The sequence below is a fragment of the Arthrobacter nitrophenolicus genome (assembly GCF_000332815.1).
Taxonomy (GTDB): Bacteria; Actinomycetota; Actinomycetes; order Actinomycetales; family Micrococcaceae; genus Arthrobacter; species Arthrobacter nitrophenolicus.
The window spans coordinates 1-57,342 of sequence record NZ_AOFD01000021.1 but is presented as its reverse complement, the minus strand read 5'-3'; the positions used below and the strand labels follow the sequence as shown (position 1 = coordinate 57,342).

General features: G+C 67.1%; 47 protein-coding genes and 7 pseudogenes. 22 read left to right on the top strand and 32 right to left on the bottom strand.

Translation table 11 applies throughout. The features are described from left to right. Nucleotides 1–12: 12 nt before the first annotated feature. Nucleotides 13–420, top strand: coding sequence for a hypothetical protein (locus tag G205_RS09635; RefSeq protein ID WP_009357832.1), 408 nt, complete (start codon nt 13–15; stop codon nt 418–420). A 23-nt stretch (nt 421–443) separates the two neighbouring features. Here G205_RS09635 and G205_RS09630 read toward each other — a convergent pair whose 3' ends face one another. From G205_RS09630 to pstS, 5 genes are all read right to left on the bottom strand, one after another. After that, complete coding sequence (locus G205_RS09630; protein WP_009357831.1) at nt 444–821, bottom strand: hypothetical protein; 378 nt, start codon at nt 819–821, stop codon at nt 444–446. Nucleotides 822–957: 136 nt separating this feature from the next. Next, nucleotides 958–1,737 (bottom strand): phosphate ABC transporter ATP-binding protein PstB, encoded by a 780-nt coding sequence (gene pstB, locus G205_RS09625; protein WP_009357830.1) that lies wholly within the window; start codon nt 1,735–1,737, stop codon nt 958–960. 81 nt (nt 1,738–1,818) lie between these two features. Continuing rightward, nucleotides 1,819–2,931, bottom strand: a complete 1,113-nt coding sequence (gene pstA / locus G205_RS09620) for a phosphate ABC transporter permease PstA (protein ID WP_009357829.1) — start codon at nt 2,929–2,931, stop codon at nt 1,819–1,821. Further along, nucleotides 2,932–3,864, bottom strand: coding sequence for a phosphate ABC transporter permease subunit PstC (gene pstC, locus G205_RS09615; protein WP_009357828.1), 933 nt, complete (start codon nt 3,862–3,864; stop codon nt 2,932–2,934). A 106-nt stretch (nt 3,865–3,970) separates the two neighbouring features. Then, nucleotides 3,971–5,089 carry a phosphate ABC transporter substrate-binding protein PstS gene (gene pstS / locus G205_RS09610; protein WP_009357827.1) on the bottom strand — a complete coding sequence of 373 codons (1,119 nt, stop codon included), beginning with the start codon at nt 5,087–5,089 and terminating at the stop codon, nt 3,971–3,973. Between the two features lie 254 nt (nt 5,090–5,343). Between pstS and G205_RS09605 the strand changes: the two are divergent. From G205_RS09605 to G205_RS09590, 4 genes and pseudogenes are all read left to right on the top strand, one after another. After that, nucleotides 5,344–6,470 (top strand): annotated as a pseudogene (locus tag G205_RS09605) (FUSC family protein). Between the two features lie 89 nt (nt 6,471–6,559). Next, nucleotides 6,560–7,933 carry a DNA repair protein RadA gene (gene radA / locus G205_RS09600; protein ID WP_009357825.1) on the top strand — a complete coding sequence of 458 codons (1,374 nt, stop codon included), beginning with the start codon at nt 6,560–6,562 and terminating at the stop codon, nt 7,931–7,933. A gap of 180 nt (nt 7,934–8,113) precedes the next feature. Further along, nucleotides 8,114–9,799 (top strand): sensor histidine kinase, encoded by a 1,686-nt coding sequence (locus tag G205_RS09595; protein ID WP_009357824.1) that lies wholly within the window; start codon nt 8,114–8,116, stop codon nt 9,797–9,799. Between the two features lie 32 nt (nt 9,800–9,831). Then, nucleotides 9,832–10,794: an adenosine deaminase gene (locus G205_RS09590; protein ID WP_235046846.1), complete on the top strand. Its 963-nt coding sequence runs from the start codon at nt 9,832–9,834 to the stop codon at nt 10,792–10,794. Between the two features lie 42 nt (nt 10,795–10,836). Here G205_RS09590 and G205_RS09585 read toward each other — a convergent pair whose 3' ends face one another. Next, nucleotides 10,837–11,106, bottom strand: coding sequence for a hypothetical protein (locus G205_RS09585; RefSeq protein WP_009357822.1), 270 nt, complete (start codon nt 11,104–11,106; stop codon nt 10,837–10,839). A gap of 116 nt (nt 11,107–11,222) precedes the next feature. Here G205_RS09585 and G205_RS09580 point away from each other — a divergent pair, with 116 nt between their 5' ends. Further along, entirely contained in the window at nt 11,223–11,702 is a 480-nt protein-coding gene (locus tag G205_RS09580; RefSeq protein ID WP_009357821.1) for an NUDIX hydrolase, read from the top strand. 53 nt (nt 11,703–11,755) lie between these two features. On the opposite strand, the gene G205_RS09575 is transcribed toward G205_RS09580, so the two are convergent. The 5 genes from G205_RS09575 to G205_RS09555 form a co-directional block, all read right to left on the bottom strand. Further along, nucleotides 11,756–12,019 carry a hypothetical protein gene (locus G205_RS09575; protein ID WP_009357820.1) on the bottom strand — a complete coding sequence of 88 codons (264 nt, stop codon included), beginning with the start codon at nt 12,017–12,019 and terminating at the stop codon, nt 11,756–11,758. A 21-nt stretch (nt 12,020–12,040) separates the two neighbouring features. Next, nucleotides 12,041–12,445 (bottom strand): universal stress protein, encoded by a 405-nt coding sequence (locus tag G205_RS09570; RefSeq protein ID WP_009357819.1) that lies wholly within the window; start codon nt 12,443–12,445, stop codon nt 12,041–12,043. Continuing rightward, nucleotides 12,442–13,974, bottom strand: a complete 1,533-nt coding sequence (locus tag G205_RS09565) for a tripartite tricarboxylate transporter permease (protein WP_009357818.1) — start codon at nt 13,972–13,974, stop codon at nt 12,442–12,444. Before G205_RS09565 ends, G205_RS09570 begins: the two co-directional genes overlap by 4 nt. 9 nt (nt 13,975–13,983) lie before the next feature. Further along, nucleotides 13,984–14,385: a tripartite tricarboxylate transporter TctB family protein gene (locus G205_RS09560; protein WP_009357817.1), complete on the bottom strand. Its 402-nt coding sequence runs from the start codon at nt 14,383–14,385 to the stop codon at nt 13,984–13,986. Between the two features lie 187 nt (nt 14,386–14,572). Further along, nucleotides 14,573–15,574 (bottom strand): Bug family tripartite tricarboxylate transporter substrate binding protein, encoded by a 1,002-nt coding sequence (locus tag G205_RS09555; protein WP_009357816.1) that lies wholly within the window; start codon nt 15,572–15,574, stop codon nt 14,573–14,575. Nucleotides 15,575–15,713: 139 nt separating this feature from the next. Between G205_RS09555 and G205_RS09550 the strand changes: the two genes are divergently transcribed. From G205_RS09550 to G205_RS09530, 5 genes and pseudogenes are all read left to right on the top strand, one after another. Further along, the gene (locus G205_RS09550; protein WP_009357815.1) at nt 15,714–16,601 is read left to right on the top strand and encodes a LysR family transcriptional regulator; all 888 of its coding nucleotides are present in this window, start codon (nt 15,714–15,716) and stop codon (nt 16,599–16,601) included. Nucleotides 16,602–16,742: 141 nt separating this feature from the next. Then, nucleotides 16,743–17,656, top strand: a pseudogene (gene kdgD / locus G205_RS09545) (5-dehydro-4-deoxyglucarate dehydratase). 37 nt (nt 17,657–17,693) lie between these two features. Then, nucleotides 17,694–19,297, top strand: a pseudogene (locus G205_RS09540) (aldehyde dehydrogenase (NADP(+))). Continuing rightward, nucleotides 19,294–20,622 carry an enolase C-terminal domain-like protein gene (locus G205_RS09535; RefSeq protein WP_009357814.1) on the top strand — a complete coding sequence of 443 codons (1,329 nt, stop codon included), beginning with the start codon at nt 19,294–19,296 and terminating at the stop codon, nt 20,620–20,622. The pseudogene G205_RS09540 and the gene G205_RS09535 overlap by 4 nt, the downstream one beginning before the upstream one ends. A gap of 114 nt (nt 20,623–20,736) precedes the next feature. Then, on the top strand, nt 20,737–22,086 hold the full coding sequence (locus G205_RS09530; protein ID WP_009357813.1) for an MFS transporter: 1,350 nt from the start codon (nt 20,737–20,739) through the stop codon (nt 22,084–22,086). A 101-nt stretch (nt 22,087–22,187) separates the two neighbouring features. On the opposite strand, the gene G205_RS09525 is transcribed toward G205_RS09530, so the two are convergent. Together G205_RS09525 and G205_RS09520 are read right to left on the bottom strand one after the other, a co-directional pair. Next, nucleotides 22,188–23,423 (bottom strand): beta-ketoacyl-[acyl-carrier-protein] synthase family protein, encoded by a 1,236-nt coding sequence (locus G205_RS09525; RefSeq protein ID WP_009357812.1) that lies wholly within the window; start codon nt 23,421–23,423, stop codon nt 22,188–22,190. Nucleotides 23,424–23,429: 6 nt separating this feature from the next. Then, a complete protein-coding gene (locus G205_RS09520; protein WP_009357811.1) occupies nt 23,430–25,043 on the bottom strand; it encodes a peptide chain release factor 3 in 1,614 nt (537 codons plus the stop codon). 231 nt (nt 25,044–25,274) lie between these two features. Here G205_RS09520 and G205_RS09515 point away from each other — a divergent pair, with 231 nt between their 5' ends. From G205_RS09515 to disA, 3 genes are all read left to right on the top strand, one after another. Further along, on the top strand, nt 25,275–25,475 hold the full coding sequence (locus tag G205_RS09515; protein WP_009357810.1) for a hypothetical protein: 201 nt from the start codon (nt 25,275–25,277) through the stop codon (nt 25,473–25,475). A gap of 41 nt (nt 25,476–25,516) precedes the next feature. Beyond that, the gene (locus G205_RS09510) at nt 25,517–26,077 is read left to right on the top strand and encodes a 2'-5' RNA ligase family protein (protein ID WP_009357809.1); all 561 of its coding nucleotides are present in this window, start codon (nt 25,517–25,519) and stop codon (nt 26,075–26,077) included. A 221-nt stretch (nt 26,078–26,298) separates the two neighbouring features. Further along, nucleotides 26,299–27,375 carry a DNA integrity scanning diadenylate cyclase DisA gene (gene disA, locus G205_RS09505; protein ID WP_009357808.1) on the top strand — a complete coding sequence of 359 codons (1,077 nt, stop codon included), beginning with the start codon at nt 26,299–26,301 and terminating at the stop codon, nt 27,373–27,375. Nucleotides 27,376–27,412: 37 nt separating this feature from the next. Here disA and G205_RS09500 read toward each other — a convergent pair whose 3' ends face one another. After that, nucleotides 27,413–28,102 (bottom strand): hypothetical protein, encoded by a 690-nt coding sequence (locus G205_RS09500; protein ID WP_009357807.1) that lies wholly within the window; start codon nt 28,100–28,102, stop codon nt 27,413–27,415. Between the two features lie 153 nt (nt 28,103–28,255). Here G205_RS09500 and G205_RS09495 point away from each other — a divergent pair, with 153 nt between their 5' ends. From G205_RS09495 to G205_RS09485, 3 genes are all read left to right on the top strand, one after another. Then, on the top strand, nt 28,256–29,272 hold the full coding sequence (locus G205_RS09495) for an HhH-GPD family protein (protein ID WP_009357806.1): 1,017 nt from the start codon (nt 28,256–28,258) through the stop codon (nt 29,270–29,272). Nucleotides 29,273–29,289: 17 nt separating this feature from the next. Then, nucleotides 29,290–29,721: a DUF3592 domain-containing protein gene (locus tag G205_RS09490; RefSeq protein ID WP_009357805.1), complete on the top strand. Its 432-nt coding sequence runs from the start codon at nt 29,290–29,292 to the stop codon at nt 29,719–29,721. Between the two features lie 110 nt (nt 29,722–29,831). After that, a complete protein-coding gene (locus tag G205_RS09485) occupies nt 29,832–30,317 on the top strand; it encodes a hypothetical protein (RefSeq protein ID WP_035752623.1) in 486 nt (161 codons plus the stop codon). Between the two features lie 22 nt (nt 30,318–30,339). Here G205_RS09485 and G205_RS22085 read toward each other — a convergent pair whose 3' ends face one another. From G205_RS22085 to G205_RS09465, 5 genes and pseudogenes are all read right to left on the bottom strand, one after another. After that, the gene (locus G205_RS22085; RefSeq protein ID WP_009357803.1) at nt 30,340–30,501 is read right to left on the bottom strand and encodes a hypothetical protein; all 162 of its coding nucleotides are present in this window, start codon (nt 30,499–30,501) and stop codon (nt 30,340–30,342) included. 71 nt (nt 30,502–30,572) lie between these two features. Then, entirely contained in the window at nt 30,573–31,268 is a 696-nt protein-coding gene (gene dhaM, locus G205_RS09480; RefSeq protein ID WP_009357802.1) for a dihydroxyacetone kinase phosphoryl donor subunit DhaM, read from the bottom strand. Further along, nucleotides 31,265–31,897 (bottom strand): dihydroxyacetone kinase subunit DhaL, encoded by a 633-nt coding sequence (dhaL, locus tag G205_RS09475; protein ID WP_009357801.1) that lies wholly within the window; start codon nt 31,895–31,897, stop codon nt 31,265–31,267. Before dhaL ends, dhaM begins: the two co-directional genes overlap by 4 nt. A gap of 2 nt (nt 31,898–31,899) precedes the next feature. Beyond that, on the bottom strand, nt 31,900–32,901 hold the full coding sequence (gene dhaK / locus G205_RS09470) for a dihydroxyacetone kinase subunit DhaK (protein WP_009357800.1): 1,002 nt from the start codon (nt 32,899–32,901) through the stop codon (nt 31,900–31,902). A gap of 270 nt (nt 32,902–33,171) precedes the next feature. After that, nucleotides 33,172–33,680: pseudogene (locus G205_RS09465) on the bottom strand (amino-acid N-acetyltransferase). Nucleotides 33,681–33,948: 268 nt separating this feature from the next. Here G205_RS09465 and G205_RS09460 point away from each other — a divergent pair. Then, complete coding sequence (locus G205_RS09460; RefSeq protein WP_035752620.1) at nt 33,949–35,373, top strand: amino acid permease; 1,425 nt, start codon at nt 33,949–33,951, stop codon at nt 35,371–35,373. 171 nt (nt 35,374–35,544) lie between these two features. Here G205_RS09460 and G205_RS09455 read toward each other — a convergent pair. The 5 genes and pseudogenes from G205_RS09455 to lysS all read right to left on the bottom strand — a co-directional run bounded on the left by G205_RS09455 (nt 35,545) and on the right by lysS (nt 42,874). Then, a pseudogene (locus tag G205_RS09455) lies at nt 35,545–37,667 on the bottom strand (S9 family peptidase). 143 nt (nt 37,668–37,810) lie between these two features. After that, nucleotides 37,811–40,303, bottom strand: coding sequence for an ATP-dependent Clp protease ATP-binding subunit (locus G205_RS09450; protein ID WP_035752617.1), 2,493 nt, complete (start codon nt 40,301–40,303; stop codon nt 37,811–37,813). Between the two features lie 351 nt (nt 40,304–40,654). Continuing rightward, entirely contained in the window at nt 40,655–40,990 is a 336-nt protein-coding gene (locus G205_RS09445) for a histone-like nucleoid-structuring protein Lsr2 (protein ID WP_009357797.1), read from the bottom strand. Between the two features lie 136 nt (nt 40,991–41,126). Continuing rightward, the gene (locus G205_RS09440; protein ID WP_009357796.1) at nt 41,127–41,333 is read right to left on the bottom strand and encodes a hypothetical protein; all 207 of its coding nucleotides are present in this window, start codon (nt 41,331–41,333) and stop codon (nt 41,127–41,129) included. Nucleotides 41,334–41,335: 2 nt separating this feature from the next. Next, nucleotides 41,336–42,874, bottom strand: a complete 1,539-nt coding sequence (lysS, locus tag G205_RS09435; protein ID WP_009357795.1) for a lysine--tRNA ligase — start codon at nt 42,872–42,874, stop codon at nt 41,336–41,338. A 48-nt stretch (nt 42,875–42,922) separates the two neighbouring features. On the opposite strand from lysS, the gene G205_RS09430 reads away from it, so the two are divergent. Continuing rightward, the gene (locus G205_RS09430; RefSeq protein WP_009357794.1) at nt 42,923–43,777 is read left to right on the top strand and encodes an alpha/beta fold hydrolase; all 855 of its coding nucleotides are present in this window, start codon (nt 42,923–42,925) and stop codon (nt 43,775–43,777) included. An 83-nt stretch (nt 43,778–43,860) separates the two neighbouring features. On the opposite strand, the gene G205_RS22685 is transcribed toward G205_RS09430, so the two are convergent. The 6 genes and pseudogenes from G205_RS22685 to G205_RS09405 all read right to left on the bottom strand — a co-directional run bounded on the left by G205_RS22685 (nt 43,861) and on the right by G205_RS09405 (nt 52,507). Continuing rightward, complete coding sequence (locus tag G205_RS22685) at nt 43,861–44,526, bottom strand: allophanate hydrolase-related protein (protein WP_235046845.1); 666 nt, start codon at nt 44,524–44,526, stop codon at nt 43,861–43,863. Next, complete coding sequence (locus G205_RS09425) at nt 44,481–45,695, bottom strand: amidase family protein (protein WP_235046844.1); 1,215 nt, start codon at nt 45,693–45,695, stop codon at nt 44,481–44,483. Before G205_RS09425 ends, G205_RS22685 begins: the two co-directional genes overlap by 46 nt. Then, nucleotides 45,692–49,380, bottom strand: a pseudogene (uca, locus tag G205_RS09420) (urea carboxylase). Before uca ends, G205_RS09425 begins: the two are co-directional and overlap by 4 nt. 11 nt (nt 49,381–49,391) lie before the next feature. Then, a complete protein-coding gene (locus G205_RS09415) occupies nt 49,392–50,087 on the bottom strand; it encodes an urea amidolyase associated protein UAAP2 (RefSeq protein ID WP_009357793.1) in 696 nt (231 codons plus the stop codon). Further along, nucleotides 50,084–50,754 (bottom strand): annotated as a pseudogene (locus tag G205_RS09410) (urea amidolyase associated protein UAAP1). Before G205_RS09410 ends, G205_RS09415 begins: the two are co-directional and overlap by 4 nt. Before the next feature lie 250 nt (nt 50,755–51,004). Continuing rightward, complete coding sequence (locus G205_RS09405; protein ID WP_009357792.1) at nt 51,005–52,507, bottom strand: amino acid permease; 1,503 nt, start codon at nt 52,505–52,507, stop codon at nt 51,005–51,007. A gap of 227 nt (nt 52,508–52,734) precedes the next feature. Between G205_RS09405 and G205_RS09400 the strand changes: the two genes are divergently transcribed. Together G205_RS09400 and G205_RS09395 are read left to right on the top strand one after the other, a co-directional pair. After that, the gene (locus G205_RS09400; protein ID WP_009357791.1) at nt 52,735–53,400 is read left to right on the top strand and encodes a TetR/AcrR family transcriptional regulator; all 666 of its coding nucleotides are present in this window, start codon (nt 52,735–52,737) and stop codon (nt 53,398–53,400) included. Between the two features lie 55 nt (nt 53,401–53,455). After that, nucleotides 53,456–54,292 carry an alpha/beta fold hydrolase gene (locus G205_RS09395; protein ID WP_009357790.1) on the top strand — a complete coding sequence of 279 codons (837 nt, stop codon included), beginning with the start codon at nt 53,456–53,458 and terminating at the stop codon, nt 54,290–54,292. Nucleotides 54,293–54,363: 71 nt separating this feature from the next. Here G205_RS09395 and G205_RS09390 read toward each other — a convergent pair whose 3' ends face one another. Both G205_RS09390 and G205_RS09385 read right to left on the bottom strand, forming a co-directional pair. Then, nucleotides 54,364–55,842 (bottom strand): DHA2 family efflux MFS transporter permease subunit, encoded by a 1,479-nt coding sequence (locus G205_RS09390; protein ID WP_009357789.1) that lies wholly within the window; start codon nt 55,840–55,842, stop codon nt 54,364–54,366. A gap of 126 nt (nt 55,843–55,968) precedes the next feature. Further along, a complete protein-coding gene (locus G205_RS09385) occupies nt 55,969–56,535 on the bottom strand; it encodes a type 1 glutamine amidotransferase domain-containing protein (protein ID WP_009357788.1) in 567 nt (188 codons plus the stop codon). A gap of 229 nt (nt 56,536–56,764) precedes the next feature. Here G205_RS09385 and G205_RS09380 point away from each other — a divergent pair. After that, nucleotides 56,765–57,342: DUF222 domain-containing protein (locus G205_RS09380; protein WP_152419557.1), on the top strand; the 578-nt coding region annotated here is incomplete at its 3' end.

The window sequence follows — 57,342 nt, the reverse complement described above, 5'->3', positions numbered from 1 at the left end:
AGAGCAGGCATCATGCCCATTCCGGATTCGCGCCGCCCTGCGCCCCAGCCGCGGCAACTCCAATGCGAGACCTGCGGAACCGAACACCAGCTCACCATCCATGCCATCACGGCAATAGGGGTGGCGGGCGGTGACCTTGTCACGGTCTCCTACACGTGCAACGACTGCAGCCTGTTCCAGGAACACCTTGCCTATGCGTCAGATGTCGCGGCCGCCCTGCACCAGGTGCGCTGGATGGCGCAGGTGATCATGTTCGGAGATGACTACATCCATTGCGGTTTCCCCATGGAGGAGGCCGAGTTCGAGATTGAGCGGCTGTGCTACCAGAGCAGCAACAGCGGAACCGGCCTCAGCGCCGTATGCCTGCCCACCCGGGTCCTGCGCTGCCGCTGCGGCTTCCAGCTGGAAGTTCCGGAATAGCCCCGGGACGTCCGCTGCACGCGCTATAGGGCTGCCGGAAAGGCGGGCGGCAGTTCTTCGAGGGCCTCCGCCAGTTCCTCGGCAGTCAGGTTGGCAGCCTTGCACAGCTGGTCCTGCCCGACGCCGGCGCCCGCAGCCTCCCGCACGGCCTGCATCAGTGCCCCCTGCGCGGCATCCAGCTCCCACTGCATGCTCTCAAGGTAGGAGCTGGTGCGCCAAACAGCTGCCAGCAGATCACTGTCCCCCGAGTCCGCAGCTTCCACCGCCACCTGCTCGGAAGCCGTATCCGGCAGCACGGACAGGCCACGGGCGAAGGGGTCCACCGGCTGGGAGGCGAAGGAAGGGCCGTGGCCGGAGCCGTGAAGCTGGTGGCTCCTGGGGTTGCTGGCAATCTGCGTCATGGCAAAACTCCTAAGCGTGCTTATTACTAGCCCTGAAAGTATCTAGTTCAGCGTACTAAATACTTCCGTTGCTGGCTAGCGCATTCTGGGATGCCAGCCTGGCAGCGCTGGCCCGCAGGCCAGCGAGGTCCGCGGGTTATCCGAAGCGGCCGGAGACGTAGTCCTCGGTGGCCTTCTGGGTGGGGTTGCTGAAGATGGTGTGGGTATCCCCCACCTCAATCAGTTTGCCGGGCTTGCCGGTGCCGGCGATGTTGAAGAACGCAGTCCTGTCCGAGACGCGGGCGGCCTGCTGCATGTTGTGCGTCACGATCACCACGGTGTACTGGTCCTTGAGCTCGTTGATGAGGTCCTCAATGGCCAGGGTGGAGATCGGGTCCAGGGCGGAGCACGGCTCGTCCATGAGGATCACCTGCGGCTCCACGGCGATGGCGCGGGCAATGCAGAGGCGCTGCTGCTGGCCACCGGACAGGCCTGAGCCGGGCTTCTCGAGGCGGTCCTTGACCTCGTTCCACAGGTTGGCGCCCTTCAGGGAGCGTTCCACGAGGACGTCAGCCTCACCCTTGGAGATCTTCTTGTTGTTCAGCTTCACCCCGGCCAGCACGTTGTCGCGGATGGACATGGTGGGGAACGGGTTGGGGCGCTGGAACACCATGCCGATCTGTGAACGCACCGTGACCGGGTCGACGCCGGGGCCATACAGGTTGTCGCCGTCGAGCAGGACCTCACCCTCCACGCGGGCGCCGGGAAGGACCTCATGCATGCGGTTCAGGGTCCGCAGGAAGGTGGACTTGCCGCAGCCGGACGGGCCGATGAAAGCGGTGACGGACTTGGCCTCGATGTTGATGGTGACGTCCTCCACGGCGAGGAAATCGCCGTAGTACACGTTCAGGTCCTTGACGTCGATGCGCTTAGACATGGTGTTCCTTCACTTGCTGGGTATGTAATGAGTCTAGGTTTCCGCCCGCCGGGGCGGTAGGGACAGTCCCTGAAGCGTGCGTCAGCGGCCGGTCTTGGGCGCGAAGACGCGGGCGATGAGCCGTGCCGCCAGGTTGAGTATCATCACCAGGATGATCAGCACCAGGGCCGCGCCCCACGCGCGCTGGGAAGACGGATCCGGGTTGGCCGGCGATGTGGGGTTCAGGATCTGGGTGTAGATGAACGTGGGCAGCGAAGCCATCCAGCCGCCGAAAACGTTCGAGTTGATGCTGGTGGCGAAGCCCGCGGTGACCAGGATCGGGGCGGTCTCGCCGATGACCCGGGCGATGGCCAGGGTGACGCCGGAGGCAATGCCGGAGATCGCCGTCGGGATGACCACCTTGAGGATGGTGCGCCACTTGCGGACGCCCAGGGCGTAGGCCGCTTCGCGCAGCTCGTTGGGGACGATCTTCAGCATTTCCTCGCTGGAGCGGACCACCACGGGGATCATCAGCACCGACAGGGCGACGGCCGCCACTGCACCGGTCTTGGTGCCCGGGCCCACAATGGCGAAGAAGAAGGCCGCGGCGAACAGGCCCGCCACGATGGACGGGATGCCGGTCATGACGTCCACGAAGAAGGTGATGGCCCTGGCAAGGCGGCCGTCATTGCCGTATTCCACCAGGTAGATGGCGGTGAGCAGGCCGACAGGAACGGAGATGAGGGTTGCCAGCAGGGTGATCTGCACGGTACCCAGCAGCGCGTGGTAGATGCCGCCCACCACCGGGGCACCCTCCTCCACCGCCTTGTTGTCGTAGACGCCGGTGACGCCGTTCATCGAGGTGCTGAGGAAGCCGGGGGTCAACAGGCCGGGAACGCCGTTGACCAGGACGGTCCAGATCACCGAAACCAACGGAAGCAGCGCCACCAGGAAGGACCCGACCACCAGGCAGGTGGCCAGCTTGTCCTTGGCTTTGCGGGATCCTTCCACGGCGGCACTCCAGGACACCAGCCCGATAGCGAACAGGAGCGCCGAAACGATGCCCCAGCCGAAGGCGTTGAAACCAAGCAGGGCCAGGATGGCCGCGCCGACGATGAGCGCGCCGGCCAGGACCACGTAGGGGGCGTACTTGGGCAGCTGGCCCTTGGTGAGTGCGGAGCGCTTGCTGCGAACCGGGGTAAGCGTGGAGGTCATTTAGTTGGCTCCCGAAAATTCTTTGTGCCGGCTGATGATCCAGCGGGCGATCATGTTCACGGCCAGGGTGATGATGAACAGCACCAGGCCGGCGGCGATCAGGGTGCTGACCTTGAGGCCGCTTGCCTCGGGGAAGTTCAGGGCGATCTCCGCGGCGATGGTCTGGTTGCCGGACTGGATCAGGCTGGCGGTCAGGGCGCCGGAGGAGAGCACCAGGGCCACTGCCATGGTCTCGCCGAGTGCACGTCCCAGGCCGAGCATGACGGCGCTGATGATGCCCGGACGGGCGAAGGGGAACACGGACATCTTGATCATTTCCCAGCGGGTGGCCCCGAGCGCCAGCGCGGCTTCCTCGTGCAGTTTGGGGGTCTGCAGGAAGATTTCGCGGGACAGCGAGGTGATGATGGGCAGCACCATGACCGAAAGGACAATGCCTGCGGTGAGGATGGTCTTGCCCGTGGCAGAGGCCGGTCCCTGGAAGATGGGCAGCCAGCCCATGTTCGCCGCGAGCCAGTTGTAGGCCGGTGAGATTTCCTTGGCCAGGAACGCCGCACCCCAGGCGCCGTAGATCACGGACGGGATGGCGGCGAGCAGGTCCACCACGTAGCCCAGGCCGGAAGCGAGGCGGCGGGGCGCGAAGTGCGAGATGAACAGGGCGACGCCAATGGCGATCGGGGTGGCGATGACCAGGGCGATGGCAGCCGCGATGATGGTGCCGATGACGATTGGCCAGATGTAGGCGAAGAACCCTTCGCCGCCCTGGATTTCCGCGGCCGGGGCGGTCAGCGCCGGAATGGCCTGGACCACCAGGAACAGCGCCACGCCGAACAGGACGGCAAGGATGAAGCAGCCGGCGGCCAGCGCGGCGGTGGAAAAGACTTTGTCACCGGCACGGCCGGCGCCCTGGGTGCTGGTCAGGGAGGTGGCGGTCATTCGACGGCCCTTCGATCGTTAACTGACACTGAATAATGGTGCGTCCAAACCGAAGTTCCCCGCACTGCCTTTCGGCAGGCGGGGAACCCGGTTTTTGGCGCGTTGATTAGGACTTGACCTTGATGGACTCGATGGCCTTGGTGGCCTTCTCGGCCAGCTCGGAAGAGAGCGGGGCGGACTTCGCGGAATCAGCGGCGGCCTGCTGGCCCTCCTCGGAGACTACGTAGCTTTCGAATGCCTTGACCAGGTCAACGGTCTCCTGGCTGTCGTAGGTGGAGCAGACAGCGTGGAAGGAAACGAGCACGATCGGGTAAGCGCCCTCTGCGGTGGTCTTGCGGTCCAGCTTGATGGACAGGTCGTTGGCGGAGCGGCCTTCCACCGGTGAGCCTGCGTCCACAGCCTTGGCGGCTGCCTCGGCGGAGATGGTGGTGAAGGATTCGCCCACCTTGATCTGGGCAACGCCAAGGTCGCCGCCGACGGCGGAATCGTCAGCGTAGGTCACGGCACCCGGGGTGTCGGTGACGGTCTTCACCACGCCGGAGGTGCCCTTGGCGTTCTCACCCTGGAGGCTGGCGGGCCAGACGCCGGAGGACTTGTCAGTCCATACCTCGGGGGCAGCCGCGGCAAGATAGTCGGTGAAGTTGCTGGTGGTGCCGGAGTCATCCGACCGGTTTACCGGAGTGACCTTCAGGTCGGGCAGCTCGACGCCCTCGTTCAGGGCGGCGATCGCGGGATCGTTCCACTTGGCGATCTCGCCGCGGAAGATCTTGGCCACCGTGGCAGCGTCAAGCTTCAGCTCGCTGATGCCGGGAAGGTTGAATGCAACAGCAATCGGGGAGATGTAGACGGGAATGTTGATTGCACCGTCCGGTCCGCAGATCTCCTTGGAGCTCTCGTATTCGTCATCCTTCAGGTAGGCGTCCGTACCTGCGAACTGCGCGGAACCATCCAGGAGGGCCTTGCGGCCGGCGCCGGAGCCGTCCGGGGAGTACTGCACGGTGGCCCCGGGGTTGGCCGCAGCGAATTCGGTCTTCCAGGCGTCCATGGCCGCGCCCTGCGCGGAGGAGCCGATGCCGGTCAGTGTGCCGGTGACCTTGGTGCCCGAGGTCTGGCCACCTGCGGGAGCGGTGCCAGTGGCGTTGTCTGAACCGCAGGAGGTGAGCGCGAGTGCGCCGGCTGCGATAACAGCGATAGCCGCGTGGCGGCCGATGCGGAGTGCCTTCACTTAGATGTACCCCTTCCAGGGTTATTCAGTGCGGGACAGGGACGGAGAACCCTGCAGCGCGATGCGTACGTTGTGTACCTTCATCGAAGTTAAGGGCCGCAGGTAACGGGATGCCCTGCCCAAGGTGAACGGAACATTAACGGCGACGGGATTTTCGCTGACAACTGCCGGGTTCCCATTGCGCAGATCACATCTGCAGTCGTAGGGGGCCGGGTGCAAATTAAAGGCCGCGGGCAGCAAATAGACTGGACGGCATGGCCCCCGCAGCAGGACTCTCAGCAGGCAGGCGGTTCCTGCGCGGCAGGGTCCGCACCGGGCTGATCCGCAGCCGCAATTCGCTGGTTCCGGCCATCCAGATGACAGTGTGCGCGGTAGGTGCCTATGCCTTTGCCGAGTACGTGCTGGGGCATTCGGGCCCGCTGTTCGCCGCCACCTCCTCGCTGATTGCCCTGGGCTTCTCGCGCGAGCCGCGGCTGCGGCGGGTGCTGGAGGTGGGCCTGGGCTGCACTATCGGCATCGCGGTGGGTGACCTGCTCCTGCACTGGCTGGGCGGCGGGATCTGGCAGGCCGCCGTCGTCCTTTTGTTCTCCATCCTGCTGGCGCGATTCCTGGACAGCGGCAATATTTTCACCACGCAGCTGGCGCTGCAGTCGTTGCTGGTGGTGCTGCTGCCGGCGCCGTCCGGCGGGCCGTTCACCAGGAGCATCGATGCCGTCATCGGGGGCCTGTTCGCCCTGCTGGTGACCATCGTGGCGCCCAAGGACCCGCGCCGGGAGCCGCGCAAGGACGTCCGGAAGCTGCTGCATGAGCTTGCGGAGGTGCTGCGTGAATGCGCCGAGGCGCTGGTGGACAGTGATTCCACCCGGGCGTGGCACGCGCTGGTCCGGGGCCGGAACTGCCAGCCGCTGGTTGACGGTATGCGGCATTCCCTGCGGGCCTCGGGCGAGGTGGCGAGGCTGGCCCCTGCGTACCGCCGGCACCGGATGAACTTGACCAGTTGCAGCAGTCACTGGACTTCATTGACCTCGCCCTCCGCAACAGCAGGGTGTTTGCGCGGCGGCTCACCAGCGCCATCAACCACGCGGCGCTGTCAGACGAGGCGACCGAAAACATTGCGGAGGTGCTTCAGGAGACCGCTGCCGCGATTGACGAGCTGTCGCTGGGGCTGGCGGAAACGCACGACGGCGTCCGCCGCGCCCACCTGCGCACGGCCCGCCGGGAGCTCAGCGAAATTGCGCTGCGGCTGCATCCGAAGCTCCTGGAAGTCCAGCGCCTGGAGGGCGAAACGGTGGTGATGCTGTACCGGCCGCTGATGGTGGACCTTCTGGAGGCTACCGGCATGGACGCCCGCGAGGCCAGGGACATCCTGCCTGCCCTCTGACGCGCCCCTACCTGGCCCGCCCCTTTGGTTTAGCCACTCGCGCCCGGAGCTGGCGGGTAATGTCAGTGGCCGCCTTTAGGGTTGAACGCATGGCAACAAAGACTTCCCGGGCGTCCAAGGCGCCCGGCTACAAATGCGCTGAGTGCGGCTGGACCACCGTTAAGTGGGTGGGACGCTGCGGCGAGTGCCAGGCGTGGGGCACCGTTGAGGAGACCGGCACCGCCGTGGCGCGTACGACGGCGGCCACAACAGTTGTCGAACCCGCGCGGCCCATTGCCGAGGTTGATGCCACCACGGCTGCCTTCATGCCCACCGGGATGGATGAGCTGGACCGGGTACTCGGCGGCGGACTGGTACCCGGCGCCGTCATCCTGTTGGCCGGCGAACCCGGCGTAGGCAAGTCGACCCTGCTGCTCGATGTCGCGGCCAAGTTCGCCCGGACAGCCCAGGACGTCCTCTATGTCACCGGCGAAGAATCCGCTGCGCAGGTGAAACTCCGTGCCGAACGGATCGACGCCGTCGCCGAATCCCTGTACCTCTCCGCGGAAACGGACCTCGGCCAGGCACTGGGCCAGGTGGAGAAGATCGAACCGCGGCTCCTGATCGTGGATTCGGTGCAGACCCTCAGCAGCGCGGACGTGGACGGCAGTGCTGGCGGCGTGTCCCAGGTCCGGGAAGTGGCGGCATCGATTATTGCCGCCGCCAAGCGCCGCAACATGACCACGCTGCTGGTGGGCCATGTGACCAAGGACGGTTCCATCGCCGGGCCCCGGCTGCTGGAGCACCTGGTGGATGTGGTGTGCCAGTTCGAGGGCGAACGGCACTCCCGGCTGCGGCTGCTCCGCGCGGTCAAGAACCGGTACGGGCCCACTGATGACGTCGGCTGCTTCGACCTGAACGAGAACGGTATTGAAGGCCTTGCCGATCCCAGCGGGCTCTTTGTCAGCCGCACCAAGGACCCGGTCTCCGGCACCTGCATCACCGTCACCATGGAGGGCCGCCGTCCGCTGCTCGCGGAGGTGCAGTCGCTGCTCGCCGAAAGCCCCAACTCGCAGCCGCGCCGGGCCACCAGCGGGCTGGACAGCTCCCGCGTATCCATGCTGCTGGCCGTGCTGCAGCAGCGCGCCGGAACCCTGCTGCACAAGGACGACTCCTACGTGGCCACCGTGGGCGGGGTGAAGCTCAGCGAGCCCGCCACCGACCTCGCCGTTGCCCTGGCCGTCGCATCAGCAAAAGCACGCAAACCCCTGCCGGTCCGCCTCATTGCGTTTGGCGAGGTGGGGCTCGCGGGCGAGGTCCGGCCCGTGCCCGGCATCAACCAGCGCATCCAGGAGGCGCACCGGCTGGGGTTCACCCACGCGGTGGTCCCGGCCAGCCATACAGGTCCGGGTCCCGTGCCGGCAGGCTTCTCGGTGCGCGAAGTGTCCCACCTGACGGAGGCACTCAGTCTCCTGATCGGGTAGGCCCTCGCCTTCGCCCGGCCCTGTTCTCCACTGCTTCTGCCTTGCGCGGAGCAGCGACGCCCTGCGCGCTGTCCAGGACACAAAGCAATTCCTTGTTCACCGCACGCCGGTTCGCGGGTAGCCTGAGGAAAAGTGCCTTCATGCAGACGGGGGTTTCTGTCTTTGCGCTGGGGGGCGGAAATGAAACAAGCCGGGGAAGCCACTGTCAACGCGGCCGGGCAAGGCACTGCTGCCGCGCCGCCGGACCTGCCTGTTACAGGCCAGTTCGACGGATTGTTCGGCGGGCTTGGCGTCCGCAGCCGAATGGTGCTGAGCCAACTGCCGCTTACCGTGACCGTCGTCTTGGTGGTGGTGGCCGCCGCGGTCTTCAACCCCTCGGCCCTGGATAACAGGCAGTTCCAGCTGGCTTTGCTTGCGCATGCTGCGCTCTTTGCCGCCTGCCTGGCGCTGCCGTGGAACAGGCTGCGTACCGAAGCTTTTGCGGTGATAGCCGTTCTGGACTGCCTGGCGATCGGGTTCACCCGTGAGGCGGGCGGCCCGCCCTTCAACGTCATGAGCCTGCTGCTTGTGTTCCCGGTGGTCTGGCTGGCAGCGCAGCCGCGCCGGTACATGGTTGTCCTGGCGATCCTTGGCACTGTGCTCAGCACGGTGGTGCCTTCCATCGTCGCCGGTTCGCCCCCCACGTCAGCGTCCATGATCCGCACCATCTTTCTGCCTCTCATCCTGTCCGCCGTCGCAGTGACCGCCCACCTGGTAGCCGGAACTATCCGCCGGCAGCGCCAACGGCTGGTGGACAAAGAGAATGCACTCGAAGTGGCACTCGCCGAAAGCGTCCGGAAGCAGCGGCTGTTGGACGCTGTCCTGGGGGCCGTTGGCATCGGTGTCTGGGTGGTGGACGGGAACGGTGGAACCGTCCTGACCAACAAGGCGCTGCAGGCGGACCCGGCGCTGGCCGCCCTTCCCGGAAATGCCGGCAACGGCCTCCTCCTGCCGGACCGCGCAACTTCCGTGCCCGCCGACGCGACGCCCGTTGCCCGCGCTGCCGCCGGCGTCGAGTTCCGCGACGAGCTGTACTGGGCGGGCGGGCCGAAGGAACAGCACGCCTACTCCGTCAGTGCCCACGGCATACCCGCCCGCGACGGGAAGGACGGCGGCGCAGTTGTCACGTTCGTTGATGTGACCACATTGATCCGCGCCCTGGCCGCCAAGGACGACTTTGTCTCAACTGTTTCCCATGAGCTGCGGACACCGCTGACGTCGATCCTGGGCTACCTCGAGCTGGTGCTGGAAGAGCCCGGCCACGAGGACATCCGGGAGGAACTCCTGGTGGTCCACCGGAATGCCGGGCACCTGCTGTCCCTGGTCAACGACCTCATAGCCGTCGCATCGGAACGGGTGGACCTGTCACTGGAAGAGGCAGACCTGGCGCAACTGGTAACCGAAGTGGTCGGAGCGGAGGCTCCCAAGGCGTCCCTGAACGGACTCCGGCTCCACCTCGATGTTGAACAGCCGCTGCCGGCCCGCTTCGACCCGGAAAGGATCCGTCAGGTTGTCCGGAACCTGCTCTCCAATGCGGTCAAGTACTCGCCGGGCGGAGGCCACATCACCGTTTGCGCGCGCAAGAGCGGCGGCAAGCTCACCTGTTCCGTTACCGATACCGGCCTTGGAATGGATGCCGACGAGCAGGAGCAGGCCTTCACCAAGTTCTTCCGCTCGGCCCGGTCGCGGGCAACGGCCATCCCCGGGGCAGGCCTGGGACTGCCGGTGAGCAAGACCATCGTGGAAGGGCACGGCGGCGCCATCAGCCTTGCCAGCGAACCCGGGGAAGGCACCACCGTAACGTTCACCCTCCCGGCGGCATCCTGACCCGCGGGCAGGATGAAGGGGATCATGGTTTCATGGCATGGCTGCACAGCCTTCGCTTCGACCCGATCCCTCCCCTGGTGGCGGGCAGGAATCCGGCCGTGCGGTATTGGGCAATCCGGGATCTTACCCACGGCTCCGTAGGGACGCCTGCAGAAGTCCTCTGGCACCTCCCGGTCCCGAGAGGGATCGTGCGGCGCCAGGGAACTGACGGGTCATGGATTTATCCGGGGAGGCGCCCCCGGGCCGGAACGGACTACAACCTCCTGGAGGCCTACCGGCAGCTCGGGTTCCTCGTGGAGATGTTCGGGCTTACAAGGGAACATCCTGCCCTCGCCGCGGCCGCCGAATTCGTGTTCTCGCACCAGTCAGCCCAGGGTGACCTGCGGGGGATCTACGGCAACCAGTATTCTCCGAACTACACCGCAGGCTTCCTGGAGTTACTCGTCAAAGCCGGGTACCCGGAGGACCCACGCGTGGAACTCGCATTCAATTGGCTCGAGGCCATGCGGCAGGACGACGGCGGCTGGGCCCTCCCACTCCGTACACGTGGAAGGAACCTGGACGCCCTTGGAGAATCGCAGACCATTTCCGCCGACCCCACGCAGCCGTTCTCACACCTCATTACAGGAGTGGTGCTCAGGGCGTACGCAGCCCATCCCCGGCACCGAACCGGCCCCTCAGCCAGGATGGCCGCTGTACTTCTGGCAGGCCGGCTCTTCGAACCGGACGCCTACCCGGATAAGGGGCGGGTCGCCGACTGGACCGAATTCAGCTTTCCCTTCTGGATGACGGACCTCGTCTCTGCCCTCGACACCATCACCATCATCCTGCCCGGCTTCACGTCGGAGAAGACAGACCATGCCCGGGACTGGCTCTCCGGACACCAGGAACCGACCGGTCTCTTCACAGGTCATCTGCTCCGGGACAGGTACCACGACCTTCAGCTCTGGTTCAGCCTCGCCGCCTGCCGGGTCTTGTCGCGGATGGCAGGATGACGTGCGCCCGGCCTCTCAATATACGGCCGGGACAGAGTGGAACTATTGGTGCCGCGGCAGCTGGTCCGGGTCGTCGCGGTGCGAATTGAAGAGCCAGCTGGACACGTCGCTGCGCAGCGCCAGCAGCGGACCGCCCGTGGCGCTGACGTTGCCGGTCGGGACGTAGTATCCCCGTCCTGAGCCGGGGCCGCCCGCAGCACGGTCCAAAGCATCCTGGAGATGCCGCGGCAAGTGGCCCTGGGGGCCCAGGCCACGGAGTTCATCAAGTTCTTCCGGCGTCAGCCGACCCAACACTTCAGCAATATTGGCCATGACGGGTCCCCTTCGAGCAGAGTGCTTGAAGGAATAACCTAAAGCAGCACCGTGAACTGCGGGTTAACACCGGACGGCGGATCCGGAACTTTTTTCGCCGCACCACTGGAGGAGATATGCCGGTACGAAGCGCAGGAATCCTGCTGTACAGAAGGGGGCAGGGCGGGACCGAGGGACTGGAGGTCTGGATCGCCCACATGGGCGGACCGTTCTGGGCCCGCAAGGACACGCACGCCTGGTCAATCCCCAAGGGCGAATACACGGATGATGAGGACCCGCTGGTGGCCGCGCTGCGTGAATTTGCGGAGGAGATGGGTACCGCGGCGCCGGACGCTGACTACCGCCATCTTGGTGATTTCAAGCAGCCCTCCGGCAAAATCATCACCGTGTTTACGGCCGAGCAGGACTTCCAGCCCGGGCAGATCACCAGCAACACCTTTCCGCTGGAATGGCCCAAGGGCTCCGGCCGGATCCAGGACTACCCCGAGGTCGACGACGCCCGCTGGTTCCCCGAGCACGAGGCCCGCCTGAAGCTGGTCAAGGGGCAGATCCCGGCGCTCGATGCACTTGCTGACCATGTCCGCCGTCGGACGTAAAAAAGCCGGTGGCCCCTGCTGGGACCACCGGCTTTCCCAGCACCGAAGCGAGGCTAGGCAGCGGCGAACTCCCGCCGCCTGGCCACCTTGGTGACTGAAACGTCGTCGCCCGAGTACACCATGGTCCGGCCGGCACCGTCGCTGCGGATCACCCAGAAGACGCTGCGGTTGGCGGCGATCATGTCAATGGTTCCGGCGAACACCGCCCCGCTGGAGGTCCGCACCTCCACGTAGTCGTCCCTGGCGAGCTTTGACCAGTCGGGTACCGGCGCGTGGGGAAGTGCCGCTGCCCGCCGGACCGGATTGTGCCTGTACATGCTGCCTCGGTCCTTCCGCTGCTAGAAGTTGCCGCCGTCGGCCTTGACCGCGAGCACCGGCCGGTCCGCCTGCATCAGGATGCGCTGGGCGTGGCTGCCCAGGATGAACTTGCCCACCTGGGTGCGGTGGCGCAGCCCGATGACGATCAGGGACGCGTTGGCCTCCCGGGCCACGTCCAGGAACTCGTCGGCGAGGTCGTGCTGGTACGGCGGCTGGATCACGCGCGCCTCCACGCCCGCATCTGCCGCGCGCCGGGCCGCCTGCTCCAGCAGGACGTCCGGGGCTACCGACTTGTCCACCAGCGCGCCCTCCCGGGCGGAATTGACGATCAGGAGGTCCTCGCTCCGCAGCCGCGCTTCGGCGATGCCTGCCGCGAGGGCCGCTTCTCCGGCAGGGGTGGGAACGAATCCAACGACGATGCTCATACCTTTTCCTTTATGTCCGGCCTGGCGGCTGTTGGGGTGGAGACGGTCCTGCGCTTGGCGATGGCGCTGCGGATGAACGGCAGCACGGCCACCAGGACGAAGACCACCAGCAGGGTGGCCGAGATGGGGCGGCCGAAGAATCCGAACGGGTCGCCGCCGAACGTCAGCAGGGAACGGCGCATGGAGCTTTCGAGGAGTTCGCCGAGGACGAAGGCGAGCACCAGCGGGCCGGGTTCGTAGCCGAACTTCTTCATCAGGTAACCCACAACGCCGAAGACCACCACGAGGGTGACATCGAACATGCTGTTGTTGATGGTGTAGGCACCGAGCAGGGTGATCAGCGCCGTGATGGGCGCCAGGATGGCAGCCCGGACGCGGAGGATCCGGACGAAGATGCCCACCAGCGGCAGGCTCATGATCAGCAGCAGGATGTTGCCGATGTACATCGAGTTCACCACGCCCCAGAACAGCTCCGGGTCTTCCTCAACGAGTCCCGGCCCGGGCGTGACGCCCTGGATCAGCAGCGCACCGAACATCAGCGCCATGGTTGCGTTGGCCGGGATGCCGAGGGTCAGCAGCGGGATGAAGGAGGAGGTGGCGGCGGCGTTGTTGGCCGTTTCCGGCCCGGCAACGCCTTCCGGCGCGCCCTTGCCGAAGCGTTCCGGCTGCTTGGCCCGTTTCTTTTCCATGGCATAGGACGCCATGGAGGCAATGGTGGCGCCGCCACCAGGGAGGATGCCCAGGAAGAAGCCGAGGACGGAGCCGCGGCCAACAGCGCCGGAGGCCTGCTTGAGGTCGCCGCGGGAGGGCCAGACGTTGGCGACTTTCGACGGCGCCTTGGCTGCACGGTGCCGTTCCTCCAGGTTGTAGAGGATCTCGCCCAGGCCGAAGATGCCCATGGCGATGGGGACGAAGTCGATGCCGTCCGCCAGCTGCAGGCTGCCGAACGTGAAGCGGCTTTCGCCGGTGAAGATGTCCCGGCCCACCGTGGCAAGCAGGAGTCCCAGTGCGGCGGCGATGAGGGCTTTGGCCTTGGCGCCGCTGCTGATGGTTGCCACCAGGAGGATGCCCAGCAGGGCGAGGGCGGTGTACTCCGGAGGCCCGAAGTCCAGGGCGAAGCCGGCCACGAGCGGGGCAAGGAAAGTGAGGCCGATGATGGCGGCCGTGCCGCCGACGAACGAGCCGATGGCGGCCAGCCCCAGGGCGGTACCGGCTTTGCCCTGCTTCGCCAGCTGGTAGCCGTCGAAGACCGTGACCACGGAGGATGCCTCGCCGGGGAGGCGGAGGAGCACGGAGGTGATGGTGCCGCCGTACTGGGCGCCGTAGAAGATGCCGGCCAGCATGATGATGGCGGTGACCGGTTCCACGCCGTAGGTCAGCGGGAGCAGGATGGCGATGGTTGCCGCCGGGCCGAGCCCGGGCAGCACGCCGATGAGCATGCCGATGACGACGCCCACCAGGCAGTAGAGCAGGTTGGTCGGCTCCAGGACAACCGCAAACCCGTTAATGACGGGGTTCAAAAAGTCCACGGCGTTCTCCTAGAAGAGGTGGGGAATGGAAGTGCGGAGCGCCAGGACGAAGATGCCGTAGAAGGCAACGACGACGAGCGCGCTGACCAGGAGCGTGGAGCGCCAGGTTTCGCCGCCCAGGAAGCGCATCCAGATGATGCAGAGCACCAGCGCGGGCAGTTCGAATCCGATCAGGGGCATGAGGGCCACCATGGCCGCGAGCGTCACCAGGCCGGTGAGGGGCGCCGTCGACATCCTGGTGAACTTTTCAGCGTCACGGTTGTGCCGGCCGATGACCAGCTGGAAGAGGCCGAGGGCCACCATGGCGCAGCTGATGAGGAAGGGCCAGAGCCCGGGCTGCGGCTTGTCCGGCGTTCCCAGCCCCATCGCGATGGAAAGGACGACGGCGGCAATCCCCACCCCGACCACCACCAGCGAGGACGCCGTGTTGGCCAGGGCCCCTGCCGCAGGTGGCTTCTCCGCTTCCCACTGGGCCGCGAGCTGTTCCGGGGTCAGGTCCTCCAGGGCTTCGCCGCTCCCGGTGCGGGGGGTGTCCCCGCCGGGGAGGCAGCGGTCCTCCCTCCCCCGGCGGGTACTGCGGGTGTTCCATTCACAGGAATCACTTATTTCCGCTCAGGCTGATGTCGTACTTCTCCACCAGCTCCTTGTACTTGGCTGCGTAGCCCTTCCATTCCTCAACAACTTCCTCGCCGGAGAGTTCCTTGGGGGTCAGCATGTTCTTCTCGTTGAACTCCTTGTAGGCGTCCGACTTGAAGGTTTCCTGGAAGGCCTCGAGGAGCTTGTCCTTGACCTCCTGCGGCGTCCCCTTGGGGGCTGCCACGGCGCGGTACTGTGCAACGGGGACGTCGTAACCGGCTTCCTTCGCAGACGGGGTATCCGGCAGGAAGCTGTTGCGGTCCTCGGAGAAGACCAGGAGCGGGGACACCTTGCCGGCTTCAATTTGCGGCATGGCCTCGCCGAGCTGGATCGTGGCGAGCTCCACCTGGTTGCCCATGACCGCGGTCAGGGCGGGCTTGCCGCTGTCGAACGGGATGTCGGTGCCGGTGACGTTGGCCTGCTTGAAGAGCACGGTCTGGGCCAGCTGGCTGCCGGTGCCCACTCCGGTGGTGCCAAAGGTGACGTTGCGGCCGGCGTCGGTGACGTCCTTGAAGCTCTTGAAGCCGGACTCGGGGCTGGCCACCAGGACGTAGTCATCCTGGGAAAGGCCGGCGATGATGTCCAGGTCGTCGATGTTGACAGCTTCATCCGGCGTCACGGCCAGCGGGGTGATGGTGATGAGGGAGGCGGTCAACAGGACCAGTTCCTGCCCGTCGGCCGGCTTGCCGGCCACTTCCTTGGTGGCCAGGGCACCGTTGGCTCCGGGCTTGTTGACTACGGGCATCGGCTGGCCGAGGGTCTTGGAAGCGCCTTCGGCGAGGGCACGGGCAATGAGGTCGGTGCTGCCGCCAGCCGCCTGGCCGACCGTGAGGTTGATGGGCCCGGACGGGTACTCTGCGGAATTGCTGGCGCCGCCGGCAACATTGCCGCACGCAGTCAGCGCCAGCAGCGTGATGGCGGACGCCGCACCCAGGACGGTGCGGCGGGAGGGGAAGTGCTTCATTGGGACTCCTTGATACTGCTCCGGACTGGCCCGGATGGCTTGTGAACCGAATCACTTCGGGCTCGCTAGGTCGAGTTTAGGGAGGAGTATGATGCCTGTCTAAGCCCAGATAAGCATCGAGTAATACCCGAAAGGCATCATGTTTACGTTTGACCAGTTGGCCGGATTCATCGCGGTGGCAGAGGAACTCCACTTCGGCAGGGCTGCGGAGCGGCTGAACATGACCCAGCCTCCACTGAGCCGGCAGATCCAGAAACTTGAGAAGGCCATCGGGACGGAACTGCTGGAACGCGACAACCGGAAGGTCCAGCTGACCCCGGCAGGCGGCGCTTTCCTGGAGGAGGCGAAACGGCTGATGGCATTGGCGGCCCGGGCCCCTGTCACTGCCAGGCGGATCGCCACCGGCCGCTCGGGTGTCCTCCGGATCGGCTTCACGGCAGCCAGCGGCTTCAGCATCCTCGGGCCGCTGCTCGAGGAGGTTGCGGAAATCATCCCGGACGTGGACGTCGACCTCCAGGAACTCGTGACCGGCGAACAGATCGAGGGGCTCCTCACCGGCCGGCTGGACCTCGGCCTGGCACGGCCGCCCTTCGACCGGGACACCTTCGACTCCCACCTGCTGTACCGGGAAGCGATGATGCTGGCAGTCCCGGAGGGGCACCGGCTTGCCCGGCTGACCCGGCCGGTGGAGGACGCGGACTTCAAGGATGAACCGCTCATCATGCACTCACCCACCAAGGCCACGTACTTCTACGACCTGGTGGTGAAGCTGCTCCCCATCCAGCACGCCAATGTGGTGCATACGGTCAGCCAGGTCCTCACCATGGTTTCGCTGGTGGCCGCCCGCCGCGGAGTCGCGTTCGTTCCGCACTCGGCCACGCTCCTGGGGCTCAAAGGCGTCGAGTTCCTCCCCATCGCAGGGATGGATACGGAACAACCCGTTGAGCTGCACGCGATCTGGAACCGCAAGTTGGAGAACCCGGCCCTGCGGCGCCTCCTGCAGGACCTGGAATTCCGCGCGGAGTAGAAGCAGGACCCAGACGGTACGATGCCGTTACGGCATCAATAGATACATAAATACACTTAGACAGGCATGATGTCCGCTGCCTAACCTGAACGGGAACCCAACACCAGCCGCCGCACACGGCGATCACATGGAGGACACACCGTGGCAAAATACACCCCGCAGGAACTGGCAAACACGCTGAAGGACGGCCTGCTGTCGTTCCCGGTGACATCCTTTGACGCCCGGCTGCAGTTCGATGAGGAGAACTACCGCAAGCACCTTGCGTGGCAGGCAAGCTTCCCGGTGGCCGGCCTCTTCGCAGCAGGCGGCACAGGCGAAGGGTTCTCCCTGACCCCGGCTGAATCCGCGCGCGTGGTTGCTGCCGCCGTCGACGAGGTGGGTGGCCAGGTTCCGGTGCTGGCCTCCGCGGGCGGATCCACGGCGCAGGCCATCGAGAACGCCCAGGCCGCCGAGGCCGCCGGCGCCGAAGGCATCCTGCTGCTCCCCCCGTACCTGACCGAAGCGGACCAGGGCGGACTCATCGACATGTCAGCGCCGTCTGCAGCTCCACCTCCCTCGGCGTCATCATCTACAACCGCGCCAACGCCATCTACAAGGACACCACCGTGGCCACCCTGGCTGACCGCCACGAAAACCTGATCGGCTTCAAGGACGGCGTGGGCGACCTCGAACACGACGCCCGCGTCTACGCCAAGCTCGGCGACCGGCTGTTCTACCTCGGCGGCCTGCCCACCGCGGAAACCTTCGCCCTGCCGCTGCTGCAGCTGGGCATGAGCACCTATTCCAGCGCCATGTACAACTTCGTCCCGCAGTTTGCCCTGGACTTCTACCAGGATGTCCGCAACAACGACCGCGCGGCCGTCAACCAGAAGCTGAACGACTTCGTGATCCCCTACCTGGATATCCGGGACCGCGTGAAGGGCTACGCCGTCTCCATCGTCAAGGGCGGCCTGGACGCCATCGGCCGCTCCGCCGGACCGGTCCGTCCCCCGCTGCAGAACATGGCCGAAAAGGACCTGGCGGACCTCAAAGCCCTCATCGCCAAAGTTTCCTGACCGTCCCCCAGACACCCGCTACACAGGAGGAACCCACGTGACCCTCACCGGACACTCCCTGATCGCCGGACAGAACGTCGTCGGCGACGGCAAGACAACCTTCGGCTTCAACCCCGCCACCAACGAGGCGCTGGAGCCCGCATACACGCTGTTGACCGAAGAGCAGCTCAAGGCCGCCACCACCGCGGCGAAGGAGGCCTTCCCGTCCTTCAGCACCCTTGACCCGGAAACCCACGCCGCCTTCCTGGACGCCATCGCGGACAACATCGAAGCCATCGGCGACGAACTGATCATCCGGGCAGGCCAGGAAACAGGGCTGCCCGCGGCCCGGCTGCAGGGCGAACGCGCCCGCACCACCGGCCAGCTGCGCCTCTTCGCGAACGTCGTCCGGCAGGGCGACTTCCGCGGCGTCCGCATCGACCCCGCCATCCCGGACCGCACTCCCCTGCCCCGCGCGGACATCCGCCAGCGCCAGATCCCGCTCGGGCCCGTGGCCGTGTTCGGCGCCAGCAACTTCCCGCTGGCATTCTCCACCGCCGGCGGTGACACCGCCTCCGCGCTGGCCGCCGGCTGCCCCGTGGTCTTCAAAGCCCACAACGCCCACCCCGGCACCAGCGAACTCGTCGGCCAGGCAGTCACCAAGGCCGTCAAGGACGCGGGCCTGCACCCCGGCGTGTTCTCCCTGATCTACGGCCCCGGCGCCAGCATCGGCCAGGCCCTCGTTTCCGACCCCGCCATCAAGCCGTCGGCTTCACCGGCTCCCGCGCCGCCGGCACCGCGCTCATGAAGACCGCCGCCGCCCGGCCCGAGCCCATTCCGGTCTACGCCGAAATGTCCTCCCTGAACCCGGTCTTCGTGTTCGACGGCGCCCTGAAGGGTGACGTCGACGCCCTCGCCGCCGCCTACGTCACCGCCGTCACCGGCAGCTCCGGCCAGCTCTGCACCTCCCCCGGCCTGCTCTTCGCCCCCGAAGGCGAGGCAGGCGACAAACTCGCTGCCGCCGTCGCCCGCGCCGTGGCAGCCTGCGCCGGGCAGACCATGCTCACCGAGGGCATCGCCGGGTCCTGGACCGCCGGAACCGAAGCGCTCGGCAAGGCCGACGGCGTCGAACTCCTCGGCCAGGGCAGGCCCGGCGACACCCGGAACGCCCCCGCACCCACCATCTTCGGCACCGGCGTGGACCAGTTCGTCAGCAACCACGTCCTGCACGAGGAAATCTTCGGCGCCGCCTCCCTGGTCATCCGGTACAAGGACGTCCAGGACCTGCTCAAGGCCGCCGGCCGGATCGAAGGCCAGCTCACCGCATCCCTGCACCTCACCGAGGCGGACTACCCGACGGCGGCGCCCCTGATCCCTGTCCTCGAACAGAAGGTGGGCCGCATCATCGTCAACGGCTGGCCCACCGGCGTCGAAGTGGGACACGCCATGGTCCACGGCGGCCCGTTCCCTGCCACCTCCGACACCCGCACCACTTCCGTGGGCACCCTCGCGATCAACCGGTTCCTCCGCCCGGTCGCCTACCAGAACATTCCCCAGGAACTGCTCCCCGAGGCCCTCCAGGACACCAACCCGTGGCACCTCAACCGCCGCATCAACGGCGACGTGGTTCCCGCCGCAGAGAAAGCAGAGGTCAGCGCATGAGCGGCCAGCCCACCATCACCGGCGTCGAGGTAGTACCGGTTGCCGGCTACGACAGCATGCTGATGAACCTCAGCGGTGCGCACGGCCCCTTCTTCACGCGCAACGTTGTGATCATCACCGATTCGGACGGGCGCACCGGCCTCGGCGAGGTTCCCGGCGGCGAGAAGATCCGCACCACCATCGAGGAGGCCGGGGCCCTGATCAGCGGGAAGCCGGTGGCACGCTACCGCTCGCTCCTGCGCGAGGTGGCGGCTGAGTTCGCGGACCGCGATGCCGGCGGGCGCGGCCTGCAGACCTTCGACCTGCGCACCACGGTCCACGCCGTCACCGCCGTCGAATCAGCCCTGCTGGACCTGCACGGCCAGTTCCTCGGCGTCCCGGTGGCGGAACTGCTCGGCGACGGCCAGCAGCGCACGTCCGTGCCGATGCTCGGCTACCTGTTCTTCGTGGGGGACCACGCCCGCACGGACCTGCCCTACCTGGTGGAGGACGCGCCCGCCGACCGGTGGGAGAAGCTCCGCCGCCAGGAGGCCATGACTCCGGAAGCCGTCGTCGCCCTGGCCGAGGCCGCGCAGGAGCGTTACGGCTTCAGCGACTTCAAGCTCAAGGGCGGCGTGCTGTCCGGCGACGAGGAAGTGGATGTGGTCACCGCCCTCGCCAAACGCTTCCCTGACGCGCGGGTGACACTGGACCCGAACGGCGGCTGGCTCCTCGAGGACGCCATCCGCCTCGGCAAGCGGATGCAGGGCGTCGTGGCCTATGCCGAGGACCCCTGCGGCGCCGAAGGCCGGTTCTCCGGCCGTGAGGTGATGGCGGAATTCCGCCGGGCCACGGGCCTGAAGACGGCCACCAACATGATCGCCACGGACTGGCGGGAAATGTCCCATGCCATCCGCAGCAACGCCGTGGACATCCCGCTGGCGGACCCGCACTTCTGGACCATGCACGGCTCGGTCCGGGTGGCCCAGCTCTGCAACGAGTTCGGCCTTACCTGGGGCTCGCACTCCAACAACCACTTCGACATCTCGCTGGCCATGTTCACGCACACCGGCGCTGCGGCTCCGGGCGGGATCACGGCCCTGGACACCCACTGGATCTGGCAGGACGGCCAGGGCCTCACCAGGGAGCCGCTGCAGATCAAGGGCGGCGCCATCGAGGTGCCCGATGCCCCGGGCCTGGGCATTGAACTGGACCGGGACGCCCTGGACAAGGCGCACCAGCTGTACCTCGAGCACGGCCTGGACGCCCGGGATGACAGCATCGGCATGCAGTACTACATCGAAGGCTGGTCCTTCGACCCGAAGCGGCCCTGCCTCGTTCGATAGAAACCTCCGCCGGCAGCTGTCCGGTAAAGTAGTGGGGTCCGCTGTGACGGGCCCCACTGCTTTCCTGCGCCCGCGGCCGGCCTGCGTTACCCAAACCCCCAAAGGAAACATTCAATGATGTCTGTGGACAATGCTGTCTCGGACGTGGCCTCGGCCACGAAAAAGTTCTTCAAGCGGGTGCTGCCCATCATGCTGGTCATGCTGGTCTGCAACCAGCTGAACCGCTCAAACATCGGCTACGCCCAGGACCACCTCCAGGCTGACGTGGGGATCGGGGCAGCTGCCTACGGCTTCGGCGCCGGACTGTTCTTCATCGCCTACGCCATCTTCGAGCTCCCCAGCAACGTCATGATGGAAAAGTACGGTGCCAAGGTGTGGCTCACCAGGATCATGATCAGCTGGGGCACTGTTTCCTTCCTGATGGCCTTCGTGCAGAACGAAGCCATGTTCTACGTCCTGCGCTTCCTGCTGGGCGCCGCCGAGGCCGGTTTCTTCCCCGCCGTCATCTTCTACTTCGCCCGCTGGGTCCCGGCCGGGCAGCGCGGCAAGGCCACGGCCATCTTCATCGCCGGGTCCTCCATCGCCGCGGCGATTTCGGGCCCCATCGCGGGGATGCTCCTCAGCCTCCACGGCGCCCTGGGCCTGCGCGGCTGGCAGTGGCTGTTCGGCTTTGAAGGCGCACTGTCCGTTGTGGTGGGCTGCGCAGTGTTCTTTGTCCTGGATGCCACAATCAGGGACGCCAAGTGGCTGTCCCCGGCCGAGAAGGACGCACTGTCAGCGGCAATCGCCGACGAGGACGCCCGGCACGCCAAGGCCGGCGCCGGCACGGCGAACCGCTGGAAGATGCTCCTGAACCCGCAGATCCTGCTGCTGTGCGGCATCTACTTCTCGGTGCAGCTGTCCATCTATGCCAACACCTTCTGGCTGCCCAGCATCATCAAGCAGATCCCCGGCACCACGGACCTCACCGTCGGATTCCTGTCCTCCATCCCGTGGGTCTGCGCCGTGTTCGCCATGTACTTTGCCGCCAAGCTGCAGGACAAGGCAAAGTCCAAGCGCCCACTGCTGGTGGTTGCGCTCCTGGTGGCCGCCGTCGGCACCTTCGCGGCCGCCGTCGCATCGCCGGTCATGGCCCTGGTGTTCCTGGCCATCGCGGCCATGGGCTTCAAGAGCGCTTCTCCGCTGTTCTGGACCATTCCGCAGTCCGGGCTGCACCCGCTGGTCCTGGCCCCGGCGATCGCCATCATCAACTCGCTGGGCAACCTGGGCGGCTTCGTTGCACCTTTCGGCTTCGGCATCATCAAGGAACAGACGGGCAGCGTCATCCCCGGCCTGTTCGCCCTGGCCGCCGCATCCACCATCGCTGCCGGCCTGGTCTACTTCCTGAAGGAACGCCGGACCGACGGCGGCGAGGTTGCCCAGGAGGAGCGTGTCCTGGAGGCTCCGGTTCCCAGCCGGGCCTGACGCGCGGCTCTCCACGCCCGCCCGCTACATCCAGATCGCCGGAACGGTGCCGGGTACCTGAAACGTCTCTGTGTCAGGTTCCGGCGATTCGGGCGTTTTGGCTACGAGCCCGTGATGACCAGGGCGACGCTGTGCCCGCCGAAGCCGAAGGCGTTCACCAGGCCGGCCGGGGAATAACCCGGCCGGAGGGTGTGGACGTCTTCGGTGACGACGTTAAGGTCCACTTCCGGGTCCAGTTCTTCGACGTTGAGGGTCCCCGGCAGCTGGCCGGTGCGCAGCGCCTCGAGGACCACGACGGCGGCCAGCGCACCTGCGCCGCCCAGCAGGTGGCCGGTGTGCCCCTTGGTGGAGGTCACCGGCACGTCCGCGCCAAAGATCGCGTTGATGGCCTGGCCTTCCAGCCGGTCCCCCACGGGGGTGGACGTGGCGTGGGCATGCACGAAGCCGATGTCCGCGGGCTGCATACCGGCCGACTCCAGGGCCTTCTGCATCACACGCCGCTGCATGGCCGGGTCCGCCGCCACAATGTCGTTGGCGTCGGAAGTGACTGCTCCGCCGGCCACCGCACCCAGCACCGCCGCGCCGCGGGCACGCGCGTGCTCCTCGCTCTCCAGCACCACCACGCCGGCGCCCTCGGCCAGCACGAAACCGTCCCGGCCGCCGTCGAACGGGCGGGAGGCGCGCTGCGGCTCATCGGAGCGGGTGGACAAGGCGCGGATCTGGGAGAAACCGGTAATCACGAGGTCGTTGACGGAGGCGTCCACGCCGCCGGCAATCACGACGTCGGCCGCGCCGGAGCGGATCATCTCCGCCGCCTGCACAATCGCCTCGGCCCCGGAGGCGCAGGCGCTGACCGGCGTGCGGGCGCCGCCGCGGGCGCCAAGGTCGATGGACACCCAGGCCGCCGGGCCGTTCACCATGAGCCGGGTCAGGGTGTGGGGCGACACCTTGCGGGGCCCCGACTCCGCCAGCGTGCGGTCCTGTTCAAGGGTGGAGCCGAGGCCGCCGTAGGCGGAGCCGATCACCACGGCAAACCGTTCGGGGTCCACCTCGGGCGTACCCGCCTGGGCCCACGCTTCGCGCGCGGCGATGAGCGCCAGCTGGCCGCAACGGTCCATCCGCTTGATTTCGCGGGTGCTGAGATGGCCGGAAAGGTCGGCAGGGGCCTGGCCGGCGATCTTCACCGGAAGCTGCTCCGCCCAGTCGGCGTCCAGGGCGGCAATGCCCGATTTTCCGGCCACAAGGGCGGCCCAGGTGTCGGCAACCGACGAGCCGAGCGGGTTGACGGTACCGGCGCCGGTCACCACGGCGCGGACAGGTGATGGGTTCGGGGTCATGGTGCCTTACTTCGCGGGGTTGTGCGTGCCGATGGGCACCAGGGTGAGGTCAGAGTGGTTCTTTTCGATCCGCCGCAGCGCCCAGACGTCGTTGAACAGGGCGAGGTATTCGCCGTCGGACCGCAGCAGCACCTCGGCGCCGGGCACGTTGGCAAGCGCGGGCATGGCCTCCGCCGTCGAAATCCTCGCCAACGAGTAGGGCAGGCGTTCCAGGCGCATGGGGGCACTGAAGTCGTGCGCCATGCGGTCCTCCACCACCTCGAACTGCATGGGGCCGACGGCGGCAAGCACCGGCGCCTGGTCCCCGCGGACGTCGGAACGGAGCACCTGGATGACGCCCTCGTGCTCCAACTGCTCGATGCCGCGGCGGAACTGCTTGAACTTGGAGGGGTCCTTGGACCGCGCCACCTGGAAGTGTTCCGGTGCGAACAGCGGGATGGCGGGGTACTCCACCGGCTCCTCGAGGAACAGGCTGTCGCCGACGCGCAGGGACGAGGCGTTAACCAGTCCCACCACGTCGCCCGGGTACGCCTCGTCAATAACTTCGCGTTCCCGGCCGAACACCTGCTGCGCGTACTTCGTGGCAAAGGACTTGCCGGTGCGGGTCTGGGTAACCACCATGCCGCGCTCGAACACGCCGGAGCAGACACGGATGAAGGCGACGTGGTCACGGTGGGCCTTGTTCATGCCGGCCTGCACCTTGAACACGAAACCGGAGAACGGCGATTCGACGGGCCGCGGGCTGCCGTCCACGTCCGGCCGCGGTGCCGCCGGCGGGGCGAAGTCCACCAGCGCGTCCAGCAGCTCCTTGACGCCGAAGTTGAGCGCGGCGGAGCTGAACAGGATGGGGGTTGCCTTGCCGGCGTGGAAGGCGTCGACGTCGAATTCCAGGTTCGATTCGATCACCAGGCCGGCCTCGTCCACGGCGTCGGACCAGTTGCTGCCCTGGCTTTCCGCGGCTTCCTCCGGGGTGAAGTATTCGGTGATGGCGATCTGCGCGCCGGCATTGTTGCGCTGGAAGCGGGCGAAGCGGTCGTTGCGGAGGTCCCAGACGCCGCGGAAGTCGCCGGAGATGCCGACGGCCCAGGTCAGGGGCATGGGCTGCAGGCCGGTGCGTTCGGTGATCTCGTCCATCAGGGCCAGCGCATCCAGGCCGGGCCTGTCCCACTTGTTGATGACGGTGATGATGGGCAGGTTGCGCTGCTTGCAGACCTCGAACAGCTTCATGGTCTGGGTTTCCAGGCCCTTGGCGGCGTCCACCAGCATCACGGCGCAGTCGACGGCGGCGAGCACCCGGTAGGTGTCTTCGGAGAAGTCGGCGTGGCCGGGGGTGTCCAGCAGGTTGATGACCGTATCCCGGTAGGAGAACTGCAGGGCTGCGGAACTGATGGAGATGCCGCGGTCCTTTTCCATCTGCATCCAGTCGGAGACCGTTTCCTTGCGGTTCGCCTTGCCGCTGGAGGCGCCGGCGGTGCCGATGACCTTGGCGTGCAGCGCGAGCGCTTCCGTGAGAGTGGACTTGCCGGCGTCGGGGTGCGAGATGACAGCAAAGGTCCTGCGGCGGCCCGCCTCTTTGTGAATCGCGGAGATCCGGGCGGGGGTCAGGACATCTTGGGACACGGTGCTACTTTCGCTGCGGTTGGGATTGCCCAGGCGCTGGCGGCGCCTTTCAAAGCACTGCACTCCAGGCGCTGCGCTTCACGGAACGGCGGGCCGCGGGGCCGGTGGACGGGCCGGCGGACAGCCAAGGTACAAGTTTATCGCAGTGCCGCAAACCGGTTCCGTGCCCGCTTAACGCCCGTGAAACCATTCGTTCAAAACCGGGAAACGGCGGGCGGTTAGCGTGGCCCCATGACGACGCAGGGCAAGCTGTTTTTCGATCCCCTTACCACCGGCCCGGACTCCGCACGGGACCAGGACCGCAATGCAGGCCGGGGCGCGGCCGACGGCCGCGGCAGGCAGACGGTAGCGGAGCTGAAGGCGCTGCGGGCTGCATCGCTGACCGCCGTCAGCAAGGATCTGCAGCGCATGCTCCGGGAGCGCGCACGCTAGCCAAGTGCCTGACGAAGCTGCGGTAGCGGCATGATGTGTCCATGCGCAGCATCGAACTGGTTTTGGACGCCTCCTCCGATTCCCTCATCAGGGCCGACTGGACAAGGCTCGCCGCTGCGGGCGTTCCCAGCCAGGCGGGCCATACGTCACCCAGCAACAGCCCGCACATCACCCTTGCCGCCGGCCCGGACCTGACGGTGCAGTACCTGACGGTGCAGGACCCGACGGTGCCGGACAACGCCGATGACCTTTGGCAGGGGCTGCCGCTGGCCCTCGAGTTCTCCGGTATCCAGGTTTTCACTTCCGGGGCGGGCAAGTATGTCCTTGCCCGCTCGGTTGTGGTCACGGCTGCGCTCCTTGACCTGCACCGGGCCCTCCACGAACGGGTGGCCGGTGCGCTCCCGTTGACCATGCCTGATGCCTGGACACCGCATGTCACCCTCGCCCGCCGGGTTCCCGGGCATCTCCTGGGGACGGCACTGGACCTGCTTGAGTTGCGCGGGGAGGGCCAGTGCACGGCCGCCCGGCACTGGGACAGCACCACCAGGACCATCACCTCCCTGGGACCCTTCGGCCAGGAACTTCCCCGGGTCCCGGGCTAGCCAGAGAGCAAAGTGGCCGGTTCCGGGCTGCAGCACGGACCGGTTTGGCGGTACTTCCGGGAACCCCCTAATGGGGCACTTTGGGGCTTGCCCGTGCGGAAGTTGGAGTTCTTGCCCCTATCATTGAGCTTGCGGGAAAATGAGCACTTTTCATCCTGCCGGCGACGTGCGGAAAGCCGGCATCCTGCGGGCGGCGGTCCGCACCTTTGAAGGGAATACCTATGGCGCGGAGCCCCGAAGAATCACTCAGGGCGACTCTGGGCAGAGTGGCACCTGGGACTCCCCTTCGTGACGGACTGGAGCGCATCCTCCGCGGCCGGACCGGGGCGCTGATCGTCCTGGGGTCGGACCGCACGGTGGACTCCATCTGCTCCGGCGGCTTCGACATCGGCATCGAGTTCTCCCCCACCCGGCTGCGTGAGCTCGCCAAGATGGACGGTGCCATCATCTGCGACCGGGACGCCGGGAACATCCTCCGCGCGGCCGTCCAGCTGGTGCCCGATTCCAGCATCGAGACCCAGGAGTCCGGTACCCGGCACCGCACCGCCGAGCGTGTTGCCATCCAGACCGGTGTTCCGGTCATCTCCGTCAGCCAGTCCATGCAGATCATCGCGCTGTACGTGAACGGCCTGCGGCATGTGCTCGAGGGCTCGGAGAAGGTCCTGGCCCGCGCCAACCAGGCCCTGGCAACCCTCGAGCGCTACCGGTCCCGCCTTGACCAGGTGACCAGTTCGCTGTCCGCACTGGAGATCGAGGCGATGGTGACCGTCCGGGACGTGGCGGTTACCCTGCAGCGGCAGGAAATGGTCCGCCGGATCTCCGAGGAAATCTCGCAGTACGTCCTGGAACTCGGCGAAGACGGCCGGCTCCTGTCCCTCCAGCTCGATGAACTGACAGTGGGCCGTGGACCGGGCAGCGACGTCATCATCCGCGACTACGCCAGCCCGGACGCCTCGCCGGAGGACATCGAAAAGGCCGTCAGCGCGCTGGTCAATCTCGGCCCCACCGAGCTGATCGACCTGGGAAAGATTTCGGGCATAGTGGGGTTCGCCGGCGGCGAGGCAAACCTCGACGCCGTGGTCCAGCCCCGCGGCTACCGGCTGCTGTCCGGCCTGAAGGCGGTCCCCAAGGCTGTTGCCGACCGCCTGGTGGACCACTTCGGCGGTCTGCAGTTCCTGATGGCCGCCACCATTGACGACCTCATGACCGTAGACGGCATCGGCGACCAGCGCGCACGCACGGTCCGTGAGGGCCTGAGCCGGATGGCTGAAGCCAGCCTGCTGGACCGGTTCCTTTAAAGGCACCCCCGGCACGTCTAAAGGCACACCGGGCACGTCAGTTCAGCTGGAAGACGGCCTTCGGGCTTGCCTTCGACCCCAGCTTGGCCGTGAAGATGTAGTACGCCCCGCCGGCGCCCGGTTTGGCGTCCACCACCTGGCACCCCTCAACGCTCCGGTTCCGGGGCCAAGGGAAGTTCGCGGTTTCGCTGGCGCCCGGAGCGATCACCTTCACCAGGTCCTCGCTGGCTGCCTGGCAATCCCTGGAAGAGAAGACCCGGTCCGGGCCGCTGGTCACCAGGAACTCCATTTGCGAGGTGCCGATGTTCACCTGGCAGGGCACCTCTCCCCCGTTCGTCACCTTGAGGGTCAGCAGCGGGTTTTCGTCGGGCCCGTAGGCAGCCTTGTCCGTGGACGCGGAGACCGTCACGAGGTTCTGGTTGCAGCTTGGCGTTGCAGAGGCGGTGGGCGTGGGGGCGGCTGAGGCTGACGCAGATTCTGTTGGCGGGGCGGAGGGAACGGCGGAAGCAGCACCGCTTGCCGGATCAGTGGACGAGGCCTGCTCCGAGCCCCCGGTGAAGGCTCCGGCCAGGGCAAACCCGCCCACCACCATGGCCAGGACCATCAGCAGCGCACCGCCAACCACCAGCCGCCGCCGGCGGTACACGGCTGAGCTGGGCTTCCGGACGCTGCTGGAGCCGGAGGCCGATGCCTTGCCGCGTGCTGATGAAGTGCCCTGCTTGCCCATCCTTCTAGGCTAGGGAACCGCCCGGGTTCTGCCTTGCCACCACGCCGCCGGGCAGCCATCGGTCTGGTCACATCCGGTTTCCGGCCTTCGAAACGCATCCATTACAGTGTTGGCATCGACACCAAGACTCCCGCTCCAGCACCCCCCGCCGCCGTGCCTGGCGCCGCGGACGGGCTCCAGCAGCTCCACGACAGCATCACCGGCTGGTTCGCCGAGACCGCCCGCGACCTTCCCTGGCGGGACCCGTCGTGCTCCCCCTGGGGAGTCCTGGTCAGTGAAATCATGCTGCAGCAGACTCCCGTGGTCCGGGTTCTGCCCGTCTGGCACGAGTGGCTTGAACGCTGGCCCACTCCCGCCGGCCTGGCGGGCGAACCGGCCGGTGAAGCCGTACGCGCGTGGGGCAGGCTCGGCTATCCCCGCCGCGCGCTGCGGCTGCACGCTGCTGCCGCAGCGATAGTCAGCGAGCATGCCGGCAAGGTCCCCGACACCTACCCGGAACTGCTCGCCCTCCCCGGCGTGGGAAGCTACACGGCGGCCGCCGTCGCGGCTTTCGCCTACGGCCGCCGCGAAACCGTGGTGGACACCAACATCCGCCGGGTCCAGGCCCGCCTGGTGGCCGGGTCCGCCCTGCCTGCACCCGCACTGACCGCCGCCGAGATGCGCCTGGCGGCGTCGCTCCTGCCCGACGACGACGCCACCTCGGTCCGCTGGAACGCGGCAGTCATGGAACTGGGCGCCCTGGTCTGCACTGCCCGGGTGCCCAAGTGTCCCGCGTGCCCGGTGAAGGACTCCTGTGCCTGGCTCGCGGCCGGTGAGCCGCCGCCGTCGTACGTTCCCAAGGGCCAGGCCTGGCACGGTACCGACCGCCAGGTGCGGGGAGCCGTGGTGGCGGTGCTGCGCCTGGCCGAGGCCCCTGTGCCGGCCGAGATGTTCCATCATGCCCCGGCCGACCTGGGCTTCGCGCCGGAGGGTATCGGCGTGCCGCTGGCCGCGCTGCACCGGCTGAACCCGCCCCCGGAACAGCTGGAGCGGTCGCTGGCGGGGCTGCTGGCGGACGGCTGGCAGAACTGCACGACGGCGGCTACCGCCTGCCTGCCTGACGCCCGCCGGCACGGTGCGGCCGGCAGCGGTGCATCCGAATCATGCCCGGGATGGCATACTTTCTGGTGACCGGAACCGGGGGATGCATGCGAATCATCTTGTACGTTGTGTGGGCGCTCTTCGTCGCCGCAGCTGCCTTTGCCATGGTTCACGCTGCGCGGAAGACCCGGCGGCAGGAGCAGCTGATGGCAGTCTGGCCCAAGGCCCAGGCAACTGTTACCGGCAGCGTTCCCGGCTGGACCAGCGGCGGGGGCGGCTCAAGCCGCAGCCGGCGGTTCTTCCCCACATACCAGTTCAGCGATTCCGCCGGGACGCTGTACACCGGCAAATCGGAAATCTCCCGGGCGGCAGAGCCGGTACCCGGATCCCTGATCGAGGTGGCCTACAACCCGGACAATCCGAACGAATCACTGCAGGTCTCCCCGGTGCCCCGGACCACGCTCGGCTGCCTGGTCCCGTTCTTCGCCGTCTTTGCCCTTGCGCTGTTCTGGTTCATCAGCATCTTCCCGCTCGACTGACGGCGCCTTCGGTCTCCTTTCGGGTGTCAGCAGCGTCCGGGCCATAACAATGGCGGTACCACTTGCCGCCTTCAGGCCCACCCGGCCCCGGCTCCGTCCTACGCTGAAGTATGCGCAGGCAGGGACTGCTTTTGGCTTTGGTGACGACGGCGGGGCTCGCCTCCGGCTGCGGACCGGGCGCGGTTGCCTGCCCGGCCATAGCCCAGGCCACGGTGGTCTCCGTTACGGTCGCCGCGGACTACGTCCCCCACGTCGGCTCCCTCCATCTGAAGGCCTGCCAGGACGGCACCTGCAAGGAAGCCGACGTCGAACTCCAGCCCGGCAGCACCTCGATCGACCAAGGCTGCACCCCGGAGGGCGTCTGTTCCGCCACTGCCTCGCCGGACGGGACCAAGGTGGGGATGCTCATGCTGGACACGCTCACGGAATCACTGATGACTGTGACGTCCTCCGGACATGCGGCTGACGGATCACTGCTGCCCGTGCACACCCTGGAATTCCGGCCGAAGGCCAACTATCCGTTCGGGGTGCAGTGCGGAAAATTCATCTCCGCCTCCGTGACCCTGGACGGGACGGGCCTTCGCGAACGGAGCTGAGGGCTAAGCGGCCGTGGTGCTGTCAGAACAGCGCCGGCTGGCTGAAGGGCTCGTCAGCCCTGCCCGGATCCGAAGATTCGACGCGCCATTCGAAACCGAGATCCGCGAGCAGATCCTCCACAGACATCTGCCCGTCAAGCACTTCAATTGCCGGGTAGCTGCCTTCGGGATCCTGCCGTTCCATGCCATCGAGCTTATTCGCAGGAGCCGGTGAAGCCTTTCGGAACACACCGCATGGCAGCGATTTGGCGGGCGCTACGGCTCGCCGAAGCCCGCCTGCACAAGCCCGCCCACGTAGTTCACGGCACGTTCGGCATCCACTCCCCGGGCTTCCACGTGCAGGACGGATCCCTTGCCTGCTGCCAGGGTCATGAGTGCCGTCATGGATGCGCCGTCCACTCCATTGACGGTTACTTCGGCATCCAGGGCGGACAGTCCGCCGGCGATCTTTGCGGCAGGCCGGGCATGCATGCCTGCCTGGTTGATGAGCTCGAAGTCGCCGGTAAAGTCCGGGCCCTGCCCGGTGACGGACCCTTCCGAGACCTCCCGCTGGGGCGGCGGCCCGGAATTCTGCGAGGGTCCGCGGACAGCTTCCGCCGCACGCTTCACCGCCTGCACGTCCGCCCCGCCCTGTGCCGCCACGGACGCAGCCACCAGTCCTTCCACCAGCGGGGCGTCGGCCAGCAGCACGCCCGCCGGATCTTCGGCGAACTCCAGGGCGGATTCCGCTGTCATCACCGCCGACCCCAGGTCCGTGAGGATCACCGTGCCGTCACCGCCTGCTGCATGGTCCAGGGCAGCGAGGACTTTTTCCAGGCTGGTGCCGATCCTGCCGTCGGCGGTGCCCCCGGCTGTCAAAACCAGGACGTCGGGTGCCATCTGGGCGGCCAGTTCCGCGGCGCCGTCGGCAATGTTTTCACTATGGGACACCACCACAATGCTGACCGTCACGCAGCAGCCCCCACCGCAGCACGCAGGATCAGCGCACTGGATGCCGCGCCGGGGTCCCGGTGGCCCGCGCTCCGCTCGCCGAGGTAACTGGCACGGCCCTTGCGAGCCACCAGCGGATCCGTGGCCACCGCCCCGGCCTCCGCTGCCTCGGCGGCAGCGACCAGCACGCTCAGGACCTCCGGGCCGCCGGTGTCCGCGGCGGCTTTCGCGGCGTCGGCGGCGGGCGCCCACGCATCCACCATGGTCTTGTCCCCGGGCTCAGCCTTCCCGCGGGCAACAATCCCGTCCCGTGCGGCACTGACTGCCGCGGCCCAGCCTGCGGGGTCGATTTCAGCGGCGTCGCCCATAGTTCCGGCGGCCCGGAGGAAAGCGGTGCCGTAGAGCGGGCCGGCGGCCCCGCCCACCTTGGACATCAGGGTCATCGCCGCGAGTTTCAGCGCCGCACCCGGAGTGGCCGGCGGGGCTTCCGCCAGCTTGTCCAGGACGGCCTGGAAGCCCCGGTCCATGTTTTCGCCATGATCGGAATCGCCGATGGCCCGGTCCAGTTCGATCAGTTCCACCCGGTGTTCGGCCATCGCCTGCGCGCACAGGGTCAGCCATTTCACTGCCCAGTTGACGTCCAGCACCACGGCTAAGCACCCCACCGGAGGGCTGCGGTGTGGACTGGCGCATCCCACAGTTCCGTCAGTTCGTCGTCCAGCCGGAGGACGGAGATGGAGCAGCCCTGCATCTCCAGCGCCGTGATGTAGTTGCCCACCAGCGAGCGCTCCACCACGGCGCCCCTGTCCGCGAGGACCTGCGCCGCACGGCGGTAGACGATGTACAGCTCACTCAGCGGAGTGCCGCCCATTCCGTTGACAAAGAGCAGCACCCTGTCGCCGCGGCTGATGCCGAGGTCGGAGAGGACGGGTTCCAGCAGTCTGTCCGTAATGGCATCCGCGCTTTCCAGCGGGATGCGGTGCCGGCCGGGCTCGCCATGGATTCCGATGCCAATCTCCACCTCATCCTCGGCGAGGTCGAAGCTGGGGGTACCGGCGTGCGGGACGGTGCAGGCCGAGAGGGCAACACCCATGCTGCGGACATTGGCGTTGACGCGCGAGGCAGTGGATGCCACCGTATCCAGGTCATCGCCCCGTTCGGCGGCAGCGCCGGCGATTTTCTCCACCAGCACGGTGCCGCCCACGCCGCGTCTTCCTGCGGTGTAGAGAGAGTCCTCCACGGCAACGTCGTCGTTGACCAGGACCGTGCGGATGCTGATGCCTTCCGCCTCCGCAAGTTCCGCCGCCGTCTCGAAGTTCAGGACGTCACCGGTGTAGTTCTTCACAATGTGCACGACGCCGGCGCCCGAGTCCACTGCGAGGGTGGCAGGCAGGATCTGGTCCGGGGTGGGCGAGGTGAACACTGCCCCGGGTACGGCGGCATCGAGCATCCCTTTTCCCACAAACCCGGCATGCAGGGGCTCGTGCCCGCTTCCGCCGCCGGACACGAGGGCCACTTTTCCGCTGACCGGAGCGTCCAGGCGCCTGATGAACGTGGGATCCGTGCTCACCGTGACAAGGTCTGCGTGGGCCAGGCCAAAGCCCTGGACGGATTCGTCAACCACAGACTTGGGGTCGTTGATGAGTTTCTTCACGGCGGCTCCCGGCTGTGCTGCTGAAGGATGTCTTTTCGACCCTACTACCGGGGCACGCCTGAACGATAGGTTTCCGCTGGTGGGAGGCGAATGCGGCAAAGGGACAGCCCCCAATGACTGTCCCTTTACCGGGTCCCCATACCGGCCCAGCCAGTTTATCCATCAAATCGAATTAAGCCAACGCGGGTGTGTTAAGCGTGAGACAGCCAGGACAGTGCCACTGGCGGCGGGTACCCGGTGCGCAACGGAAGGCGCAAGGCGGCATGCCTCCTACAGGAAGCGGATCATGCGGGTGTTTCCGAGAGTGTTCGGCTTGACCCGCGCGAGGTCCAGGAACTCGGCGACACCCTCGTCGTGGGAGCGCAGGAGCTCGGAGTAGACCTCCGGATCCACCGCCGACTGGTCCGCCATGACTTCGAACCCGTGCCGCTTGAAGAAGTCCACCTCAAAGGTGAGGCAGAAGACCCGGGCCACGCCAAGGGAACGTGCTTCATCAAGCAGGCTCTCCACCAGCACGTGGCCCACGCCCCGGCCGCGCCAGTCCTCGGAAGCGGCCAGCGTGCGTACTTCAGCCAGGTCCTCCCACATGACATGCAAGGCCCCGCAGCCGATGACCTCCCCCTCGCTGGACTCTGCGATCCTGAACTCCTGGAGCTTTCGTAGTAGGCCACCGTTTCCTTTGCCATCAGGATCCGCTGGTCCGCCAGCGGCGCTACCAGCTTCTTGATGGCGGACACATCACTTGTACGGGCCGGGCGGATGTGGAAGGAGTCGCTCACACGCCAATCCTAGTTGGCCCGCACTCAAGGGCGGCGTCAGGTCCTTCCGCGGCGCAAAGTGCGCCCGTGCCGGAGAGCCACAGACACGGCACTTCATAATCAGGGGCAGTAACAGCAACGCTTATGCTCGAAGCCGCAAAACCGGCGCGACTCCGCAGACTTCCACGAGGCGGGCCGGATGCGTTTGCGCAGGTGGAGGGCCAGCGAGCAGTGTTTCGACTGTTATCCCCGTCACCCTATGGGCAACGTCGCCCGTCCCGGAGGAAAAATGGCTTTAGGTTCCCCTACCCTGTCAGGCAGCATCACCGAGGAAGAAGGACAGCGGGGGCTCCGGCGCTCCATGGACGCCCGGCACCTTGTGATGATCGCGATGGGAGGTGTCATTGGCTCCGGGCTCTTCCTTAGCTCCGGCTACACCATCGCCCAGGCCGGCCCGCTGGGCGCGATCATCGCCTATCTCATCGGGGCCGCAGTGGTGTACATGGTCATGGCATGCCTGGGTGAACTCGCCGTGGCCTACCCGGTGTCCGGCGCCTTCCATATCTACGCCGCCAGGGCCATCGGTCCGGCCACCGGGTTTGCCACGGCATGGCTTTACTGGTTGTGCTGGGCGGTGGCACTTGGCTCGGAGTTCACCGCCGCCGGGCTGCTGATGCAGCGCTGGTTTCCGACGGTTGATGTGTGGGTCTGGTGCCTCGTTTTCGCCGCCGTCCTGTTCACCTTGAATGCCGTTTCCTCCCGCGTGTTCGGTGAATCCGAGTTCTGGTTTGCGCTGATCAAGGTTGCGGCAGTGATCGGCCTGATCGTCCTGGGCGGGGCGGCCCTGCTGGGCTTCCATCCGCTGGCTGAGGACGGCTACCCGCTGCTGGGCGAGAACCTGCACACCCCCCAAGGCCTGTTCCCGAACGGAATAACCGGCGTTCTGATCACCACGCTTGCGGTTTTCTACGCGTTTTCCGGCTCAGAACTTATTGGCGTGGCCGCGGGCGAAACCGCCAATCCCGCCGTCAACATTCCAAAGGCGATGCGGACCACCGTGATCCGGCTCCTGATCTTCTTTGTTGGCGCGATCGCCGTGATTGCCTGCACCGTTCCCTACGAGGAAACGTCGCTCGAGGTCAGCCCCTTCGTCGTCGTCTTCTCCCAACTGGGCATCCCCTACGCCGCCGACATCATGAACTTCGTCATCATCACGGCGCTCCTGTCGGCGGGCAACTGCGGCCTGTTTTCCTGCGCCCGCATGCTTTTCTCACTCGCTGACGAGGGGCATGCACCGAAGGCGCTGGGCAGGCTGACCAAGAGGGGCATCCCGATGCTTGCCCTGTGCGTCAGCATGTTGGGCGGCCTTGCCTCGCTGGTCAGCAGCGTGGTGGCACCCACCACGGTGTACCTGGTCCTGGTGTCCATCGCCGGTTTCGCGACCGTGGGCGTGTGGATGTCCATCACGGCATCACACTTTTTCCACCGCCGGGCGTTCCTGCGCGCAGGAGGACGGCACGCCGACCTTGGCTACAAGGCGCCGCTGTTCCCGCTGCTGCCCATCACCGCGTTCCTGCTGTGCGTGATCTCGCTGATCGGCATCGGCTTCGACCCAACCCAGGCCACAGCGCTCTACTTCGGAATCCCCTTCGTAGGAGTCTGCTACGCCTACTTCCACATCAAATACGGCCGGAAACAGGCCGTCGGTAAGTAGGCCCTCACGGCGACAGGGGGCATCCCCGGGCGCTGCCAACGCGACATGAACTGCAAGAGCGGGCGCCGGGGTCATTTGTATAGCTTGCGTCAAAGCGACGGAGGAGCAGCAAGCGGCAAATGACCCCGGTGGCCGCGCGGCCCAGGCAGGGGAACGCGCGGCACGCTCAGGCTAAAGACCCAGCTCAGGCGGCAGTGCGACGTCCTCGCCGAGGACGTTTTTGGCCAGGAATGATTCAACCACCTGGTACCAGACTTTGGCGTGCTGCGGCTGGAGAACCCAGTGGTTCTCGTCGGGGAAGTACAGGAACCGGTGGGCGGTCTGGCCGTCGGCATCGGCGGCCAGCTGGGATTTGGAGAGCAGTTCGTACCAAAGCCGCAGCCCTTCCCCGATGGGCACCCGGTAGTCCTTGTCCCCGTGGATGACCAGCATGGGCGTGCTGATCTTCTCCACGTGCAGGTGCGGGGAGTTCTCCAGCGCCATCTCTTCCGTCATTTCCTTCAGCCAGTACTGGGACGCGTCCGTGGTGGGGCCGAACTGGTCCAGGGCCCACAGGCTGGCATGGGTGACGACGGCGTCGAACCGGTCCGTTTGGCCGGCCACCCAGTTGGCCATGTAGCCGCCGAAGGAGCCGCCCATGGCAGCCGTCCGCGAGGCATCGATGTCCGGCCGCTCCACGGCGGCGTCCGTCACGGCCATCAGGTCCGTAAAGGGGGCTTTCCCCCAGGCGCCCCATCCCCGCTGGATGTAGGCCTGGCCGTAGCCGGTGGACAGTGCGGGATCCGGCAGCAGCACCGCATAGCCGCGGGCGGTGAGGAGCCAGGGGTTCCAGCGCCACGTCCACGCGTTCCACGATCCCAGCGGCCCGCCCCGTGGATCCAGAGGAGCAGTGGCGCCGGGCTGCCGGCGGACGCCTCCCCGGGCAGGGCGAGGTAGGCCGGAACCCGCGACCCGTCCCGGGCCGTGGCTGCGATGCGCTGCAGGCTTCCCGGACACACGGGCCGCTCCGCGGGCGCCGGCAGCCGTGTGGTTTCCCCTGTCGCCAGGTCGATGCGTACCGCTTCGGGCGGGAAGGCATAGGAGCTGCGCAGCGCGTAGGCGGCGCGCCCGTCCGGCGAAACCACGACGTCGGTGTACGCCGCCGCGTCCTGCGTCACCCGGGAGACACTCACCTCAGCGGCAGACGCCGGAACGCTGATCCGGAAAAGGGGCGACGCGCCGTCGTCGTCCGCCGTGGCCAGGATGGCTGACCCGTCCGGCAGCCAGGCGGCCGGCTTGGCCCAGCGGTCCCAGTCGTGCGCAAGGGGCTGCAGGCGCGCGGTCCCGTCGGCGGGGTTGGTGACGTCCAGCAGGTGAAGCTTGACCTCCGGCGCCTGGCGCGGCGTGGAGTCGCTCTCGCTGACCACCACCAGCGTCCTGCCGTCCGGGCTGACGGGGCCGGGAAAGTAGCTCATGCCTTCATGGTCCAGCAGCACCGTCATGCTGCCGGACTCCACGTCCACGGCCACCAGGACGGAACGGCTGTCCGCGCGGGCAAGTGGCTTGGTCAGGCTCGTGTAGATCGTCCTGCCGTCCGGGCTGGCGACCGTCTCCGCCTCCCGCAGCCGGGGCCCCGCGCCGGGCGTCAGGTTCCGCAGCACCAGGGGCGCGGCCGCATCCACCGTTGTCGGCTTGCCCGGTCCCCTGTCCTCTCCCGGTTCGACGGCGAAGATCCGCGGCTGCCCGGGTCCAAGGTCGGCGTCCCAGTACCTCACCGGATATTCACTGTGCAGGATGGCCGAGACCTTGTTGTCCTTGCGGGCCTTGCGGCGCCGGGCGTCGTCTTCCTCGTCGGTGGAGCCAGCCAGGACCTCGGCGGTCACGAAGGCAGCGTCCGCGCCCCTGGCCGTCAGTACCCTGGCGACGCCGCCCGGCCGGTTGAGGACCACCCGGGCTTCCCCGCCGTCGGCAGGAAGCAGCCAGAGGGCATTGACCGGATCCTCGTCCGGGCTGTCAGGGTCGGGCCGGGCTGAGGTGAAGTAGACGTCTCCGTTGGCGGCGAAGGCGGCACCCGCCTCGCCCTTGGCGCTGCGGGTGATGCGCCGGGCGTGCCGCTGGCCGGCCGGGTCCAGCTCCCACAGGGCGGTGGCGAACTCAGTCCCTTTGCCGTTGAGGGTGCTGACGGTTGTGACAAGGCGGGATCCGTCCGGGCTGAGGGTGAGCCCGCTGACCCGCGGGATGGACAGGTAGTGGTCGAGGTCGTGGAAAGGGGTCTGTGGTTGATCGCCCGGGATCGCCGGGTTCAAAATAGCCATGCCTCCGATTCAACACGCTTTGTGTCCCGCATCACAGCACCCGCGGCCTTTTCGGCATGCCGTGCAGGGGAACGCAAAAGCCCCGCCGTTTCCTTGCGGAGCGGCGGGGCTTTTGTGGAGCTGTACCTTTTGTGGAGTTCGGGTCAGACGCTCGGAGCGATCTCCGGGATGCGCGGCTTGGCGTTGCCGGCGAACGTGAACTTCGCGTCGTCGCCTTCGCCTTCCACGTCCACCACCACGATGTCGCCGGGGTGGATGTCGCCGAAGAGGATCTTCTCGGAGAGCTGGTCCTCGATCTCGCGCTGGATGGTGCGGCGCAGCGGCCGGGCACCCATTGCGGGGTCGTAGCCGCGGGTTGCCAGGAGCACCTTGGCGGCCTTGGTGAGCTCGATGCCCATGTCCTTGTCCTTGAGGCGCTTCTCCAGGCGGGTGACGAACAGGTCCACGATCTCGATGATCTCGTCCTGGGTGAGCTGCGGGAACACCACAACGTCATCCACGCGGTTCAGGAACTCGGGGCGGAAGTGCTGCTTGAGTTCCTCGGTCACACGGGCACGCATGCGGTTGTAGCCGGTCTGGGTGTCGGTGCCGGACTGGAAGCCGGTGGCAACGCTCTTGGAGATGTCCCGGGTGCCCAGGTTGGTGGTCATGATGATCACGGTGTTCTTGAAGTCCACCACCCGGCCCTGGGAGTCGGTCAGGCGGCCGTCTTCCAGGATCTGCAGCAGCGAGTTGAAGAGGTCCGCGTGGGCCTTCTCGACTTCATCGAACAGCACCACGGAGAACGGACGGCGGCGGACCTTCTCGGTCAGCTGCCCGCCCTCTTCGTAGCCGACGTAGCCCGGAGGGGCACCGAACAGCCGCGAGACCGTGTGCTTCTCCGAGTACTCGGACATGTCCAGCGTGATGAGGGCGTCCTCTTCACCGAACAGGAACTCCGCGAGTGCCTTGGCCAGCTCGGTCTTGCCGACGCCGGTGGGGCCGGCGAAGATGAACGAGCCGCCGGGGCGCTTGGGGTCCTTGAGCCCTGCACGGGTGCGGCGGATGGCCTGGGACAGTGCCTTGATGGCCTCGTCCTGGCCAACGACGCGCTTGTGCAGTTCCTCTTCCATCTTCAGCAGGCGCGAGGATTCTTCCTCGGTCAGCTTGAAGACGGGGATGCCGGTGGAGTTGGCCAGCACCTCAGCGATGAGGTCCTCGTCCACCTCGGAGATGTCGTCCATGCCGCCGGACTTCCAGTGGCGTTCCTTCTCGGCACGCTCGGCGATCATCTTCTGCTCTTTGTCGCGGAGCGAAGCTGCGCCTTCGAAGTCCTGCGCGTCGATGGCGGATTCCTTCTCCATCTTCAGCTTGGCGATGCGCTCGTCCATGGCCTTGAGCTCCGGCGGAGCGGTCATGCGGCGGATGCGCAGCCGTGCGCCTGCCTCGTCGATCAGGTCGATCGCCTTGTCCGGCAGGAAGCGGTCCGAAATGTAGCGCTCGGCGAGGCTGGCGGCAGAGGCCAGGGCGCCGTCGGTGATGGTGACGCGGTGGTGTGCCTCGTAGCGGTCACGCAGGCCCTTGAGGATCTCGATGGCGTGCGCCACGGAGGGTTCCTTGACCTGGATCGGCTGGAAGCGGCGCTCCAGCGCGGCGTCCTTCTCGATGTGCTTGCGGTACTCGTCCAGCGTGGTGGCACCGATGGTCTGCAGCTCGCCGCGGGCCAGCATAGGCTTCAGGATGGACGCGGCATCAATGGCGCCTTCGGCGGCGCCGGCACCAACGAGCGTGTGGATCTCGTCGATGAAGAGGATGATGTCGCCACGGGTGCGGATCTCCTTGAGGACCTTCTTCAGGCGCTCTTCGAAGTCACCGCGGTAGCGGGAGCCTGCCACCAGGGAGCCGAGGTCCAGGGTGTACAGCTGCTTGTCCTTGATGGTCTCCGGGACGTCGCCGCGCACAATGGCCTGGGCAAGGCCTTCGACGACGGCGGTCTTGCCGACGCCGGGTTCGCCGATGAGGACCGGGTTGTTCTTGGTACGTCGGGAGAGGACCTGCATGACGCGTTCCATCTCCTGCTCGCGCCCGATGACCGGATCCAGCTTGTTCTCGCGGGCAGCCTGGGTCAGGTTGCGGCCGAACTGGTCCAGCACGACGGAGCCGGCCGGCGCGCCCTCGGGCTGGCCTGAGCCGACGCCCGCACCGGTGGTTTCCTTGCCCTGGTAGCCGGAGAGCAGCTGGATGACCTGCTGGCGCACGCGGTTGAGGTCGGCGCCGAGCTTGACCAGCACCTGGGCGGCAACGCCCTCACCCTCGCGGATGAGGCCGAGCAGGATGTGCTCCGTGCCGATGTAGTTGTGGCCCAGCTGGAGTGCCTCGCGCAGCGAGAGCTCCAGTACCTTCTTGGCACGGGGGGTGAAGGGGATGTGCCCGGACGGCGCCTGCTGGCCCTGTCCGATGATCTCCTGCACCTGCTCGCGAACGCCGTCGAGCGAAATGCTCAAGGACTCAAGAGCTTTGGCGGCAACGCCCTCACCCTCATGGATCAGACCCAAGAGGATGTGTTCGGTACCGATGTAATTGTGGTTCAGCATGCGTGCCTCTTCTTGGGCAAGCACAACTACGCGACGGGCACGGTCCGTAAATCGCTCAAACATTTCGCCACACTCCTAGCTACGACGTACTTTGATGCTACGTGGCGGGCCCGGACTTGTGGAGCGTGTTCGCCACAGGGGAAACCCGCACCGTTCGGGAATATCCCGCAGGCATACCTCCCGGCCCGGACGGGCGGCCGGGGACAAGGCGGAGTGCTGCCCTCCCCTGCTGATAACGAAGCAAATGGCGAAGCTGGCGCCGGGCTTATAAAAAAGTGCCGCAGGCATCCCTCTGCAGGCCGCGCCTAAATTCCCCCGAGGGCGGTGCCGCTCCCGCACATTTTGTGCGGGAAACCGAAAAAACCCCGCTTCCCGGCGACGGGAAGCGGGGTTTTAACCAGGTCCTGGCTGCTGCTAGGAATTTGCCTTTTGGTAGGCTTCCTGGATTTCCGCCTGAATTCGGCCGCGGCTGTTTACGGTGTACCCGTTATCCCGGGCCCACTGCCTAATCTGGGCTGAATCATTGCTGCGGCCTGCGGCCGGAGCCTTGGGCGTGCGGGCGGCGGCGCGGCCTCCCGAGGCCTTCCGTGCAGCGGCTATGAAGCGCTCCAGCGAAGACCGGAGTTCAGCGGCATTGGCCGCTGAAAGGTCAATCTCGTAGTTCGTCCCATCAAGGCCGAACTTCACATTCTCGTCTGCGGATCCCCCATCCAGATCATCAACGAGGATGATGTTTACTTTCTGTGCCATTTAACGTCTTCCTCTTGGAAAGGGTGGTTTTTTCAGAAAAGCAGGATGTTTCCCTAAAAAGTATGACTCTCCTTATGGCAACGCGTCAAAGCGCCTAATGGTTCCTTGGGGATAACCGCAGAAGATTAGGGGATTTTTATTTGGCTTCGGGGCCCGGCTGGCCGGACGGCGGTTCGTCGGCCTGCCTGCGTTCGGCGGACTGTGCCGCCCGCGCGTCGGCCTCGGCCTGGGCGCGGGCTTCTGCCTGCCGTTCCGATTTGTCGGCATTGAAAATCGCCTTCATGGCAAACCAGAAAAGGAGGCCCACCACTATGGAGGGAAGCAGGACTGCTACATATTCCATGCCTAGTGCCCTTCGGGCTTCAGCAGCGGGAAGAGGATGGTCTCCCGGATTCCGGCGCCGGTGAACAGCATCACCAGGCGGTCGATGCCCAGCCCGATGCCGCCCATGGGCGGTGCGCCGTATTCCAGTGCCCGCAGGAAGTCCTCGTCCAGCTGCATGGCCTCGTCGTCGCCGGCCGCGGCGTGGCGGGACTGCTCCGTGAGCCGTTCGCGCTGGATGACGGGGTCGATAAGTTCGGAGAAGGCCGTGCCGCGCTCCATGCCGCCGATGATCAGGTCCCAGGCTTCGATGAGCCGGCCGTCCTTGCGGTGCGGGCGTGCCAGCGGCTGGGCGGAGGGCGGGTAGTCGTAGACAAACGTGGGGTTCAGCAGGGTGGGTTCCACGATTTCGCCAAAGAGCTCCACGGCCAGCTTTTCGGCGTCCCACTTGGGGTCCACGTTGACCTCGTGCTTTTCCGCCACTTCGCGAAGCAGCTCAAGCGGGGTGTCCGGAGTGATTTCCTGCCCGACGGCGTCGGACAGCCCCGGGTAGACGGCAAGCCAGGCCCATTCGCCGTCGAGGTTGATCTCGCCGGCCTCGGTCTGGATGGTGCGGCCGGCGCCCACGGCGTCAGCGGCGTCCAGGATGATCTCCTTGATGCGCTCCGCCATGACGAACTGGTCAGCCCACGCCTCGTAGCACTCAAGGGTGGTGAACTCGGGGCTGTGGGTGGAGTCCACGCCCTCGTTCCGGAACACGCGCCCCATGTCATAGACCCGGTCGATTCCGCCCACCACGGCCCGCTTCAGGTACAGCTCGGTGGCGATGCGCAGGGTCATCTTCTGGTCGAAGGCGTTCATGTGCGTCTCGAACGGGCGGGCCAGGGCCCCGCCGTGGACCAGGTTCAGGATGGGGGTTTCAACCTCCACATAGCGGTGGCGGAAGAGCGTCTCGCGGATGGAGCGGGTAATGGCGGCACGGGTGTAGACCATTTCGCGGGCCTCGTCGCGGACCATCAGGTCCACGTAGCGCTGCCGGACGCGGGTTTCCTCGTTCAGTTCGGCGTGCAGCACCGGCAGCGGGCGCAGCGCCTTGGAGGCCATGGACCAGGAGTCGGCCATGATGGAGAGCTCGCCGCGGCGTGAGGAGATGACCTCGCCCTTGATGAAGACGTGGTCACCGAGGTCAACCAGGGCCTTCCAGTCGGCGAGCGCTTCTTCACCGATGTTGGCCAGGCTGAGCATGGCCTGGAGGCGGGTCCCCTTGCCGTCGGTGCCGCCCTCTTGCAGGGTCGCGAAGCAAAGCTTTCCGGTGTTGCGGACGAACACCACGCGGCCGGTGACGCCAACGATGTCGCCGGTGGTGTCGTCCGCCTCGAGGTGGGCGTACTTTTCCCGGATTTCGGCGAGCGAGTGCGTCCGCTCCACACCCACCGGGTAGGCCTCCGTGCCGCGCTCGATCAGTTTGGCGCGCTTCTCCATGCGGATCCGCATCTGCTCGCTGGCATCGAGGGGCTCGGGGGCGTTCTTGGGGGCGGGGGTGTTTTGGGAAGTCACAGTCATCAAGTTTACCGGGACTTCGCGCGCCCGCTCCCGCCTAGGATGGGGTGGGTGAAAGAACGGTTCCTTCCAACGCACGACGGCGGCCGCCTGGCCTTGTACAGCTACGGCACCGTGGATGCCCCGGGGGAACGCCGCGTGCTGCTGATCGGCGGGGCGTTCCTGACTGCCCTGATCTACCGGCCGTTCTCGATCGCCCTTGCCAAGGGCCTGGGTGAGGGCTGGGCCGTGGACGTGTACGACCGCCGGGGACGCGGCCGCTCAACAGAACAGCCGGCCGACTACTGCATGGGTACCGAGATCGCGGACGTCCGCACGGTCATGGACGCCACCGGCGCCAGGAACATCCTGGGCCACAGCCTCGGCGGTTCCGTGGCATTGAACGCCGTCCAGGAGTTCACCGGGACCTCGTATGTTCCGGACAAGCTCGCCGTGTACGACGCAGCCGTGAACATCGACGGCAGCATCGACACTGAGTGGCTGGACGGGTTTGAGGATGCGGTCAACAACGGCAGGGTGGGGCACGCCCTGGCGCACATGAAGAGAGCAACGTCCCCGGGGTCGGCCCTGGCCCGCATCCCCGAACCCGTCCTCGCCGGGCTGATGGCGCTGCTCTCACGGACCAAGGTCAACAGGATGTTCCGTGAAGTGATGCCCAGCGGCGTCGGCGAACTGCGGGCCGCGTACAAGGAGGCCGACCATGCCAGGAACTTCAGCGTGCTGCCTGCCAATACCCATTTCATGGCCGGCGGCAAGAGTCCCGGCTACTACAAGGTCACGGCGGAGCGGCTGCACGCGGCCGTCCCCGGCAGCACGTTCGAGCTCTCGCCCAAGGGCTTCCACGGCTCGATCCCGGCGGCGGTCAACGAACTCGTGACGGACATCTCGGAGTACTTCAAAGGCTGACCGGAAACCGGAGTTTTGTCCACATATGAATCCGCCCGCCCTGAAGTCGCCATATGCGGACAAAAACCCGATGGGGGTGGGGATCAGGTGCGTTCGCCCCGGGTGAATCCGGCCAGGGCGGCGTCGCCGAGATCCTGCCAGAGGCTCCTTTCCTTCCGCCCGCCGCTGCGGTCCGCCAGCCAGTCACCCCAGGCCGTGATGTCCTCCCCGCCGGCCGCTGCCACGGCGTCGCAGGCGAAGCCGACGGCGGATGTGCCGTCCGCCAGCAGCATGGACCCCAGCAGCATGGGCTCGGGCAGGGACGCCAGGAACGAACCCAGCGCGGCAGGCGGCAGCAGCCAGCGCTCCCCCACCAGCTCCGCGCCGTCGTCGGACCTGTACACCCCCGGCTTGGGCGGCACCGTGTCCAGCGACACCATGCGGTAGCGGGCGGCAGTCCGGACGGTTCCGTCCCAGGCGGCGCCGAGTTCCTCCAGCTGGTGCGCCAGCGGCTGCCCCTTGCGGTGCGCGCCCACCACCACCAGCGGCACAGCTGCCGCACCTGCCGCCACCGGCCAGGGAACAGACGACGCCGGCGGCCCGGCAGGCTGCCCGGCCGACGGCGACGCTCCCGCGGCGAAGAGGGCGGGCACCTCAGGGGTAACCTCCAGCAGGCGGGCAATATCCGCGGCCACCGCGTCGTCGAAGGTCCGGGCCACCACTGTCATGCCGAACTGCGCGCCGTCCACTTCCCCGGCCGGAACGGCCACGGCGCACAGGTCGAAGAGGTTGCAGAAGTTCGTGTAGGTGCCATGCGGGAGTTCACGCCCACTGGATCGGCAGCGACGTCGGCCAGCGTGGGGTGGAACGGGGCGGTGGGAACGAGCAGGGCGTCAAAGCCGCCCAGCCGCTCCATGGCCGTGTGCTTCAGCTCCTCCAACCTTGCAGTGTCCGCGACGTAGCGGTGTGCGGGCAGCTTTCCGGCAGCCCGGATGATGCCCGCCACGGTGGGATCGACGCCCGCCCCGCCGTCGAACTCCGCCAGGAAGTTCCCGACGGCGGCATAGCGCTCGGCCACCAGCGCGCCGTCGTACAGCAGCCGGGCAGCGTCGAGGAAGGCGTCGAACTCAATGGGTTCGGCGTCCACGCCCAGGCCCTGGAGCCGCTGGATGTTCCGGTGGAACTCCGCGGCCCAGGCCTCCGGCAGGGCCGGCAGGCTTGCCGGGTAGGCGACCCGCGGCCTCGCCGGTGCCGCCAGCCGGACATCCGAGGGCCAGTCGCGGGCGTTGCCTGCCATGACACCCATGGCCAGTTCCGCCGTGGCAAGGTGCCGGGCGAAGATGGTGACGGCATCCCAGGACCGGCAGGCAGGAACCACGCCGGCGGTGGATACGACGTGCAGGGTGGGCTTGATTCCCACGATTCCCTGCAGTCCGGCCGGCACCCGGCCCGAACCGGCCGTGTCCGTCCCGATGGCGATGTCAGCCAGGCCCAGTGCCACCGCCACGGCGGAGCCGGAGCTGGACCCGCCGGAGATGAAGCCGGGGCGGCGGGAGTCGCGGACGGCCCCATAGGGGCTGCGCGTGCCCACCAGCCCGGTGGCGAACTGGTCCAGGTTGGTGGCACCCAGGACCAGGGCGCCGGCAGCACGCAGCCGGGCCACCGCCCCAGCATCCTTGTCGGGGGTGTACGCGAAGCCGGGGCACGCCGCCGTCGTGGGGATGCCTGCCACGTCCACGTTGTTCTTGACTGCCAGCAGGAGCCCGGCCAGCGGCAGGTGCGCACCGCCGGCAACTGCCGTATCGATGGCGGCTGCTTCGGCAAGGAGCTCATCAGCGCCGCGCAGCGTGATCCAGATTTCGGGCCGGTCGATTGTTTCGATGGCAGCCAGGGCTGCACGCACCCGGGACGTGGCGGCGCCTGCGGCTGGGGTGCTCATACTGCTGCCTCTTCCAGCTGCGGGGATTCCATTCCGGCGGGCTCCAGGTCGGTGCCGCCGAGGACAACCACTGCCTCGCCCGCCACCACCTGCGAACCCGCGGCCGGCAGGACGCGGAGCACCACGCCGTCGCACGGGGCTTCCAGCACTGTTTCCATCTTCATGGCCTCAAGGGACACCAGTGGCTGGCCTTTCACCACGAGATCGCCTTCCGCCACGTCCACCTTCCAGACGCTGGCGGCGAAGGGTGCCGTGACGAGGGACCCTCCCTCCGGAACCACTACCTCGTCCGCAGCGGGGGCCACGACGGCGGCGAGCGCCTCCGCACGGTCAAACTCGCCGGCGTCGGCCCACGCCTGGCGCTCCACGGCGAAGGCCGCCCCCTGCTTCTCGCGGAATGCCGTGATGGACTCCCGGTTCTCCTCGAGGAACAGTTCGTGGTCGGCCAGGGAGAACGTGCCGTCCTCGATCTCGATGCCGCGGCCCCTTCCGGCGGCCATGTCCGCCCGCAGGTCCAGCAGTTCCTCCGGGCTGACCGGGTACCAGGAGATCCGGTCGAAGAAGCGGAGCAGCCACGGTGAGCCTGGCTCGAACGGTGCGGAGTCCGCGTAGCGGGACCACACCTGGGTGGTGCGGCCAACGAACTGGTAGCCGCCGGGGCCTTCCATGCCGTAGATGCACATGTACGCGCCGCCGATGCCCACCGCATTCTCCGGCGTCCAGGTGCGGGCCGGGTTGTACTTGGTGGTGACCAGCCGGTGCCGCGGGTCAAGCGGTGTGGCCACCGGGGCGCCGAGGTAGACGTCGCCCAGTCCCAGGACCAGGTACTCCGCGTTGAAGACGGTGTCGAAGACGTCGTTGACGGAGTCCAGGCCGTTGATGCGGCGGATGAACTCGATATTCCAGGGGCACCAGGGGGCGTCGTCCCGGACACCTGCCATGTAACGTTCAATGGCTTCCCGGGTGGCGGGGTCGTCCCAGGACAGTGGCAGCCGGACGGTGCGGCTGGGGACAACCAGTTCGGAGCTTGCGGGCAGCGCCGCTTCAATTTCCCGGACCATGCCCAGCAGCTTCCTGGTGGGCAGGACCGAGGGGTCCACCTTGATCTGGAGGGAACGGATTCCCGGCGTCAGGTCCACGATTCCGGGCACCCGGAGCTGTTCGATGTGCTGGTGCAGGGCATGGACCCTGGCGCGGAGGCCCAGGTCCAGCACCATGTCTCCGTACTCCACCAGCAGGTTGTCGTCGCCGGAGCGGCGGTACGTGACTGCAGGGCGGCCGGAACCTTCGGGCACCCGGCCCAGTACGCCGTCGTCGCCGTCCCTTTCCGCCGGCAGGCCGGCCTGCCACCCGGCGCTGCCCGGAAGCAGCAGCTGCCGGCCGGGTCCCAGGTCCTTGGCCGACGGCGCCTGGCTGGCTTTGACGGGAACGAACCGGACCTTGTCGCCGGGCCGGAGCTGGCCGAGCTTCCAGCGGTCGGCCGTGACGACCGTGACCGGGCAGACGAAGCCGCCCAGGCTGGGGCCGTCCGGGCCGAGCAGGATGGGGGTGTCGCCGGTGAAGTCCAGGGCGCCGACGGAGTAGGCGGTGTCGTGGATGTTGGACGGGTGCAGGCCTGCCTCGCCGCCGTCGGTCCGGGCCCAGCGCGGCTTGGGACCGGTGAGGCGGACACCGGTCCGTGCGGAGTTGAAGTGCACCTCGTACTCGGCGGCATACAGCTCATCGATGTCTTCGCGCTGGAAGAATTCAGGGGCACCGTGCGGGCCCTCTGTCACTGCCAGTTCCCACACAGATGTCAGGGCGGGACGGCTGTCCAGCGGCACCGCCCCCGCAACTGTGCCGGTGGGGGACTGGACGGCGCGGAGCACGTCGCCGGCGCGCAGGACCCGTCCGGCGTGCCCGCCGAACTGTCCCAGGGTGAAGGTGGAGGCGCTGCGAGGTACTCGGGAATGTCCAGGCCGCCCTGGAACAGGATGTAGCCGCGGAGCCCGTGCCCTGCCGCGGTGCCAACGTCGAGCGTTCCTCCCGCCGGAACCGTGACCGGCGTCCACGCGGGCACCTCCGTCCCGTCAACCGTCAGCGTGACGTCGGCGCCGGTGACGCAGACGGTGGTGGCGTGCGTGAAGGTCAGGCTCGGGCCGGTCATGGTGAATTCCAGGCCCGGCGCGCCCTCGGGATTGCCCAGGGCCGTGTTGCCCAGCCGGAAGGAAAGATCGTCCATCGGCCCGCTCGGCGGAACACCGATCTGCCAGAGCCCGGTGCGGCCCGGCCAGTCCTGCACGCTTGTCTGCAGGCCCGGACGGTTGACGGTGATGCGCGGCTCGGGGTCCCCCACGCTGTCCAGGGTGCTGGTGGAGTGCCCGACGCTGCGGACGACGTCGAGGCCCGTTACGGCGCGCAGCATCCCCAGGTTGGTCTCGATCCCGTCGATCCGGGTGCCTGCGAGCGCGGCGGCCAGCCGGTCGAACGCCTCGCCCCGGGTTGCCCCGGAGGTGATGACCTTGCCCAGGAGCGGATCGTAGTTGGTGGACACGTCGGTGCCGGTCTCCACCCAGGCGTCAACCCGGACACCATTGGTGGCGGGAAATTCTGCGTTCGTGACCGTCCCGGCGCTGGGCTGGAAATTGCGCGCCGGGTCTTCGGCGTAGACGCGGGCTTCGACGGCGCTGCCGGAAACGGGCAGGCCGTCCGGAAGACCGGCAAGGACGCTCTTCGCTTCCCCGCCGCCCTGCGCCAGCCGGAGCATCCATTCCACCAGGTCCACCCCGGTGACGGCCTCAGTGACGGGGTGCTCCACCTGGAGGCGGGCGTTGACCTCCAGGAAGGACGCCTCCTGGCGGGCGGAGTCGTAGACGAACTCCACGGTGCCGGCGGAGCGGTAGTTAAGGGAGGCGCAGAGGGCGCGGGAGGTGCGGTGCAGTTCTTGCCGCAGGCTGTCCGGCAGGTCCGGGGCCGGTGCCTCCTCGAGCACTTTCTGGTGGCGGCGCTGCAGCGAGCAGTCCCGGTCGCCCAGGCTCACCACCCGCCCCTTGCCGTCGCCGAAGACCTGGACCTCGATGTGCCGGGCGTTCTCGACATAGCGTTCGGCAAAAACGCCGGCCGTGCCGAAGCTGGCGCCGGCCAGGCGGGCTACGCGCGGGAAACTCTCCACCAGTTCGGCCTCGGTGCGGCAGACGGTCATGCCGATCCCGCCGCCACCGCCGGTGGCCTTCAGCATCAGCGGGAACCCGATCGCCTGGCTGGCCGCGACGGCGGCGTCCACGTCCTCAAGCAGCCCGGAACCGGCGATCATCGGTACCCCGGCTGCACGGGCGGCGTCGCGCGCTGTGTGCTTGGTGCCGAAGATGCGCAGCTGTTCGGCGGTGGGGCCGACGAAGACCAGCCCCGCCGCTTCCACGGCCTCGGCGAAGGCGGCGTCCTCGGACAGGAAGCCGTACCCGGGGTGGATGGCGCCGGCGCCCGTGGACGCGGCGGCGTCCAGCAGGGCGTCAACCTTCAGGTAGGACTCCTTCGCGGGTGCCGGGCCCAGGAGCACTGCCTCGTCAGCCAGGCGGACGTGGCGGGCGCCGCGGTCCGCTTCGGAGAAGACGGCCACCGTGCGCAGCCCGAGCTTCCGGGCGGAATCGATGATGCGGCAGGCGATTTCACCGCGGTTTGCGATCAGCAGGGTGTCGAAAGTGCTCAGGTTTGTGGTGCTCACAGCGCTGCCTCCGGCCGGGTGACGATCATGCGGACTGGGGTGGGGTTGAAGCCGTTGCAGGGGTTGTTGATCTGCGGGCAGTTGGAGACGAGGACCAGGGTGTCCGCCTCGGCGCGCAGGGCCACCCGTTTGCCGGGGGCAGAGAGGCCGTCAACGATGCCCAGCGCACCGTCCGGGTCCACGGGGACGTTCATGAACCAGTTGATGTTGGACACCAGGTCCCGCTTGCCCAGGCCCCAGCGGGAGCCTTCGATCAGGAAGTTCTCCACGCAGGCGTGCTGTTCGCGGGTGTGTTGGCCGTAGCGGAGGGTGTTGGACTCCTGGGAGCAGGCGCCGCCGATGGTGTCATGCACGCCCACCTCGTCCGCCACCACGGTCATCAGCGGGGCGCCGGTGTCCACCCGGAGCACGGAACCGGTGGTGAGGACGATCGACTGCTGCGCGGCGATGGTGGCAGCCGCGGAATAGCGGACGGAGGTATCGGCGGCCGAATAGAGGAGGCAGTCCACGGCCTGGTTTCCTTCCAGGTCCACGATGGTCAGCACGTCGCCGGCTGCCACCACGGCGGACCAGGGGCCGCGGGCCTCCACGAATTCGTCCAGGATCACCTGGCCTGCCGCCAGGGCGGTTTCGCCCGCTGCCGGGACGGACTTGGTGTCCGCAGGGGATTTGGTGAAAGTGGCGGTGTTCATCGGGCGTTCCTCGCGGTCAGGTCGTGTTCGGTATTGCGGAGCGCCTGCAGGTGCTCGGGGGCCAGTGGTCCGGCCAGGCTGCCGGTTTCGAGTGCGGCCAGGTCCTTCGGTGCATGCCAGGCGGTGATGTCCACGGCGGTTCCGGTGAATTCCGGGCGCGGGTCCAGCGGGTGGGCGGTGTTGGCCAGCACCAGCACGGCGTCCATCTGGAGCAGGAGTTCGACGACGGCTCCCGGGCCGGCGCTTCCGGTGAAGGTGATGGTGCCGGCGGGGTCGACGTTGATGCCTTGGAAGAAGGACAGCGACGGCGCCACGTCCCTGGGACCCAGCCCGCACTTCAGTGCACCGAGGGTGAGCAGTTCGCGGGCGGCCGGGAGGTGCTGTGCGCCGTTCCGGCGCCGTACTTCGCCGTGTTCCCGGCCAGGGTGGTGGCACCGGTGAGGGAGTCGTGGCGGTTGGACGTATCGGCGACGATGGTGGCCATCAGCCGGCCTGCGTCCGACAGCAAGGGGTGGCCCGCGCCGGGGTAGGCCTGCCACGGGACCTTGACGGTGTCCGCCACGTTGAGCCGCTCGTGCAGGGCACCGGCGCGGTACAGCAGGGTGTGCACGCAGGCGTCACCGGCGGTGTCGGCGAGCCGGATCCTCGTGCCGCGGGCGAGTGTCATGGTGGTGTACCGGCCGAAGGCGAGGGACTCGGCCCAGGTGGGGCGGACGCCGTCGGGCAGTCCGTCTGTCAGGCGGGCGGGGGCGGAAGTGGCCGGCACGAAGCGCATGGTCTCCGCGGTCCTGCCGTGCTGCTCCCTGGCGTGGGCGCGGGCACCGGCGGTGGTGGCCGTACCTGTGGCTGGTGTTTCGATCGTCTGGGTCATGTCAGTCCTGTGTTGTTTCGAAGGCGAAGAATTGGTCCGGTGCGGGTCAGGCGCTGGCAGCCAGGTTCCGGCGGCGGACCCAGAGGCCCACCAGCAGGACTGCCGTCACCATCAGGGGCGCCGAGTAGAGGAGGATGCCGTTCTCGCCGCTGGGGTCGTAGACCTCGGGCCGTGGCCAGGCGAGGTTGACCACCATCACGGCTCCGTAGAGCACGGCGAGGATGTTGACCGGCAGCCCCCAGCGGCCCAGGGAGAAGAGGCCTTCCGGCATCGTCTGGCCCACGCGGTTCCAGTCGCCGCGGATGCGGTTGGCCAGTTGCGGCACGGTGACCAGGAGGTAGGCGAGGTAGACCATGACGATGCAGACGCTGCACAGGGTGGTGAACAGGGCGGCGTTGCCCACGTTGATGGCCAGCACGCCCACTGCCAGGGCGCCGATTACGATCGAGGGCCACATGGGGGTCCCGCGGGTCGGGTGGACGGAGGACAGCAGCGCGGAGGCGGGGAGCTTGCCGTCCCGGGCCATGGAGAACACCAGCCGGGAGCCGGCGGTCTGGATGGCGAGGGTGCAGACGAAGATGGCGATGGCGACGTCCACCAGCAGCACCTTGCCCCAGAAGGTGCCCAGCACCGCGGTGAGGACGTAGGGCAGGCCTTCGGTGGCGAGGCGGCCGTCGTCGAGGCTGGGTGCGGCCATCAGGGCGGTGATGATCATGAGTGCGCCGCCGATGCCCGAAATGAGGAGGGCGGAGAGGATGGTGCGGGGTGCGGTGCGGCGGGGGTCCTTAGTCTCTTCGGACAGCTCACCGGCGGAGTTGAAGCCCACCATCACGTAGGCGGCCATCAGCCCCGAGACCAGGAAGGCGCCCACCGCCCCCAGCTCGGAGGTCTGCAGGACGGTGGTGTCCGCCACTACGTCCGGACCCCGCTGCGCGGCGGTGATCAATGCAAGGATCACGGCAATGACGCCCACGATCTCGCAGGTGACGCCCACCGAGTTCACGTGGGCCATGAGCTTTACGCCCAGCGAGTTGATGACAGTGGTGGCCACCAGGAGCACCGCCCCGAGGATCACCGCATTGGCGGCGCCGGTGACGGTGTTCAGCGCCGGGTCCCCGCCCACCACCTGGAATCCGTCCCACAGCTGGGGCAGCACCACCTGCAGGGCGATGGCGGCTGCCGCGGCGGTGACCACCTGCGCGATGGCCATGAACCAGCCGGCGAACCAGCCCACGCCCTCTCCCCCCACGCGCCGGGCCCACTGGTACACGGCGCCGGACAGCGGGTAGCGGGCGGCGAGTTCGGCGAAGTTCAGGGCAACCAGGAGCTGCCCGACCAGCACCACCGGCCAGGTCCAGAAGAACGCCGGTCCGGCGAAGGAGTAGCCGAACGCGAACAGCTGGAAGATGGTGGTGAGGATGGAGACGAACGAAAAGCCGGCGGCGAAGGAAGCGTAGCGGCCGAGTTTCCGGTGGAGGGTGGGCTGGTAGCCAAGGGACGTCAGGTCCGCATCGTCCTGGTGGACGGTGGGGAGAACAGTTGATGTCATCAGAATCTCCGGGGCTGGAACGGCGGGGGGGAATAAAGCCTCCCGGCAGCGCAGCACTCGGCCGATGGCTGCTGATTACCGGTCACTTGATAGTTTTCCAGCGCCATGTCCCCAAACAGTTTCACTTCTGTAAAAGGCGGATAGACATCTTGTTTCCGTTGTATTTCCGGCCCCTCACCATCCTGTCCGGGCCAAACCGGCCCCGGCGGTAATGCAAGAATGATGCGGTGACTTCAGCCGGCCCGGGACGCCCCCGCCACCAACAGCCCTCCCGTCCGGGAGCCACAGCCAGGGATGAAATCCTGGACGCCGCAGCCGAGCTCTTCACCACGCAGGGCTACGCCAGCACCTCCACCCGGTCCATTGCGGACGCCGTGGGCATCCGGCAGTCATCGCTGTACCACCACTTCAAAACCAAGGACGACATCCTCGAGGACCTGCTGGACGGCACCGTGTCCGGCGGGCTGGCGTTCGCCCGGGCCGTGGCTGCCGGCGCGGAAGGCGAGGCGGCCCCTGGAAGCCGGCTTCACGCCGTCGCACTCTATGACGGCACCCAGCTTTGCAGCGCCCGCTGGAACCTGGGGATCCTGTACCACCTGCCCGAGGTCCGGAATGAGCGCTTTGCCCGGTTCCTTGCCGACCGGCAGGAGCTGCGCGGACTGTACCGGCAGCTGGGCGGCTCCGCTGCGGGCGAAACCGGCATGCAGGAAGCCGGCGGCGGGGATGTCACCTTCCGGCTGGTTGAGTCGCTGATCAGCCTCCGCGCGGACGGCCTGGTTACGGGTGATTCCCCGCTGCAGGCCGCGGATGCGGGCCTTGTCCTCTGCGGACGGGGCCCGGAACTGCCGGCCATCCGGGCCGAAAGCGCAGCCCTCATCGCCCGGTTCTCCTGATTTCCGCCCGGTGTCCGTGATGCTGACGCCCAGCTTGCTCGGCTAGGCTCGGACCATGACGCGCGAGAACATCAGGACCCCCGACGGCGGCACTCTGGAGCTCTTCTCCACCGGCGCCGAACTGGCTTCCGCCGGTTCGGGCGTGGTGGTCATCCCGCCCTCCATGGTGACCGCAGCCGACTACACCAAGTTCGCCCAGAAGCTCAGCGCAGCCCTGGGCCGCCCGGTGCACACGTTCAACCGCCGCGGCCGGGGATCGTCGTCGCCGCAGCCGGAGGACTACACGCTGGATGTGGACATCCGCGACCTGGACACCGTCATGAAACACACGTCCAGCACGGATGTCTTTGGCCACAGCTTCGGCGGCGCCGTGGCCCTGCACGCGGCACGGACCTTGCCGGTGGAGCGGCTCGCCGTGTACGACCCCGCCGTCTCCGTCAACCACTCCGTCAAGGCGGAGTGGATCGCCGAATACGAGTCCGCGGCTGCCGCCGGTGATGACGACCGGGCCCTCGCCGTGATCCAGCGCGGGCTCGAAGAAGGCGGACCGTTCTCGTCCCGGATGCCGCTGTCCATGCTGACCCTCGCCAACAAGCTGACCGCCGGCACGTCCGAGGGCAAGCAGCAGCGCGAACTGATGCGCACCGGCGTCCGGGAAATCAAGGCGATCATCGCGGCGGACATGCCGGCCGAGCCGTTCCTCGCGCTTCCGCTGGAAACCCTGATCGTGGTGGGCGAGAAGAGCCCGGCCTACTTCGGGGTGGCGTGCGGCCAGATCCACGACGTCCTCTCCGGGTCCAGCTACACCATCCTTCCCGGGTTCGGCCACGACGGCGCCATCAAAGCGCCGGACGTCCTCATCAAGGAACTGGCGGAGTTCTACGCCGGCTGACCGGTGGTTGAGCCTGTCGAAACCGCCTGTCGAAACCTCCTGGGATCTCGACAGGCTCAACCACCAATGAATCAGTGCCCGGCGCCGTGGCCTGCGGTGGCGCCTTCCGTCTTGCGCATCATCGCTGAAAGCACGACGGCGGCAAAGGCTATGACGGTTGCCGTCAGGAAGGCGGCGCTCATCCCGGCGACGAGGCCCGACGTCGCGGACACCACCGCGAAGATGGACACCAGCAGGGCGGTTCCGGCGGCGCCGGCCACCTGCTGGGTGGTGCTCATGATCGCCGACCCGTGGGAGTACAGGTGCGGCGGGAGCGGGTTCAGGCCGGTGGTGAACGCGGGAGTGAACAGCAACGCCAGCCCGAAACTCAGCCCCACGTGCAAGGTGACGATCCACCAGACTGCCGTGCCGGCGTCGAGCATTGAAAACTGCCAGAGGGTAACGACCATCAGGATGGAACCGGTGACCGTGAGCGGCAGCGGGCCCACCTTGTCGAAGAGCCGGCCGATGACCGGGCCCAGCAGGCCCATGGCGAGGCCGCCCGGGAGCAGCGCCAGGCCCGTTTCAAGGGATCCCAGGCCGCGGACTTCCTGCAGGTAGAGCGGCAGCAGGATCACGCCGCCGAACAGCGCCATCATGGCCACCACCATCAGCAGCACGGAGACGGTAAACATCCGGAAGTTGAACGCGCGGAGGTCAAGCAGCGGCGCCTCTGCCTTCTGCAGCCGTAGCTGCCGGAGGACGAAGACTGCCAGGCTGGCAACACCGATCACGAGGGCCGTGATGGCGCCGGCACCCGGACCGGCCTGACCGCCGTGGCCGCCGCCAATCTGGCTCAGGCCGTAGACCAGTCCGCCGAACGCGGGAACCGTCAGGAGGACGGAGAGGAAGTCCAGCTTGGTCTTTTCGGCTTCACCCACGTTGGTGAGGTATTTGGCGCCGATTGCCAGGGCGGCCAGGGCCACCGGCAGGACGAACACGAACATAAAGCGCCAGGTGAAGTGCTCCAGGATCAGGCCTGAAACAGTGGGCCCCATGGCGGGCGCCACCGAGATGGCGATGCTGACGTTGCCCATCACGGCGCCGCGCTTTGCCATCGGCACCAGCGTGAGGATGGTGGTCATCAGCAGCGGCAGCATGATCGCCGTGCCGCCGGCCTGGATGATGCGGGCGAGCAGAAGGATCTCGAATCCGGGAGCTACGGCCGCCAGGGCGGTGCCGCCGGCGAAGAGCCCCATGGCCAGCATGAAGACCTTGCGGGTGGACAGGCTCTGGAGGATGAAGCCGGTGGTGGGAATGACCACTGCCATGGTCAGCATGAACCCGGTGGAGAGCCACTGGACGGTGGGGGCGTCCACCTGCAGGTCCACCATGAGCCGCTGGAGTGCGACGTTCATGATGGTCTCGTTGAGGATGACCACGAACGTGGCCACCAGCAGCGTGCTGATGATGGTCACGGACTCCCGGGACATCTTCTCCGGCGCGGCGGGCTGTGTTCCTTCTGCTTGGACGGATTGGCCGCTGGCGTTCGGCGAGACTTCGGTAGACATGAGTGTTCCCTCAGGGAGTGATGAGTGTGGTGCGCGAACATGGTCGCTGCAGATGCCAACACTCTACCGGCTGGAGTAATTCCTCCGCACCGGATCTTTTTTCAAACCCTGAGGGAACAGAAGGTGTCAGGCCGTCTGGCCTGCGTGCTGGCCTTCGGAGATTTCCTCCACCAGCTTGCTGTTGAATGCCGGAAGGTCGTCAGGGTTGCGGCTCGTCACCAGGCCCTGGTCAACCACCACTTCCTGGTCCGTCCAGTTTGCCCCGGCGTTCTTCAGGTCTGTTTCCAGCGTGTGGTAGGACGTGACGTTCCGCCCGCGCACCACGCCGGCGTCGATGAGCATCCACGGCCCGTGGCAGATCGAGGCGACCGGCTTGTGCTGCTCAAAGAAGCTGCGGGTGAAGCTCTGCGCATCCTTGTCCACGCGGAGGTGGTCCGCATTGACAACGCCGCCCGGCAGGACCAGTGCGTCGAAGTCTGATGCGTTGGCCTCGGCAACAGTGAGGTCGACGTCAAAGGTGTCGCCCTTTTCCGTGCCCTTGAAGCCCTGCAGCTTGCCGCTCTTGAGGGCCACGAGCGTGGGCAGTCCGCCGGCGTCCTTCACGGCCTGCCAGGGGCTGGTAAGTTCAACCTGCTCCACGCCGTCCGTCAGCAGGAATGCAACCTTCTTGCCTGCGATGTTGTGTTCTGACATTGTTCCTCCTCATCTGAGGCGGCCCGGGCCCGCTTTTGGCGCGCCAGGTTCCGCAGCGAGAGTTGATTGCCTGACAGTTACCAGCCTAGGAAGTGCGAAAGTAATAAGCAAGCTGACTATCCCCTCGGCTGGGATTGGGGAATGACGACGGCGGCGGGCTGGCGTGGCTTGGCCTCGATCCTGTGCCGGGCGCCGAAAGAATGTCGTACCCTCCCACGATGATTTAGGTATGGGAAACAGCGCAGTAGTAGCGGCACCGATGGAGGGCGTTTTTGCCACCACAGCTGCCATCAACGCGCTGTTCCTTGAAGAAGCAGCCTTGAAGACCGTGCATGCCAATGGAGATGCGGACGGATCCGGGGTTAATGTTCTCGGCCGACTGTATGAGCTTCGGTTGGAACGGCTTGGCCTGGAATCCAAGCTTGAGGCACAGACCACCGCACTCAAGGCCAGGGACGCTGCCCAGTCCCTTGACCTGCAGCAGGCCATGACCCCGCCCGACGCCTCCACCCAGGACCGCACGTATGCGGAAATATCAACAGTGGAAGAAATCGCCGGGGTCCTGACCATCAGCTCCGGAGCAGCAGGGGCGTTCATCACCCAGGCCCGGCAAGTCTGTTCCCTCCCATCCGTGTACGGGGCCCTGTCCACCGGGTCCTTGTCCTGGCAGGGCGCCAGGATCATCGCCGACGAAACCGAGGCCCTGGACCACCCCGCCGCCGTAGCCCTCGCGGACCACTTCCTGGACCCCGACGCACCGAACCCGGCCCGCGGCTGCCCCGCCGCGAACCTTGTGCCCGTCCCGGC

What these genes read in the sequence shown, in the direction of transcription:
- G205_RS09530 (WP_009357813.1), top strand. Translation starts at nt 20,737, where the DNA reads ATGATGTCTGTGGACAATGCTGTCTCGGACGTGGCCTCGGCCACGAAA.
- G205_RS22085 (WP_009357803.1), bottom strand. Translation starts at nt 30,501, where the DNA reads ATGGAACGGCAGGATCCCGAAGGCAGCTACCCGGCAATTGAAGTGCTT.
- G205_RS09555 (WP_009357816.1), bottom strand. Translation starts at nt 15,574, where the DNA reads ATGAAGCACTTCCCCTCCCGCCGCACCGTCCTGGGTGCGGCGTCCGCC.
- G205_RS09500 (WP_009357807.1), bottom strand. Translation starts at nt 28,102, where the DNA reads ATGGGCAAGCAGGGCACTTCATCAGCACGCGGCAAGGCATCGGCCTCC.
- radA (WP_009357825.1), top strand. Translation starts at nt 6,560, where the DNA reads ATGGCAACAAAGACTTCCCGGGCGTCCAAGGCGCCCGGCTACAAATGC.
- disA (WP_009357808.1), top strand. Translation starts at nt 26,299, where the DNA reads ATGGCGCGGAGCCCCGAAGAATCACTCAGGGCGACTCTGGGCAGAGTG.
- G205_RS09405 (WP_009357792.1), bottom strand. Translation starts at nt 52,507, where the DNA reads ATGACATCAACTGTTCTCCCCACCGTCCACCAGGACGATGCGGACCTG.
- pstB (WP_009357830.1), bottom strand. Translation starts at nt 1,737, where the DNA reads ATGTCTAAGCGCATCGACGTCAAGGACCTGAACGTGTACTACGGCGAT.
- G205_RS09425 (WP_235046844.1), bottom strand. Translation starts at nt 45,695, where the DNA reads ATGAGCACCCCAGCCGCAGGCGCCGCCACGTCCCGGGTGCGTGCAGCC.
- G205_RS09445 (WP_009357797.1), bottom strand. Translation starts at nt 40,990, where the DNA reads ATGGCACAGAAAGTAAACATCATCCTCGTTGATGATCTGGATGGGGGA.
- G205_RS09570 (WP_009357819.1), bottom strand. Translation starts at nt 12,445, where the DNA reads ATGAGCATCGTCGTTGGATTCGTTCCCACCCCTGCCGGAGAAGCGGCC.
- G205_RS09525 (WP_009357812.1), bottom strand. Translation starts at nt 23,423, where the DNA reads ATGACCCCGAACCCATCACCTGTCCGCGCCGTGGTGACCGGCGCCGGT.
- G205_RS09490 (WP_009357805.1), top strand. Translation starts at nt 29,290, where the DNA reads ATGCGAATCATCTTGTACGTTGTGTGGGCGCTCTTCGTCGCCGCAGCT.
- G205_RS09630 (WP_009357831.1), bottom strand. Translation starts at nt 821, where the DNA reads ATGACGCAGATTGCCAGCAACCCCAGGAGCCACCAGCTTCACGGCTCC.
- pstA (WP_009357829.1), bottom strand. Translation starts at nt 2,931, where the DNA reads ATGACCTCCACGCTTACCCCGGTTCGCAGCAAGCGCTCCGCACTCACC.
- G205_RS09450 (WP_035752617.1), bottom strand. Translation starts at nt 40,303, where the DNA reads ATGTTTGAGCGATTTACGGACCGTGCCCGTCGCGTAGTTGTGCTTGCC.
- lysS (WP_009357795.1), bottom strand. Translation starts at nt 42,874, where the DNA reads ATGACTGTGACTTCCCAAAACACCCCCGCCCCCAAGAACGCCCCCGAG.
- G205_RS09580 (WP_009357821.1), top strand. Translation starts at nt 11,223, where the DNA reads ATGCCGGTACGAAGCGCAGGAATCCTGCTGTACAGAAGGGGGCAGGGC.
- G205_RS09395 (WP_009357790.1), top strand. Translation starts at nt 53,456, where the DNA reads ATGACGCGCGAGAACATCAGGACCCCCGACGGCGGCACTCTGGAGCTC.
- G205_RS09485 (WP_035752623.1), top strand. Translation starts at nt 29,832, where the DNA reads ATGCGCAGGCAGGGACTGCTTTTGGCTTTGGTGACGACGGCGGGGCTC.
- G205_RS09515 (WP_009357810.1), top strand. Translation starts at nt 25,275, where the DNA reads ATGACGACGCAGGGCAAGCTGTTTTTCGATCCCCTTACCACCGGCCCG.
- G205_RS09535 (WP_009357814.1), top strand. Translation starts at nt 19,294, where the DNA reads ATGAGCGGCCAGCCCACCATCACCGGCGTCGAGGTAGTACCGGTTGCC.
- G205_RS09595 (WP_009357824.1), top strand. Translation starts at nt 8,114, where the DNA reads ATGAAACAAGCCGGGGAAGCCACTGTCAACGCGGCCGGGCAAGGCACT.
- G205_RS09590 (WP_235046846.1), top strand. Translation starts at nt 9,832, where the DNA reads ATGGCATGGCTGCACAGCCTTCGCTTCGACCCGATCCCTCCCCTGGTG.
- G205_RS09575 (WP_009357820.1), bottom strand. Translation starts at nt 12,019, where the DNA reads ATGTACAGGCACAATCCGGTCCGGCGGGCAGCGGCACTTCCCCACGCG.
- G205_RS09460 (WP_035752620.1), top strand. Translation starts at nt 33,949, where the DNA reads ATGGCTTTAGGTTCCCCTACCCTGTCAGGCAGCATCACCGAGGAAGAA.
- G205_RS09390 (WP_009357789.1), bottom strand. Translation starts at nt 55,842, where the DNA reads ATGTCTACCGAAGTCTCGCCGAACGCCAGCGGCCAATCCGTCCAAGCA.
- G205_RS09510 (WP_009357809.1), top strand. Translation starts at nt 25,517, where the DNA reads ATGCGCAGCATCGAACTGGTTTTGGACGCCTCCTCCGATTCCCTCATC.
- G205_RS09385 (WP_009357788.1), bottom strand. Translation starts at nt 56,535, where the DNA reads ATGTCAGAACACAACATCGCAGGCAAGAAGGTTGCATTCCTGCTGACG.
- G205_RS09440 (WP_009357796.1), bottom strand. Translation starts at nt 41,333, where the DNA reads ATGGAATATGTAGCAGTCCTGCTTCCCTCCATAGTGGTGGGCCTCCTT.
- G205_RS09415 (WP_009357793.1), bottom strand. Translation starts at nt 50,087, where the DNA reads ATGAACACCGCCACTTTCACCAAATCCCCTGCGGACACCAAGTCCGTC.
- G205_RS09585 (WP_009357822.1), bottom strand. Translation starts at nt 11,106, where the DNA reads ATGGCCAATATTGCTGAAGTGTTGGGTCGGCTGACGCCGGAAGAACTT.
- pstC (WP_009357828.1), bottom strand. Translation starts at nt 3,864, where the DNA reads ATGACCGCCACCTCCCTGACCAGCACCCAGGGCGCCGGCCGTGCCGGT.
- G205_RS09550 (WP_009357815.1), top strand. Translation starts at nt 15,714, where the DNA reads ATGTTTACGTTTGACCAGTTGGCCGGATTCATCGCGGTGGCAGAGGAA.
- G205_RS09635 (WP_009357832.1), top strand. Translation starts at nt 13, where the DNA reads ATGCCCATTCCGGATTCGCGCCGCCCTGCGCCCCAGCCGCGGCAACTC.